The organism is Pseudomonas sp. MF6755 (assembly GCF_016405635.1).
Classification (GTDB): Bacteria; Pseudomonadota; Gammaproteobacteria; order Pseudomonadales; family Pseudomonadaceae; genus Aquipseudomonas; species Aquipseudomonas haemolytica.
Map to the genome: position 1 here is coordinate 1 of NZ_JAEKDA010000027.1, position 56662 is coordinate 56662.

Sequence of the window (56662 nt, forward strand, 5' to 3'; positions counted from 1 at the left end):
CTTTCGGCTTCGATGAACTGAAGCACTTGCTGCCGAAAACCTCATAACTCATTGTTTACCAAGGAGTTTTCCGTTTCGACTGCGCCGGAAGTGGGGCGAATTATAGGCCTCCAGAATCTGCCGTCAACTCTTAATTCTACTTTTCTATCAATAAGTTAGGATTGATTAAAAAACGAGCACCTTCTAGAAGAACGCCCTGTGCACTCCTATATAGAAGGGTTAACTCAGATGACACCGGCCGCCTTCAAGGCAGCCACATTAGCTGCCCCCAACCCCAGAACTCCCTGCAACACCTGAAGCGTATGCTCCCCCAATAGAGGAGGCGCACTACGGTACTCCACGGGTGTCTTGGATAACCGTATAGGGCTGGCGACCTGAGGCACCATTCCCGCCAACGCATGAGGTAGTTCCATCGCCAGGCCGCGCGCCCTGACCTGAGGATCGGCGAACACCTGCGCCAGATCATTGATCGGCCCACACGGCACCCCCACTCGCTCCAACTGTGACACCCACTCAGCAGTCGTCTTGAAGACCGTAGCTTGGCGGATCAATGGAATCAGCACGGCACGATTGGCCACTCGCGCCCTGTTAGTTGAGAAGCGTGGGTCATCCACCCATTGCGGTTGCCCAGCGACTTCAGCGAACTTGCGAAACTGACCGTCATTACCCACCGTGAGGATGAAATCCCCATCAGCCGTAGGAAAGTCCTGGTACGGCACGATATTGGGATGAGCATTCCCAAGACGCTTAGGCGACACCCCTGTTGTCAGGTAATTCATCGCCTGATTAGCCAGGCAAGCCACCTGCACATCCAGCAGCGCCATATCGATATGCTGCCCACCGCCATCGTGATCGCGATGAGCTAGCGCGGCCAGGATCGCCACGGTCGAATAAAGCCCCGTCAGAATGTCAGTCAACGCTACGCCAACTTTCACCGGCCCCGCACCGCCATCCCCCTCTGGCCTCCCCGTCAGGCTCATGAGCCCACCCAACCCTTGGATCATGAAGTCGTAGCCAGCGCGCGCCGCATAAGGCCCTGTCTGACCAAATCCGGTGATCGAGCAGTAAATCAGCTCTGGATTGACCTCCTTGAGCGATTCATAGTCCAGCCCATACGCTGCAAGACCACCCACCTTGAAGTTCTCGATCAGGATGTCCGACTTGGCAGCCAAGTCGCGCACCAGCTTTTGCCCTTCCGGTCGAGTGAAGTCGATGGTCACCGACTCCTTATTACGGTTGGCCGCGAGGTAATACGCCGCCTCACTGGTGTTCTCGCCATCGGCACCCTTGAGGAAGGGCGGCCCCCAGGCACGCGTATCATCCCCGCTACCCGGCCTTTCGACCTTGATCACCTCAGCCCCAAGGTCTGCAAGGATCTGCCCGGACCATGGGCCCGCCAGTACTCGCGACAAATCCAGTACCCGCAGATGCGAAAGCGCGCCCATGCCCATGCTCCTATTAATAGAACGCCTGAAGACCGGTTTGCGCACGCCCCAGAATCAAGGCATGCACGTCATGAGTCCCTTCATAGGTATTGACCACCTCCAGGTTGACCAGATGGCGCGCCACCCCGAACTCGTCGGAGATACCATTGCCACCCAGCATGTCCCGGGCCATACGCGCGATGTCCAAGGACTTGCCACACGAGTTACGCTTCATGATCGAGGTAATCTCAACCGCAGCCGTACCCTCATCCTTCATCCGCCCCAAGCGCAGGCAACCTTGCAGGGCGAGGGTAATCTCAGTCTGCATGTCGGCCAGCTTTTTCTGGATCAACTGGGTGGCAGCCAACGGACGACCAAACTGTTGACGATCCAGCGTGTATTGGCGTGCGGTATGCCAGCAGAACTCCGCGGCCCCAAGCGCGCCCCAGGAAATGCCGTACCGCGCCGAATTAAGGCAGGTAAAAGGGCCTTTCAAGCCACGTACATCCGGGAAAATATTCTCTTCCGGCACAAATACGTTATCCATGACGATTTCACCGGTAATGGAAGCCCGCAAGCCTACCTTGCCGTGAATCGCCGGAGCGCTGAGACCCTTCCAACCTTTTTCCAGGACAAAACCACGGATGTCACCCGCATCGTCTTTGCCCCATACCACAAACACATCCGCGATCGGACTGTTGGTGATCCACATCTTCGCGCCGGTCAGGCTATAGCCGCCATCCACTTTGCGCGCCCGGGTGATCATCGCGCCCGGGTCGGAGCCATGGTTTGGCTCAGTCAGGCCGAAACAGCCGATCCATTCGCCAGAAGCCAGCTTCGGCAGGTATTTCTGCTTCTGTGCCTCAGTGCCAAACTCATTGATCGGCACCATGACCAGTGACGACTGCACACTCATCATCGAGCGATAGCCGGAGTCAACACGCTCCACTTCACGCGCAATCAGCCCGTAACTGACGTAGTTCAAGCCACTGCCACCGTACTGCTCGGGAATCATTGCGCCCAGCAAACCGGTTTCACCCATCTCACGGAAGATCGCAGGGTCAGTCTTTTCATGACGGAAGGCTTCGAGCACACGCGGGGCCAGCTTGTCCTGAGCAAATTGCTCGGCACTGTCACGCACCATGCGCTCTTCTTCGGTGAGCTGCTGATCCAGCAGCAGTGGATCGATCCAGTTGAAGCTTGCCTTACCAGCCATGAATAAGTCCTCGCGGAAAAATCAGAAGTCGTGGGTGCAGACTAGGCCGGGTCAGCGCAGAGGGCAAACGAGGTTTCTGCATAGGCTTGTGCTAATTTCTCACTTCGTAACACTCAATAAGGCCAAAAAAAGCGCCTTATCTGTGAGGACAATGTACATGCGTAGAAAAATCCCCAGTACCACCGCACTTATTAGCTTTGAAGCAGCGGCCCGTCACGAGAGCTTTACCAAGGCGGCGCAGGAGCTTTCCATCACACAGGGCGCCATCTGCCGACAGATCGCCAGCCTTGAGGAGTTTTTGAGTGTCGAACTGTTTCGCCGCTCTCGCCGCGGGGTCAAGCTGACGGAGGCAGGGCTGTCTTATAGCCGCAGAGTTGCAACACAACTGGATGCCGTGGAGCGCGACACCTTGTCAGTCATGGGCCAGCAGGGCGCCAACGTCATCGAACTGGCAGTGGTGCCTACCTTCGGCACACAGTGGCTGATCCCGCGCCTCAAGGATTTTCAGCACCAGCACCCGGAAGTGACGGTAAACCTCACCAACCGCACACGCCCCTTCCTGTTTGCCGACACCGAATTCGACGCGGCAATCTACTTCGGCGATGCCGACTGGTCCGGTACAGAATCCCACAGGCTGATGGGCGAAAACCCTGTCCCAGTGTGCAGTCCACGTTTACTCAATGGCCGGACGCATTTCTCCCCCCAAGAGATCGCCGAGCTGCCACTGCTGCAGCAGACAACGCGCCCTTATGCCTGGCGCCAGTGGTTCAACGCCCAACAACTGAACATCCCTCGCGACATGACAGGCCCTCGATACGAGCTATTCTCGATGTTGTCCCAAGCAGCCATGCATGACATGGGCATTGCACTGATCCCTCCCTTCCTCATCCAGCGAGAGTTGAAGGAGCGACAACTAGTCATCGCCAGCACCGAAGCGCTGAGAAGTGAAAAGGCTTATTACCTGATGATTCCCGACAAAAAGGTCGAATCAGCCTCGTTACACGCGTTCAGGGATTGGCTAGTCGACCAATCACAACGCTACAGCCCCAGTATTTAAAGGAGATCGACCTCCTGCTGACTTTGTAGTCAGCTTATTTTTTATCCTACAGATATACGTATATGTCGCATTTCAACAGACTGTACTCGTCACACAAAAATAAGGCTCAAAGCCATGATTTGCATGGCTTGTAGCGACTATTACCATGCAATATACGACTATTCACACAGACGATAGAAAAAGACCCAGTAATCGCCTACAGCCCTTTAAAGACTTGTATTTAAAGAGGTTATTTCAGGGTGTTGCGACAATCAGTCACAGGGTGACTTGTAGTTAATTTTTCGTCACCCGTCATAATCCCTTGAAGGCCGTAAAGTTCGCCTGCAAAATGCCGCGCCCCGCTGTCATTTCAGCGGGATCGTGCTGATCGGCCGCCCCAGTTACGCCACTCGCGGTGTACTGGCCTTTTTACAAAAAGATCAAAAGCAAAAAGATCATGCAGGAGATTTGACGTGCACATTGGTGTTCCTCTCGAAACCCAGACCGGTGAAACGCGGGTGGCTGCCACCCCGGAAACCATCAAGAAGCTGATCGGCCAGGGCCATAAGGTCACTGTACAAAGCGGCGCAGGCATCAACGCCAGCATCCTCGACAGTGCCTATGAAACGGCAGGCGCAACCATTGGCAGCGCCAGCGATGCGTTTGGCGCAGAGCTGATTCTCAAGGTGGTTTCCCCCAGCGACAGCGAACTGACGCTGATCAAAAGCGGCACCGTATTGGTGGGCATGCTCAATCCGTTCAGCAACGAAACCATCACCAAGCTCGCGGAGCGCGGCATCACCGCCTTCGCCCTCGAAGCCGCACCGCGCACCTCACGGGCCCAGAGCCTTGACGTGCTGTCTTCGCAAGCGAACATCGCCGGTTACAAGGCAGTGTTGCTGGCCGCCCATCACTACCCGCGCTTCATGCCGATGCTGATGACTGCCGCCGGCACCGTAAAAGCTGCGCGCGTACTGATTCTCGGCGCCGGCGTTGCGGGCCTGCAGGCTATCGCCACAGCGAAACGCCTGGGTGCGGTGATCGAAGCATCCGACGTACGTCCGGCGGTGAAAGAGCAGATCGAATCCCTCGGTGCGAAATTTGTCGACGTCCCGTACGAAACCGATGAAGAGCGTGAATGCGCCGTCGGCGTCGGCGGTTACGCACGCCCAATGCCGACCAGTTGGATGCAGCGCCAAGCCCTGGCCGTACACGAGCGCGCCAAGCAGGCCGACATCGTTATCACCACAGCGTTGATCCCGGGGCGTAAGGCTCCCACCCTGCTCAGCGCCGATACAGTGGCGCAGATGAAGCCAGGCTCAGTGGTCATCGACCTCGCCGCGGCCCAAGGCGGCAACTGCCCACTGACCGTCGCCGACCAGGTGGTGGTGGAAAACGGCGTGATCATTTGCGGCCCGACCAACCTGGCGGGCGCTGTCGCCGCCGATGCCTCGGCCTTGTATGCGCGCAACCTGCTGGACTTCCTGAAGCTGGTCTTCACCAAGGAAGGGCAGTTTGAAATCAACCTCGAAGACGACATCGTCGCCGCGTGCCTGATGTGCCGCGACGGCCAAGTCATCCGCAAAAACGCCTAAGCAGGGATTCAGACGATGGAAGAGCTTATCTCCCCCGGTATCTACAACCTGATCATCTTTGTGCTGGCAATTTATGTCGGTTACCACGTGGTCTGGAACGTAACACCCGCGCTGCACACGCCGTTGATGGCAGTGACCAATGCCATTTCCGCGATTGTCATCGTCGGCGCCATGCTGGCTGCTGCGCTGACCGTCACCCCGCTGGGCAAGACCATGGGCACACTGGCCGTGGCCCTGGCCGCAGTGAATGTATTCGGCGGCTTCCTGGTGACTCGCAGAATGCTTGAGATGTTCAAGAAGAAAGCCCCGAAAGCAAAAGAAGAGGCGCCATCGTCATGAGCATGAATCTGGTCACGACGCTCTACTTGATCGCGTCGATTTGCTTTATCCAGGCCCTTAAAGGCCTGTCGCACCCAACTACCTCGCGACGCGGCAACCTGTTCGGCATGCTCGGCATGGCGTTGGCGGTGCTGACCACCGTGGGCCTCATCTATAAGCTTGGGGCTGAGCTGGCCACCGCCGGTATCGGCTACGTGATCGTTGGCCTGCTGATCGGCGGCACTGCCGGTTCGATCATGGCCAAGCGCGTAGAAATGACCAAAATGCCCGAGCTGGTGGCGTTCATGCACAGCATGATCGGCCTGGCCGCAGTGTTTATCGCCATCGCCGCCGTGGTCGAGCCGCAGTCCCTGGGCATCGTCAAACACCTGGGCGACGCGATCCCGGCCGGTAACCGCCTGGAGCTGTTCCTCGGTGCCGCTATCGGTGCGATCACCTTTTCCGGTTCGGTGATCGCGTTCGGCAAGCTGTCGGGCAAGTACAAGTTCCGCCTGTTCCAAGGCGCACCGGTACAGTTCGGCGGGCAGCACAAACTGAACCTGGTGCTCGGCCTGGCAACACTGGGCCTGGGCCTGGCATTCATGCTCACCGGCAACCTCACTGCGTTCGCACTGATGCTGGCCTTGGCCTTCGTGCTGGGCGTGTTGATCATCATCCCGATTGGCGGCGCTGACATGCCGGTAGTCGTGTCGATGCTCAACAGCTACTCCGGCTGGGCAGCGGCGGGTATCGGCTTCTCGCTGAACAACTCGATGCTGATCATCGCCGGCTCCCTGGTGGGATCCAGCGGCGCGATCCTGTCGTACATCATGTGCAAAGCGATGAACCGCTCCTTCTTTAATGTGCTGCTCGGCGGTTTCGGCAACACGGCGGATGCAGCCGGCCCGGCGGGCTCTAAAGAAGCACGCCCGGTGAAGTCCGGCTCGGCCGACGATGCCACCTTCCTGCTGACCAACGCCGATACCGTGATCATCGTGCCGGGCTATGGCTTGGCAGTGGCACGTGCGCAACATGCGCTTAAAGAACTGACCGAGAAGCTGACCCACCGTGGCGTGACCGTGAAGTACGCGATCCACCCAGTGGCGGGGCGCATGCCTGGGCATATGAACGTACTGCTGGCCGAGGCCGAAGTGCCTTACGACCAGGTGTTCGAGATGGAAGATATCAACTCCGAGTTCGGCCAAGCCGACGTGGTGCTGGTATTGGGCGCCAATGACGTGGTCAACCCGGCCGCCAAGAACGACCCGAACTCGCCTATTGCCGGCATGCCGATCCTCGAGGCTTTCAAAGCCAAGACCATCATCGTCAACAAGCGCTCGATGGCGAGCGGCTATGCAGGCCTGGATAACGAGTTGTTCTACCTGGACAAGACCATGATGGTCTTCGGCGATGCCAAAAAGGTCATCGAAGACATGGTCAAGGCCGTCGAATAACACTGCGCCAGCGCAATACCCGAAACCCTGGCCTCCCGTAGGCTGGGGTTTTTTATTACGGGATAAAACCCGACCAAAGGCTCTAAATCGCTACCTTGCATTCGACCATGGTAGCGGGCCGAAATTTTTTGAAATCACTACACTGCCCACCTTGCTTCCGTAGCCTGAGATAACAATTCATGTACCGTGATCGTATCCGCTTGCCTTCGTTGTTGAACAAGGTCATGAGCGCGGCAGACGCCGCTGCACTGATCGAGGACGGCATGACCGTCGGCATGAGCGGCTTCACCCGAGCCGGTGAAGCCAAGGCCGTCCCCCACGCCCTGGCCGAACGCGCCAAGACTTCGCCGTTGAAAATCACCCTGATGACCGGCGCCAGCCTGGGCAATGATCTGGACAAGCAACTGACCGAAGCCGGCGTACTATCGCGACGCATGCCATTCCAGGTCGACAGCACCCTGCGCAAGGCTATCAATGCCGGCGAGGTGATGTTTATCGATCAGCACCTGTCGGAAACCGTCGAGCAGCTGCGCAACAACCAGCTCAAATTGCCCGACATTGCGGTGATTGAAGCCGTCGCAATCACTGAGCAGGGCCATATCGTGCCCACCACCTCGGTCGGCAACTCGGCCAGTTTCGCGATTTTTGCCAAACAGGTGATCGTCGAGATCAACCTGGCGCACAACCCGAACCTGGAGGGGCTGCACGACATTTACATCCCGACCTACCGGCCGACTCGCACGCCGATCCCGCTGGTGAAAGTCGACGACCGCATTGGCAGCACTGCGATTCCGATCCCGCCGGAGAAAATCGTCGCCATCGTGATCACCAACCAGGCCGACTCCGCCTCCACGGTGACGCCACCTGACAGTGACACACAAGGCATCGCCAACCACCTGATCAACTTCCTCAAGCAAGAAGTGGACGCCGGGCGCATGACCAACAAGCTCGGCCCGCTGCAAGCCGGGATCGGCAACATTGCCAACGCGGTGATGTGCGGCTTGATCGACTCGCCGTTCGAAGACCTGACCATGTATTCGGAAGTCCTGCAGGACTCGACGTTCGACCTGATCGACGCTGGCAAGCTGAGCTTCGCCTCCGGCAGCTCAATCACCTTGTCGGAGCGGCGCAATGCCGACGTGTTCGGCAACCTGGAGCATTACAAGGACAAACTTGTATTGCGCCCACAGGAAATCTCTAACCACCCTGAAGTGGTGCGTCGCCTGGGCATCATCGGGATCAACACCGCGCTGGAGTTCGATATCTACGGCAACGTCAACTCCACCCACGTGTGTGGCACGCGGATGATGAACGGTATTGGCGGTTCTGGCGATTTTGCACGCAACGCGCACCTGGCGATCTTTGTCACCAAATCGATTGCCAAGGGCGGCGCGATTTCCAGCGTGGTACCGATGGTCAGCCATGTGGACCACACCGAGCATGACGTGGACATTCTCGTCACCGAAGTGGGCCTGGCCGATTTGCGCGGGCTGGCACCGCGGGAACGTGCGCGGGTGATCATCGACAACTGTGTACATCCGGCCTATCGCGATGCGCTCAACACCTACTTCGAAACCGCCTGCGCCATCGGTGGGCACACTCCTCACATTCTGCGCGAGGCACTGAGCTGGCACATCAACCTCGAAGAAACCGGGCATATGCTCAAGGCTTGATGAATACAGATCCGAGCTGATGCAAATACAGTTTCATCAGCTCGGCGATCTAACCGTCACGCCTGTAAAAAACTGTACTGCTGTACTGGTCATTTCCTACCGAAATATCCCACATAAAACCTCAAAAACACCAAATACGCACCTTTTAGGTGCGCACAGGTACAGTTGCCCCATTTACGTACCGTACAGCCTGATTAAACAGTTAACTGGCCTCTCACAATACAGGTGAACTGTATCTAGAGAGTCTTGCACGGGAGGAGGATCATTGGCATCAGTTAAACCACTACCTAATCCCGCCACAAGCGGAAGGATGTCATCATGGAACGTACACTCAGTTCCGAACTGTTCTTCGAAGAAAAAGCTGTAAACACCCAGGCTTCCTTGCCTTTGCGCGTTCTCGCCAACCTGATGTTGTGGCAGCGCCGCATCTCCAGCCGCCATCAGTTGGCCCGCCTGGATTCGCGTCTGCTGGCTGACGCCGGTATCAGCGAAGCTCAACGCTACGAAGAGCTGAGCAAGCCGTTCTGGCGCTAATGGGCGCCCGCTGGCCCTGACCCGCCGGGTCCACCGCCAGCACCCAGATTTGTCAAAGCAAAGCCCGCCCCGGGTAACCGGAGGCGGGCTTTGTTGTTTCTGCGATATCGCCTTGAATCTTCGAGAATTTCTACAAACAGGTACAGTTTTAAAATTATAGAAAAAGATAGGTACAGCTGAATTGCAAGCTTCCGAATGGACGGGCGCAAGACTAATATCCATCCACCAAGTGGCGAACCTTGTAGAGCGTGCGTCTGATGCTCAACAGTCCCAGTCCGTTTCGCAGTGGCCGTTTCGCGCCACCTTCTTATTCGTCTACAGGAGTTACCCCATGTCCCGTCTTCGCCTGCTGTGCACTGCCGCTGTGTTGACTCTGGCTGCCAATGCCAATGCGAGCAGCTTGATCATGACCACCGACTCGATCGTCGGCGCGCTGAAAGCCACCTCCGATGCCAGTTCCGATGCTACATCCTCCCTGCGCGACAACAAGGTCGTACAGGCCGCCCGTGACGACGCCGCCAGCTTTGTCGCCAGCGAAGGCGCCATCCGTGGCGTGAAGCTGGAAAGCGCCCTGGCCCAGATCCGCCAACAAGCACCGCAACTGAACACCGCAACCGATGCACAGTTGGCACAGGCCATCCTGGCGATCTGATCGGCGGCAACCAGAAGGGAGCGCCTGCCGCTCCCGGATGCCTCGGCGCTGGCTCTCGCCGGGCCATTGCGCTAGCCTTGGCGCTCGCTTTCAGTTGTCGAGTCCCATGGTTTTTTCATACCGCCTGTTGATTGTCCCTGTACTGTTTTCCGCTTGCTGGTCACCTTTGGCTTCGGCCCTTGATGTGTCCACCCAGAGCACAGTTGTCAGCGTGTACGCCACCAGCAAGGTGACCTCTGCACCGTTCGACGACAAGTTGATATTGGCCGCCCAGGATGATGCTGCCGCTTTCATCGCCACTGACGGCCAATGGCGGGGCGCACGACTGGAGTCCGCACTGGATTATCTGCGCCGCACCCAGCCAAAACTTCATGCAAGCGACCTTGAACTGGCGCAGGCAATTCTCGTCCAATAATCATCTTTGTATTTGGAGTCACCCCAATGCGTAGCCCGTTGATCGTCGCCGCCCTCGGCCTGCTGTTTTTGGCTGATGTCGCCCAGGCGCAAACCTTGAAGGCCACCAGCAACATCGTCGTGCGAGCTTCGGCGCGCACTATTGATTTCACCTCGGACACCACCACCTCCATCCGCGACTCCAAAATCGTGCGTGAAGCACACGATGATGCCGCCAGTTTCGTCGCCACCAATGGCGAAATTCGCGGGGCGCAACTTGAAGCAGCTTTTGACACCCTGCGCACCCGCGTACCCGAAGCCCGTGATGCCAGTGATCAGACCCTCGCCGAAGCTATTCTCGCTCTGTGAGGCGAATCAACGCCTGGCTCCTGGCCGGGGCCGTGCTGCTGTGTGCAAGTGCAGCCCAGGCCAGCCTGCAACTGCGGCTCAAAGCCGATGGCCTGAGCCCGGCCGAACAGCAGGCCAGCCAGGCATTGCTCGATGAAGCACTACACGCCTTGCCGCCGCGATTTGTCGAGCAATTGGACCGGCGTATTGATGTTGGCTGGACCGATAAAATGCCCGAGAACGCCTACGGCCAGGCGTCATTGGTTTCGGAGTTGGACCTCAACCAAAACCTGCTAGCCAGCCTGACCGATGGCAGCGCCGCCACCCAAAAAACCAATCGCCCCCATGGCACTGTGCGCAGGGAAATGCTCGCCACCGTGCTGCATGAACTGACCCACATCTATGACCGTGCACGCCTTTGGCCCAAAGACGAGCGCACGCTGATCCAGCGTTGCAGCCGCCAGAACAACATTACGGGCTTGATCGGCCTGCCCGACCAATGCCGCGGCCAGAACGATCGTCGCTTCACGCTGAGCGATGACCCACGCCTGCTGGACCTTGCCGGCTGGCCACAATACGTCGGCCGTCGCGGTGAACGCGAACAGCACAACAATCAGGTGGTCCGCAGCCCGGATATCTATGAAACCACCAGCCCGCTGGAGTTCGTGGCGGTCAATATGGAGTACTTCCTCCTCGACCCCAGCTATGCCTGCCGCCGCCCCGCGTTATTCCGCTACTACGAGGAACACTTTGGCTGGGCCCCGCCGGAGCAAGATACTTGTGCCAAGACTTACCCATTCCTGAACGCCGGCAACGACTTCGCCAAGACGCCCCTGGGCCAGATCGACCCGGAACGTGTGTATGAAATTGACTACCTGCTCGCCGAAGCCAACCAAAACCTGGTGAGCCGCTGGGGCCATAGCATGTTGCGCCTGGTGATTTGCGCACCAGGTCGCCCGCGCGGCCCGGATTGTCGTCTGGACCTGGACCGGCACTTGGTGTTGTCCTACCGCGCCTTTGTCGGTGACGTACAGCTGTCGAGCTGGGATGGCCTGGTGGGTAAGTACCCATCACGGCTGTTTGTACTGCCGCTGGCGCAAGTCATCGACGAATACACCAAGACCGAATTGCGCGGCCTGGCGTCGGTGCCGCTGAAACTCAACCGCCAGGAAATCAACGACACCGTCGAACACGCCGCTGAAATGCACTGGAGCTATGACGGAAACTACTTCTTTATCTCCAACAACTGCGCGGTCGAGAGCCTGAAACTGTTGCGCAGTGGCAGCGCCAACCCGCAATTGACCGGCCTGGACAACATCACGCCTAACGGTTTGCTCGAAGTCCTCAGCGCACGCGGCCTGGCCGATACCAGCGTATTGAATGACAAGCGCGAGGCGCTGCGCCTGGGGTATCACTTCGACTCGTTCCGCGAGCGTTACCAGGCCATGTTCGATGTATTGCGCAAGCGCCTGCCGATCAAGCAGACCCAGGTCGAAGACTGGTTATCCCTCGATGCTCAGGCGCGCCGCCAGTGGTTCAGCCAGGCCGACCTGCGTACCAGTGCTGCGTTGTTGCTGCTGGAGCAGGCCAGCTATCGCAAGCAACTGATGCTTGCCCAGGACGAAGTCAAACAACGCTATCTCAACGCCCGCGAGCTGAAAAACGGCGGCATGGAGAAAGCCAACAACACACTGCAACAGATCCTCGCCAATAGCGGCTTTCTCAGTCGCCCGGCCGAGTTGCTCGACAGTGGTGGCTATGGCCTGCCGCAGCCTTCGGAAGCCAAGCGCCTGGAATCGGAGAGCGCCGAGCGCCAGAAGCAACTGCAATCATTGACCGGCGAGCTGGATAAAGAGGTGAGGGCGCTGCTCGATCCATCCCGCGCCGCCGAGATTGCCGCCTGTGAAGCCAACCTCAAACAGCTGGGTGAGCATCTGCGTACGTTGCATAAAGCAGCCGGTGGCCTCGAACTGCCCTAAATACTTAGCGGTACACAATCAAATTGTGGAGAGGGCTTACTCCCGATAGCGTCGGTGCAGTCATTATCTTCAGTGACTGATACACCGCGATCGGGAGCAAGCCCCCTCCCACATTTTTATCTGCATCAGCCTTAAGACCGTATGTCCCCAGTTTCTGCGGCGAAAGCTGGCTGAAAGCTTCCCCGTCTAGGATCGCCCCCACTGCCGGCAATAGACCGGCTGTTAACAACAACAATGGTGATTCCCGATGTCCGCTCGTACCCGCCTGTTCGCCCCGACTCCACCCGTACGCCTCGTGCCTTTCGTTCTGCGCTGACCCTCACTCGGTTCGCCATTCCCTAGCCGCGCTACGCCTGGAGTATTCCTATGCTGACTTTCCTTGGCTTTGCCATGGTCATCACGTTCATGTTCCTGATCATGACCAAGCGCCTGTCCGCGCTGATCGCCTTGATCATCGTGCCGATCCTGTTCGCGCTGTTCGGCGGCTTCGCGCCGAAGATCGGCCCGATGATGCTCGAAGGCATCACCAAGCTCGCGCCGACCGGCGTGATGCTGATGTTTGCCATCCTCTACTTTGCCCTGATGATCGACTCCGGCCTGTTCGACCCGGCCGTGCGCAAGATCCTCAAGATGGTCAAGGGCGACCCGCTGAAAGTCTCGGTCGGCACCGCCGTACTGGCCCTGGTGGTGTCCCTCGACGGTGACGGCGCCACCACCTACATGATCTGCGTCGCCGCCATGTTGCCGCTGTACCAGCGTATCGGTATGAGCCCGCGCATCATGGCCGGCCTGATCATTCTCGCCGGTGGCGTGATGAACATGACCCCCTGGGGTGGCCCGACGGCCCGCGCCGCCAGTGCGTTGCATGTGGACCCTTCCGACATCTTCGTACCGATGATCCCAGCCATGGCCGCCGGTGTCGTAGCGATCCTGGTGATTGCCTACATGTACGGCAAGCGCGAGCGTGCGCGCCTGGGTGAGTTGCACCTGCAAGGCGACGAGATCGACCACAGCGAAATCAGCGTGTCGCAGTACCCTGACGCCCGCCGTCCGAAGTTGATCTGGTTCAACGGTGCCCTGACCCTGGCGCTGATGTGCACACTGATCGCCGGCCTGCTGCCACTGCCCGTGCTGTTCATGGTGGCGTTCAGTATCGCGATGATCGTCAACTATCCCTGCCTGCAAATGCAGAAAGACCGCATCGCGGCCCACGCCGGCAGCGTACTGGCGGTAGTGGGGCTGATCTTCGCTGCGGGTATTTTCACGGGCATCCTGTCGGGTACCGGCATGGTCGACGCCATGTCCAAGAGCTTGCTGGCGGTCATCCCCGAGGCCATGGGCCCGTACCTGGCGGTGATCACCGCGTTGGTGAGCATGCCGTTCACCTTCTTCATGTCCAACGATGCGTTCTACTATGGCGTGCTGCCAGTGTTGGCCGAAGCCGCTAGCCATTACGGCATCACCGCCGTGGAAATGGCCCGCGCATCCATTGTTGGCCAACCGGTACACTTGCTCAGCCCGCTGGTACCCTCGACTTACCTGCTGGTGGCACTGGCCGGTATCGAATTCGGCGATCATCAACGCTTCACCCTCAAGTGGGCAGTGTTGGTGTGCCTGTGCATAATGTTCGCCGCACTGCTGATGGGGATTTTTCCGCTGTTCAGCACTCTATAATCCTACCGACTCACTCACCGCGCGGCGCTGCAGCTGGCGCGGTTTAACATTTGCTCAAAGGAATACACATGGAATGGCTGACCAATCCGGAAATCTGGATTGCCTTCTTCACCCTGACGGCCCTCGAGATCGTCCTGGGCATCGATAACATCATCATGATTTCGATCCTGGTCAGCCGCATGCCCAAGCATATGCAGGCGCGCACCCGGATCTTCGGCCTGGCCCTGGCCATGGTCACGCGAATCCTGTTGCTGCTGTCGATCACCTGGGTCATGCAACTGACCGCCGACCTGTTCGTGGTGTTTGACCAGGGTATTTCCGGCCGAGACCTGATCCTGTTCTTCGGCGGCTTGTTCCTGCTGTGGAAAAGCTCCCAGGAGATGTACCACGCCCTGGAAGGTGAAGACGAAACCCACGAAGAGCCGGGCGGCAAAGGTGGCAAGTTCATCTACACCATCATCCAGATCGCCATCATCGACATCGTGTTCTCCCTGGACTCGGTAATCACCGCCGTCGGCATGGTTTCCCACGTGCCGGTGATGGTCGCAGCGATCATCGTTGCGGTACTGGTGATGATGCTGGCTGCCGGCACCATCAGCGAATTCATCGACAAGCACCCGTCGCTGAAAATGCTGGCGCTGTCGTTCCTGCTGGTAGTAGGTACCGTGCTCATCGCCGAATCCTTCGGCGTGCACGTGCCAAAAGGCTACGTCTACTTCGCCATGGCGTTCTCGCTGGCGGTGGAAGCAGTGAATATCAAGATGCGCACCGCCATCGCGAAAAAGAAAAAACAGCAGGACCCTGTGAAACTGCGCAAGGACATTCCGGGTCAATAATCATGGCCCGCTGCTGAAATGGGGCGCTCGCGCCCCATTTTTTCATCTGCAAAAAACTGATTTCATGACAGTTTTGTTTCAATCCCCACTTTAGCTATGCGATGCTGGCGCAGAGCCCATTCGCCAACTACAGCTTAAGTACAAGACGTAGAACGGCACGCGGCAATTCTCATTTGCTCCTGTTGGAGCACACCCAAACGGGGGGCCGAGCATGCTGACCTTGCTCAATCTGCTTTCCGCCGTGACCCTGCTTATCTGGGGCACGCACATTGTCCGTACCGGCATCCTGCGGGTCTACGGCTCCAACTTGCGCCAAGTCATCGGGCAGAACATGTCCAAGCGCTGGCTGGCCTTTGTCGCCGGGATCCTGGTGACGGCCATGGTGCAAAGCAGCAACGCTACCGCGATGCTGGTGACGTCGTTTGTCGGCCAAGGGCTGATGAGCCTCACGCCTGCCCTGGCCACCATGCTGGGTGCCGACGTCGGTACCGCGTTGATGGCGCGCGTACTGACCTTCGACTTGTCCTGGCTGTCGCCGCTGCTGATCTTTCTCGGGGTGATTTTCTTCCTCTCGCGCAAACAGACACGGGCAGGGCAGTTGGGCCGGGTCGGTATCGGCCTCGGGCTGATCATCCTCGCACTGCAATTGATCGTCGAAGCCGCCGGGCCGATTACCCATGCCCAGGGCGTCAAAGTCATCTTCGCCTCGCTGACCGGCGATATCTTGCTGGACGCCTTGGTCGGCGCGCTGTTCGCGATGATTTCCTACTCCAGCCTTGCAGCGGTGTTGCTCACGGCAACCCTGGCTGGCGCTGGGGTGATCGGCTTGCATGTGGCAATCGGCCTGGTGATCGGCGCCAACATCGGCAGCGGTGTACTCGCGTTCCTCAGCACCAGCATGCAGAACACCGCCGGGCGCCAGGTGGCCCTGGGCAGCCTGCTGTACAAATTGATCGGCCTACTGCTGATCATTCCAGTGCTTGACCCACTCGTACTCTGGATGGACGGCCTGGACTACAGCGCCCAAGGCATGGTCATCACCTTCCACCTGCTCTACAACGTCACGCGTTGCTTGATTCTGCTGCCGACCATTGGCCCTATGGCGCGGCTATGCGCCTGGCTGCTGCCCGAGCGCGAAGAAACCAATGGCAAGGCCAAACCGCGCCATCTTGACCTGGCCGCGCTCACCACGCCGAGCCTGGCCTTGGCCAACGCCGCGCGGGAAACCCTGCGCCTGGGCGACCTGATCGACAATATGCTCACTTCGATGCAAGAGGTCCTGCGCGGCAATCAAACCGCGATCACCCAGCAAATGCGCAGCCTCAGCGATGACGTCGAGGCGCTCTACAGCGCGATCAAGCTCTACCTGGCGCAAATGCCCCGTGAAGACCTGAGTGAACAAGACAGCCGCCGCTGGGCAGAAATCATCGAGCTGTCGATCAACCTGAAACTGGCGGGCGACCTGATCGAACGCATGCTGCGCAAGGTCCAGCAGCAGAAAACCTCGCAGCGCCGGCAGTTCTCCGAAGTGGGCCTGGAAGAGCTCAGCGGCCTGCACAGCCAGTTGATCGCCAACCTGCGCCTGGGTCTGTCGGTGTTTCTCAGCGGTGATGCGGAAAGCGCCCGCCAATTGCTGCGTGAAAAACGCCGCTTTCGCGCCCAGGAACGTCGCCTGGCCCACGCCCATGTCAGCCGCCTGCAACGCAAGATTGTGCAGAGCCTGGAAACCAGCTCCTTGCACTTGGAGCTGATTGCCGACATGAAACGCTTGAACTCGTTGTTTTGCAGCAGTGCTTATGTAGTGTTGGAAACGTCCGACACCGGCGCACTCTCCGCCGAAGATATTGCCGACATCACCCATTCGCCCTGAACGTACGACGGCGAGTGAAGTCAGTTAACAATGGACCTTATTCGCCAGGAAGCTTGTTATGCGTCGCCTGTTACTCGCCTGCCTGCTCCTAGGCTCGGCACACACATTCGCCTTTGACCGCCTGCAAGTCGAGGGCTACACCTTGCCCAACGGCCTGCAACTGCTGCTCAAGCCGGGCACTGAGCGCGGGCACGTAGCCATTCGCCTGGTGGTGGGCGTGGGCCTGGATGATTTCGGTTGTGAAGACAAAGAGCTGCCGCACCTGCTTGAACACCTGCTGTTCAGCGGCATCGACGGCGGAGGGGAAGGTGACCTGGAAGACCGCATGCAAGCCCTGGGCGGCGAGTGGAACGCCTATACCAGCAACGCCGACACCACCTTCGTGATCGAGGCCCCCGCGCAAAACCAGCGCAAGGTGCTGGACCTGCTGCTGGCTATCCTCACCCGCACGCAACTGACCGACGCCCATATCAACGCCGCCAAGCAGGTAGTCGAGCGTGAAGACGGTGGCCATTACTCCCATTTGCAACGCCTGCTGGACCGCCAGGACCTCGGCCACAACGCCAGTAACCAACTGGCCGTCGAGCTGGGCCTCAAATGCGCCGAACGCGCCGAGGCCAATCACCTGACCCGCGATCAGCTGGAAGGGGTGCGCAAGCACTGGTACGCACCGAACAACATGACCTTGATCATCGTTGGCGACCTCGACAAATTGCTGCCCGCCTATCTGGAACGCACCTTCGGCCAACTCGACCCTGTGGAACCCAGCGAACATCGGCCGCTCCCGGAGATCCAGCACACCGCCGCCAGCCACCGCGACCTGATCCGCGGCTGGGTCGGCGACGGCGCCAAGCTGCACTGGCTGTTCCCCGAGCCGGTGCTGGACGACCAGCATGATGAAACCTACGACCTGCTAAAGGATTACCTCGACTGGGCGCTGTACCGGCAACTACGCCTCAAACACGGTTTGTCCTACGGCCCGTGGACTGAACGCGAAGTGCTCGGCGGCGTCGGTTTCCTGAGCCTGAATGCCGACCTCGAACGGGAAAATGTCCCTGAGGCCGAACAGGTTCTGCAAGACCTCAAGGCAAAACTGCTCAAGGACGGGCTGGACCCAACGGTATTCGCCCGCCTGCAACAAGCCGCCATTGCCCGTCAAGCCTGGGCCGTTCAGGGCAACAGTGCGTTGGCGGACTATTATTGGAGTGCCTCAGGCGACTACGCCGATGGTCATTTCAGTGACCCGGTCAAACGCATCAAAGCCGTGAGCTTGGCGCAAACCAACCAGGCCCTGCGTGAGGTGTTTAAACACTCGGGTTACTGGCGCATCGAAAAGCCGCTGCTTAGCTATGACGCGCTGACCTGGATCGGCGCGGGCGTGCTTGGCCTGATCGCCATAGTGTTGATCGCCGTTCGGCGTTATCGCCAACGGATCGTGGAATGAGGCACCGGACCCAGGGCTAAGACGTTATTCTGTCTGGGATTTTTTCCTACAAAGACTGCGAACCGCCGAATGCCTAACCTGACCCACTTAATCCAGCGCATCCTCGAACTGATGAAGCGCTACCCAGGGGTGATAGCACTCGGCGGTTTCATCTCGGGTGTGGGCAGCTTCATCCTCGTGGACCGCCAGCAGGGCATGGCCAGTTGGATCGCGGTGATCATGCTGGTGAGTTGGCTGTGGCTGATGCTGGAGAACAGCTTCACCCAGCTGTTCACCAAGGTCTTCAAGCGCGAAATCCCTGAACCGCTGCTGCGCTACGCCACCCAGATGATCCACCAGGAAAGTCTGTTTTTCGTCTTGCCATTCTTTTTCGTTACCACGGCCTGGAACAGCGGCCAATCGCTGTTCACCGGCCTGCTCGGCGCGGCGGCGCTGGTGTCGATCATCGACCCGCTGTACTACAAGTGGCTGGCACCCAAGCGCTCGCTGTTCCTGGCCCTGCACACCCTGACTTTGTTTGCCGCGTTGCTCACCGCGCTGCCGATCATCCTGCACCTGACCACTGCCCAGAGCTACAAACTGGCGCTCGGCGTTGCCATGGTCCTGTCGATCCCAAGCCTGGCCGTCAGCCTGCCGCTGCGCAGCGTCAAAGGCTGGGCAATGCTACTGGGAGTCACCGTCGCCATCGGCTGCGCCGGCTGGTTCCTGCGCAGTTGGGTGCCACCCGCCACCCTGTGGATGACCGAAGTGGCGATCAGCACCCAGCTACAAGACCGCACACCGGGCGACGATCTCAAGGAAGTCACCGCCGACCAGTTGCGCAGCGGTGGGCTGTACGCCTACACCGCGATCAACGCCCCGCGTGGGTTGGATGAGCGGATCTACCATGTGTGGAAATTCAACGGCCAGGAAGTCGACCGCATTGCCCTGGATATCCATGGTGGGCGCAAGGAGGGCTACCGCGCCTGGACCCACAAGCAGAACTTCCCGGGTGACGCCGTGGGGCGCTGGCAAGTGCAGGTACTTACCGAAGACGGGCAAGTCATCGGCGTATTGCGCTTCAAGGTGATAGACGCAGCACAAGCGGACAACCCAAAGTAGGCCCGTTCGTGCTATTACGTAGGAACTGTGGATAGCCAAACAAGCTCGGAGCTTATGACCACTCGCACGACGGCCGGCACGGCCCATCTTGATACGTCCAGCACCCCACCGTTGCTGCGGATTACCGGCGACTGGACGCTTGCCCACTACGCCAATCTGAAGAAGCTGTCGGGCACACTCGACGGCCAATACGACGCTGGCGCCCGTATTGACCTCAACGGCCTTGGCGCTCTGGATACCGCCGGTGCCTCGCTGCTGGTGGAACTGCTGGGCCCCGAGCGCATCGAGCACTCCGCCGAGCAGACCGATTGCAGCCTGCCAGCCGCCGACCGCGCACTGCTCAAGACCGTCTACCGCTCCCTGAATGATTTCTGCGTGCCGATCAAAGAGCCAGAAGAGGCCGTCGGCATTCAGGTGTTGGCACGCATCGGCCGCGCCGTGGACACCGTTTGGCAAGACGCCATGAAGCTGTTGGGCTTTATCGGCCTGATCCTCGAAACCTTCGCCCGTGGCGTACTGCGCCCCAAGCGCTGGCGCCTGACGCCCATGGTCGCGCATATCGAACAGACCGGCCTCGACGCAGCGCCTATCGTCGCCTTGCTGACCTTCCTGGTCGGCGCGGTGGTGGCGTTTCTCGGCGCTACGGTACTCAAGAGTTTCGGCGCGACGATTTTTACCGTGGACCTGGTGGCGTTCTCCTTCCTGCGAGAGTTCGGTGTATTGCTCACCGCGATCCTGATCGCCGGCCGAACCGCCAGTGCGTTCACCGCACAAATCGGTTCAATGAAAGCCAATGAAGAAATCGACGCCATCCGTACCCTGGGCCTGGACCCCATGGAGCTGTTGGTATTGCCGCGGGTTCTGGCGCTGCTGGTGGCGCTGCCAATGCTGACCTTCCTGGCGATGCTCTCGGGGATTGTCGGGGGTGGCGTGGTGTGCGCCGTGGCGCTGGATATTTCACCGGCGATGTTCCTCTCGCTGCTGCAATCGGACATTGGCGTGCAGCATTTTCTGGTGGGCATGGTGAAAGCGCCGATCTTCGCTTTCCTGATCGCGGCCATTGGCTGCCTGGAAGGCTTCAAGGTCAGCGGCAGCGCCGAGTCAGTGGGCGCGCATACCACCTCCAGCGTGGTGCAATCGATTTTTGTGGTGATCGTACTGGATGCGGTCGCCGCGATGTTTTTCATGGAGATGGGCTGGTGAGTCGTCTACACCGTGCGCCCACTGAGGCGGTGATTGAAGTACGCGGCCTGTGCAACCGCTTTGGCAGCCAGAGCGTGCACGAGAACCTCGACCTGGATTTGTACAAGGGCGAAATCCTGGCAGTGGTCGGCGGCTCCGGCAGCGGCAAGTCCGTGCTGCTGCGCAGCATCGTCGGCCTGCGTCGCCCCAGCGAAGGTGAGGTGCGGGTATTTGGCAAGAACCTGCCGAGCCTGCCTGAGCATGAACGCTCGCTGGTGGAGCGGCGCTTTGGCGTGCTGTTCCAGAAGGGCGCGCTGTTTTCCTCGCTGACCGTCACCGAAAATGTCGCCCTGCCATTGATTGAACACGCGGGCCTCAGCCGCGCCGACGCCGAGCACTTGGCGGCGGTCAAGCTGGCCCTGGCCGGGCTGCCGCTGTCGGCGGCCGACAAATACCCGGCCTCATTGTCCGGCGGCATGGTCAAGCGTGCGGCATTGGCCCGTGCGCTGGCATTGGACCCGGATATCCTGTTCCTCGACGAACCCACCGCCGGCCTCGACCCGATTGGCGCGGCGCAGTTCGACCAATTGATCCTGACCCTGCGCGATGCGTTGGGTTTGAGTGTGTTCCTGGTCACCCATGACCTCGACACGCTGTACACCATCACCGACCGCGTGGCGGTGCTGGCGCAAAAGAAAGTACTGGTGGCCGACGCCATCGATGTCGTCTCGGAAACGGACGACCCCTGGATTCATGAATATTTCCACGGCCCCCGGGGCCGCGCGGCATTGGATGCCGCTCAATCGCTCAACGAGGTATGACATGGAAACCCGAGCCCATCATGTGATGATCGGACTGTTCAGCGTAATCGTGGTGGTCGGCGCAATGCTGTTCGGCCTATGGCTGGCCAAGTCCAGCGTCGACAGCGCCTTCCGGGATTACGAGGTGGTGTTCAACGAGGCGGTCAGCGGCCTGTCCCAGGGCAGCTCGGTGCAGTACAGCGGGATCAAGGTGGGTGACGTCACCAGCCTGCGCCTGGACCCCAGCGACCCACGTCGCGTCCTCGCACGCATCCGCCTGGCCGGGCAGACGCCGATCAAGGAGGACACCCAAGCCAAGCTGGCGCTGACCGGCATCACCGGCACCTCGATCATCCAGCTCAGTGGCGGCACCCCACAGAGCCCGGAGCTCAAGGGCAAGAACGGTAACCTGCCGGAAATCATCGCGTCGCCATCGCCCATCGCACGACTGCTCAATAACAGCAACGACCTGATGACCAGCATCAACCTGCTGCTGCACAACGCCAACCACATGTTCTCCCGGGAAAACGTCGAACGCCTGAGCAACACCTTGGACAACTTGCAGCAAACCACTGGCGCCATCGCCGAGCAACGTGGCGATATCAAGGTGGTGATGCAGCAACTGATGCAGGTGAGCAAACAGGCCGGCGCCGCGCTCGAGCAAACCACCGTGCTGATGCGCAGCGCCAATGGCTTGCTCAACGAGCAAGGCAAGCAAGCCTTCGGCAGCGCCGAGCAGGCGATGAAATCCCTGGAACAAAGCACCGCCACGATCAACACCTTGCTGACCAACAATCAGGATTCGGTGAACAGCGGCATGCAGGGCCTCAACGAACTGGCGCCAGCGGTGCGCGAGCTGCGTGAAACCCTCGGCTCGCTGCGCGCCATCTCCCGCCGCCTGGAAGCCAACCCCAGCGGTTACCTGCTGGGCAGCGACAAGAACAAGGAGTTCACGCCATGAAGCGTGCTTACCAAATGATCGCCCCTGTGGCTCTGGCACTGGTCAGTGCGTGTTCAATCCTGCCCAAGCCGGACCCATCGGACGTGTACCGCCTGGTATCTGCCCAGCCAACCACTCAAGGCGCACCGGTAAGTTGGTCATTGCGGGTGAGCAAACCCCAGACCAGCGAGTTTCTCGACAGCCCACGCATTGCCGTGGTGCCGCACGGTAATTTGATCAGCAGCTATGCAAGCTCACGCTGGAGCGATCCAACCCCAGTGCTGCTACGCAATCGGTTTATAGACGGCTTCCAGCGCGATGGTCGGGTGACGCTGCTGAGTACCGATGAGACCAATCTGCAAGCCGACTATGAGCTGGGCGGGCAGTTGCAGGCGTTTCAGAGTGAGTACCGTGGCACCGCGGTGGAAGTAGTGATTCGCCTCGACGCACGGCTGGTGCGCGGGAGTGATCAGCGGATTATTGCCAGCCGGCGGTTTGAGGTCAGGCAGCCGGTGAGCGACACCAAAGTGCCGGCGGTGGTGGAAGGATTTGGGCAGGCGGGGGATCAGTTGAATAAGCAGGTGGTGGATTGGGTGGTGGCGCAGGGCAACACTGCCTCTAAACACTGATGGCCTCATCGGGAGCAAGCCCCCTCCCACATTTGACTGTGTTCACAAATCAAAATGTGAGAGGGGGCTTGCTCCCGATAGCAATCAAAGCCTCAACCAAAAAACCAGTAGCACACCGAAATAGCCGCAACGACACCGGCAAACTCCGCCAGCAATGCACAGCCAACGGCATGCCGCGCGCGCTGGATACCTACCGAACCGAAGTACACCGCCAACACATAGAACGTGGTCTCGGTACTGCCCTGAATCGTAGCCGCCACCAACGCCGGGAAGCTGTCCACCCCCTGGGTCTGCATGGTCTCGATCAGCATCGCCCGCGCCGCACTCCCTGAGAACGGCTTGACCATCGCAGTCGGCAGCGCGTCGACAAAACGCGTGTCCATACCGGTCCAGGCCACCACATGGCGAATTCCTTCCAGACCGAAGTCCAAGGCACCCGAGGCGCGCAACACGCCAACGGCACACAGCATCGCGACCAGATAGGGCAACAGGTTCTTGGCAACGTCGAAGCCCTCCTTGGCGCCTTCGACAAAGGCCTCGTACACCTGGACCTTGCGCAAGGCACCAATCACCAGGAACAGCATGATCAAGCCAAACAGCGTGAGGTTACCCAGGATAGACGACAAACCGGCCAGCGCCGTGGCGGAGAGGGTCGCCAGCAGCGCCATGAAGCCACCCAGTACTAACGCGCCAGGGATCAGATAGGCCAGCACCACCGGGTCCCACAGCCGCAGGCGCTGCATTACCGCCACCGACAGCAGGCCCACCAGGGTCGAAGCGCTGGTAGCCAGCAGGATCGGCAGGAACACCAGGGTCGGGTCGGCGGCGCCTTGCTGGGCGCGGTACATGAAGATGGTCACCGGCAACAGCGTCAGCGAGGACGCATTGAGCACCAGGAACAGAATCTGCGCGTTGCTCGCCGTATTGGGGATGGGATTGAGTTCCTGCAGCGCTTTCATGGCTTTCAGGCCAATGGGCGTGGCGGCGTTGTCCAGGCCCAGGCCGTTGGCGGCGAAGTTGAGGGTGATCAAGCCGATGGCGGGGTGGCCGGCGGGCACTTCCGGCATCAGGCGGCGAAACAGCGGGCCAAGGGCCTTGGCCAGCCAATCGACGATGCCGGCTTTTTCGGCAATACGCAAAAAGCCCAGCCATAAGGTCAGGGTACCGAACAGCAGCACCATCACTTCCACCGACAATTTGGCCATGGCGAAAATGCTTTCCACCATCGCCGCAAAAATCCCGGCGTTACCGCCCACTAGCCATTGCGCCAGTGCTGACACCATTGCCACGACAAAGAAGCCAAGCCACAGGCCATTGAGCATCAGTTAAATCCCCCGAAAGATGGGGCGAATGATAACGGGGCTGGCAGAAACGACAAACCCCGGAATTATCCGGGGTTTGCGTCAGCGCAATCGTGGCATCAGCCGCGAGTAGTCTCGCCGGCCGGCAGAGCTTCCTTGCTGCGCCAGTGCGGCAGGGAGTTCCAGTAGCGTTCGCCCTTCGCGTCGTCGTACATACCTTCCCAACGGGAGATAACCAGCACGGCCAAGGCGTTGCCGATCACGTTCAGCGCGGTACGCGCCATGTCCATCACACGGTCCACACCGGCGATAAACGCCAAGCCCTCCAGCGGGATGCCTACGCTGCCCAAGGTGGCCAGCAGTACCACGAAGGACACACCTGGCACGCCTGCGATGCCTTTGGAGGTAACCATCAGGGTCAGTACCAGCATCAGTTGCTGGCCGATCGACAGGTCGATGCCATACAGCTGGGCGATAAAGATCGCGGCGATGCTCTGGTACAGGGTCGAACCGTCGAGGTTGAATGAGTAACCGGTCGGCACCACGAAGCTGCAGATCGCCTTCGGCGCGCCGTAGGCTTCCATCTTCTCGATCACACGTGGCAGCACGGTTTCGGAGCTGGCAGTGGAGTAAGCCAGCACCAGCTCATCCTTGAAGATGCGCATCACTTTCAGGATCGAGAAGCCGAACAGGCGGGCGATCAAGCCCAGAACCGCAAAGGCGAAGAACAGGATGGCGACGTAAACCAGGATAACCAGCTTGGCCAGCGGCAGCAGGGAGGCAAAACCGAAGTTGGCGACGGTTACCGCGATCAGGGCAAACACGCCGATAGGGGCGTACTTCATGATCATGTGGGTAACTTTGAACATGCTCTCGGACACGCCCTGGAACATCGTCACCAAGGGCTCGCGCAGCTCTGGCTTGAGGCTCGACAAGCCCAGGCCGAACAACACGGAGAAGAAGATGATCGGCAGCATCTCGCCACGGGCAACCGCCGCGAAGATGTTCGATGGGATCAGGTTGAGGATGGTCTCGATGAAGGCATGTTCATGCTGCACCTCGGCGGCAGTCGCCTGGTACTTGGAGATATCGACGGTACCCAGGGTACTCATGTCGATGCCAGCGCCCGGGTGGAACAGGTTGGCCAGCAATAGGCCGACCACAATGGCGATGGTGGTGACCACTTCGAAGTAAAGAATGGTTTTGACACCGATGCGACCGAGTTTTTTCGCATCACCTACCCCGGCAATGCCGACGATCAGCGAGGAAATCACAATCGGGATCACGATCATCTTGATCAGGCGGATAAAGATATCGCCTGCCGGCTGCAACACATTGCTGATCCACCAGGCCTTTTCAGCACTGAAATGGTTGAGCACTGCACCGATTGCGATCCCCAGTACCAAACCGATGAGGATCTGCCAGGCGAGGCTTAGCTTTGCCTTCTTCATGTCATTACCCTTACTTCAAGTGGACTTAAGGCAAATGCGCCAGCTGGAACGCTCGAAAGCGAAAAAGTGTGTGCATCTGCCTCCATGGAAGGTCACCGCAGCGTGGCCGAAATGGCTTACTGGCAGGCGAAAAAAGGCGCAACTATTCCCATGCAAGGGAGCGACGTCTAATGCCGTAAACGCCTACCCTATGCCGAATCGGCATGGCTTTTTTTGAAAATAATTGTCCGAACGGTCAGTTCGAATACGCCATTCAGGCGGGTGAATATGCCGTGAAGCTGCCAAATCAGGCTCGCTCAGAGATGCTGGACGACGTCAGGTGATTGGCAGAAATGCTTGATAAATCCATTACCTAGCGTCAGAAATGTCCTATGGCGCGGACTAAAATTTCTCGATAGATGGTCGCGTCGACATACCCAGTAATGGTTGGCGAGAGGCAAAAAGCAAAATTTCAGCTATAGACAGCATCAGAAGCGGGGAATGAGAGTCATAAGCCCGCCGCAAGTTCAGCAAGCTTGAGGACTTGTGAACTTGCGTCGCAGCTTTTCGCCTGACCCGGCCCTTTCGCAGGTACTCCCTGTACCCGTAGGTCACGCCGATCTAAATCGATCAGAGCAACCCGGCCCCTTGGTCATGCACCGCCCTAGGCGAGCGATGCAAACAGAAAGAAGCGAGGCGGCTTCTTTCTACGGATGCCGGCTCCGTCAAACGGAACCTAGTACCAATTCGGATCTTTCTTGAGCTGCTCCATCAGCAGCTTTTGCATGCCTTCATTCGGCTTACCGAGAAAACGGTAATCGGCGTGCCGCGTCGGGGACTTGTCTGCTGGCAATCCAGCTGGGACTTCAACCAACATGGCATAGGCATCTTCCTTGTCGAAGCTGAAGGCAACGATCAGGCGCTTGTTCAGGCACGTATCTGCAGTTTCGCAAAGTGGCCCCACCAGATACTTGTCACCATCCTCTTGGACGGCATTCATTTGCTCGGCCGTACCCGACAGGTTCATCACCCATTCCGGCAGGCGCTCTTCTTTCTTGACCACGTCTTGCCAGGTTTCACGGTACTGCGGATCCGCGCTGAGCAATTCGTTGGCTCGGGATTGGCCGTCGTTGGCGGCCATCGCCAGGCCGCTGCCGCCCAAGAGCAGGGCGGCAGCAATAGCTTTAAAAGGCAAAGTGGTCATATTCAGCCTCGGCCTTTACGACCAAAGAAGAACGAAGCAATAAACATCACCAGGAAGACCACAAAGAGAATCTTGGCGATACCCGTGGCGGTACCCGCGATACCACCGAAGCCCAGGACTGCAGCCACAATGGCGATGATCAGAAATGTGATTGCCCAACTCAACATGGTGATTCTCCTTACGCTTTTATAGGGGTAACAGCGGTAGTGCCATGCAGTCGCTCGACACGAGCGACCTTTTCGTGCCTAGAACACCCAGCGCTCTTGAACCGGCAGTTCGTCCAGGGTGGAATCCTGGTCAACCAGGCTCAATTGCGGGGCAGTCACATCGGCGCTGACGCTGCCAATGGAACGGAAATGGGTCTGGGTCATGACCGGACGCTCAAATTGCGGGGCTGGCTGCGGACTCTGCTGCCAATGATGCATCTGCTGACCGGCAATCAACGTGACCATCAAGGCCAGGCTGGCAAACAGTCCCTGCTGCACACGCAGCGGCGATACACATAGTTGCCTGAGGCTTTGGCGAGTCATGCTGCTTTTCTCCCGCATTCTGATTATTCGTTCATGACACTCTTGGGAGAGATATTGCAGAGTGCGTGCCAGCTTTATTTCAAAATAAAACTCAATAAAATCAAGTAGTTATATGATGACAATGGATATGCCACCTAGCATCCTGCACGATGCCCCTGTGGCACCCGTGCGAAATGCACGATGGTCAGTGGTCGGATCAAGGGATCGAAAGCTCACACTGGGTTGACGAAGTAGCAAGAGAACATGAAAACGCCATCAGCCGGCGTGATGTAGGAGGGTATGCAGATACCTGCACGACGATGCCTTTTATGAATCAGAATAAACCATGCAACTTGCCCGATTATTCCGGGACTAAACACCATCACATTTATTGTTAAGGAGCGCGGGACAGATGGATTCAGCCAAGGAGCTACAAGGCCGCATTCTTTTAGTGGATGACGAATCCGCGATCCTCCGCACCTTCCGTTATTGCCTGGAAGATGAGGGCTACACCGTAGCCACCGCCAACAGCGCCGCCCAGGCCGATGCCCTGATGCAGCGCCAGGTGTTCGACTTGTGCTTCCTCGACTTGCGCCTGGGCGAGGACAACGGCCTGGATGTACTGGCCCAGATGCGTGTCCAGGCGCCCTGGATGCGCGTGGTGATTGTCACCGCCCATTCCGCCGTGGACACAGCCGTGGACGCGATCCAGGCCGGTGCCGCCGACTATCTGGTCAAACCCTGCAGCCCGGACCAATTGCGCCTGGCCACGGCCAAGCAATTGGAAGTGCGCCAGCTGTCGGCGCGTCTGGAAGCCTTGGAAGGTGAAGTACGCAAGCCCAAGGATGGGCTCGACTCCCACAGCCCGTCGATGATGGTTGTATTGGAAACTGCCCGGCAGGTGGCCGGGACCGATGCCAACATCTTGATCCTCGGCGAGTCGGGCACGGGTAAAGGTGAGCTAGCCCGGGCCATCCACGGCTGGAGCAAACGTTCGAAAAAGTCCTGTGTGACCATCAACTGCCCGTCGCTGACCGCCGAACTGATGGAGAGCGAACTGTTCGGCCACAGCCGCGGCGCGTTCACCGGCGCCAGCGAAAGCACGCTGGGCCGAGTTAACCAAGCGGACGGCGGTACGTTGTTTCTTGACGAAATCGGCGACTTTCCCCTCACCTTGCAGCCAAAACTGCTGCGGTTCATCCAGGACAAGGAATATGAGCGGGTGGGCGACCCAGTCACCCGCCGCGCAGATGTGCGTATTCTCGCGGCCACCAACCTGAACCTGGAAGACATGGTGCGCGATGGCCGCTTCCGTGAAGACTTGCTGTACCGCCTCAACGTCATCACCTTGCACCTGCCGCCGCTGCGCGAACGCAGTGAAGACATCCTGACCCTGGCCGACCGCTTCCTGGCACGTTTCGTCAAGGAATACGCCCGACCTGCTCGCGGCTTCAGTGCTGATGCCCGAGAAGCACTGCTCAACTATCGCTGGCCCGGCAATATCCGCGAACTACGTAACGTAGTTGAGCGCGCCAGTATCATTTGCCCGCAGGAGAAGGTGGAGATCAGCCACTTGGGGATGGCCGAGCAACCGGCCAACAATGCACCCCGTATCGGCGCAGCACTGAGCCTGGACGAGCTGGAGAAAGCCCATATCGGCGCCGTACTGGCTACCAGTGACACCTTGGACCAGGCAGCCCGCACCCTCGGCATCGACGCGTCGACCCTGTACCGCAAACGCAAACAGTACAACCTATGAGCACCTTATGAAGCTCGCGATGAAACTGCGCACTCGGTTATTCCTGAGTATTTCAGCGCTGATCACCGTTGCCTTGCTGGGGTTGATCCTGGGCTTGGTCAGCGTCATGCAAATGGCAAAGACCCAGGAATCGTTGATCCGCAGCAATTTCATCACCCTGGACCTGGGCCTCAAGTTGCGTCAAAGCCTGGGCGACCAGTTGATCATGATGCTGGAGAATCGACCCGACCCCGATGCCTTGCGAGCCTCGACGCAGCACTATTTCGAGCTGCTGGACCAAGGCATCGCCCACGAGCAGCTCGACGGTAAAAGCCATGGTTTCAGCCAGGCACGCTCCGATTACCAGAACCTGCTTGAGGCATTTGAACAATCTCAAAAGGCAACACCGCTCGCAGGCAGCAAGGACAAGCTCACCGAAACCTTCAATGTGCTGCGCAACGGCCTGATCGCCGATCACAAGCAAGCCCTGGAAAACATCAGCACCAGCGAGCATAAGTCTCGTGAGCGCGCGCTGTTGATTGCCGGCCTCCTCGGGCTGGTAGGGTTGGCGGTGCTGATCATCGGCTTCATCACGGCCCATGGCATCGCCCGGCGTTTCGGCGGGCCAATCGAAGCGCTGGCCAAGGCCGCCGATAAGATCGGGCAAGGCGATTTCGAAGTCACGCTGCCTATCTCTTCAGCAGCGGAGATGAATCAGTTGACTCGCCGTTTCGGCATCATGGCCGAAGCGTTGCGCCAACATCAGGCCACCAATGTCGATGAATTGCTGGCAGGCCAACAGCGCCTGCAAGCGGTGCTCGACAGCATCGATGACGGCCTGTTGATGATTGATCGCCAAGGCTGCCTGGAGCACCTTAACCCTGTTGCGCAGCGCCAACTGGGCTGGGACGAGGATCGCCTCGGCCAAGGCCTGGGCGAAGCTCTGGGTCGTGCGGAAATGGATGAACAACTGCAACTGGTGCTGCGCGGCGGCAACCTGGAGCGGGCACCGGATGACCTGGAGGTGGAAGTCGAGGGCGAACTGCGCCTGCTCACCTACAGCCTGACCCCTGTCAGCCACACACAGGGGCATATCCTTGGCGCGGTTATGGTGTTGCATGACGTCACCGAACAACGCGCCTTCGAGCGGGTGCGTAGCGAGTTCGTGTTGCGCGCCTCCCATGAACTGCGTACGCCAGTGACTGGCATGCACATGGCCTTCGGCCTGTTTCGCGAACGAGCCAAGTTCCCGGCAGATTCCCGGGAAGCGGACTTGCTGGATACGGTCAATGAAGAGATGCAGCGCTTGATGCAATTGATCAACGACCTGCTCAATTTCTCTCGCTACCAGAACGGCTTGCAAAAACTTACCTTGGCAGCGTGCGACGTCACCGACTTGCTGGAACACGCTCGTGCGCGGTTCACCGAGCTGGCGAACGCGCAACACATTGAATTACTGGTAGAAGCCCAGCCTGAATTGCCACGGCTTTATGCCGACCAGGTGCAACTGGAGCGTGTGCTCGACAACCTCCTCGGCAATGCCCTGCGCCACACCGCCGAAGGTGGGCAGATTCGCCTGCAGGCTCGTCGTCATGGCGAGCGAGTGATTATCAGCGTCGAGGATAACGGCGAAGGCATTGCCTATGGTCAGCAAGGGCGAATTTTCGAACCCTTTGTGCAGGTGGGTCGCAAGAAGGGCGGTGCGGGCCTGGGGCTGGCACTGTGCAAGGAGATCGTGCAATTGCACGGCGGCCGCATGGGCGTGTATTCACGGCCTGGGCAGGGGACGCAGTTCTATATGGCATTGCCCCTGTAGGAGCGAGCCTGCTCGCTCCTACATTTACACACTCAGCGTTGGTTCAAGGTCCGCAGGATCGCAGCACTTTCAGCATCCGGGGTGCCGTCAAACAACGATGGGCGGAAGCGCATCTGGAACGCGGCGATTACGTGTCGCGTGGCCACATCCAACTCACCGGTCTGCGGCGTCTGGTAGCCCAGGCGAGCCAGTTCTTCCTGGAACCAGGTGATGCTTGGCAGCTGCGCGGCGTACTGCACCTGGAATCGTGCTACCGCCTGGGCATCCGGCCAAACGCCTAAACCTTCTGCGGCCAAGCGCTTCCAAGGGAACAACGGGCCGGGGTCGAGCTTTCGCAGTGGGGCGATGTCGCTATGACCGATGATGTTCTTGGCATCGATGCCATTGCGCTTGCTGATGTCCTTGAGCAGCACTATCAGTGATTTCACCTGTGCTTCGGAATACGGGTACCACACCCGCCCCGTCGGCGTATCGCTGAACCCTGGGTTGACGATCTCAATGCCGATGGAGCTGGAGTTGAGCCAGGTGCGGCCCATCCATTCGCTTTCCCCGGCGTGCCAGGCGCGTTGGCTTTCATCCACCAGCTTGTAGATGGTGCCTGAGGCATCGTCGCCAATCAGGTAGTGGCTGCTGACTTGGCCATGGGTCAACAACGCCAGGGAGCGTTCGAGGTTGGTTGAGGTGTAATGCACGACAACGAACTGCACACGGTTGTCGTGGTTCACCGAAGGGTGGCTGGTATCCAGGCGCGGGCCGCTGGCGCAAGCGGTAAGCAGGAGAAACGCAAAAGCGGTATATAAAAATTTCATGGCGGGAAGCATTACACTGAAGGACGATAATGCAATAGTGTAACGTAACGTTCATCGCCAGGCGGCCACATTACAAAAATGGAACATTTTTTACGCCGCTTGCACTTGATTACGTCCCGCCGCCTTCGCCCGATAAAGGGCCTCATCGGCACGCTTGAGTGCCAGGTCACTACGCTCGCCGGGTTGAAACTGCGCCACGCCCATGGACACCGTGATCGTCACCGGCTCGCCCTTGAAGTGGAACGGGCACGCTTCGATGGCCCCACGCAGCACTTCACCCACGGCCAAGGCATCCGCCAAGGTTGAGTCGGGCATCAGCAGCACGAACTCCTCACCGCCGAAACGCGCGATGAAGTCGGTAGGCCTCAGGCGCTTGCTCAACACATTGGCGATGATCTTCAACACCTTGTCACCCGCCAGGTGACCGTAGCCATCGTTGATGCGCTTGAAGTGATCCAGGTCGAGCATGGCCAGCGCCAGACTGTTGCCGTGCTGATGCCAGGCGTTGACCTCATGATCGAGGCGTTCGCTCCAGGCCGCACGGTTGGGCAGGCCGGTGAGCGGGTCGAGCAAGGCCTTCTGGCGCTGTACCTCCAAGTGCTCGCGGTAACCCTGGGCTTCCTGCTCCATGTTGGCCACCCGCTCCGCCAGGCCTTTGAGGCGTGCGGCCACTTCCTGCTCGCGCTGGTCGCGTTGCTGCTGGTGTTCGTTCATGGTGCCGAGCAAGCCTTCGAGGTGGCTTTCGAGCACCTGCTTGAGGCTGCCCAGGTCGGCGGCTTCCTGCACGCTGCTTTGCAGACCATCGACCTGTTCACGTATCTGCGTATCCAGTTCCCGTGCAGCCAGGCTGCTATCGGCGTGGTCCTCGCTGGCGACCTGCAGATGGCCCTGGAACGCCTCGAGGCGCTCGTTGAGCTGCTTGAGATAAGCCTCGAACTCATGCTGGCCGCTGTCGGTGATCGCCAGCATCAACACCGCCAGATCATCGAGGATCGGCAGCAGTTCGTACCAGTTCAATCCATGGGCGAGACGCTCACGCATGGCCTCGGCCTGGGGCCGATGGCGCTCGGGCAGGGACAGGTCTTCCAGCAAGCCAAGTAAAGTGTCTTCGATATGCTTGGCCACCGAGCTGTAGGACGGCTCGGGCGAAACGGGTAGGGCGTATATCCCGTCTGGTTGCAGTTCGTCGGGCTCGGGGCTTTCCAACACGGGCGGCAGAGACAGGCTGCCAATGGTGGTTTCATCCGGGATGTCGACTTGGGTTTGCGGTGCTTCGATAAAGGCGGCGAGTGCACTTTCGTGAGCCGGCTCTGCCAGCGGTGGCTCCTGCACTTCGGGCTCGGATACTTGCGCAGACGCAACCACTGGCTGCTCTGGAGCCGGCGCGGGGGCCTCGAACACAAATGTATCGCTGCAAACCTCTTCCACTTTAGCCGGTGCAACCGGCTCGGACTGCAAGGCTACGGGTGCTTGCGGCGCCGGCGCGAAGGCACGCAAGGCTTGTGTCAACTCTTCCGATTGGGCGGGCTCTTGCGGCTCGGGCGCGGATTGTGGCGCAGCGGGCTTCAGCGGCGCCAATGGCGCTGCAGGCAATGGCGCTGCGTCGGCCACCGGGTCTTCACCCGAGGCATCTTTGCTTCCAAACAGACGCTGCAACAGACCCGGCCCCGGACGCACGGTTTCGCTCTCAGGCTCCAGGTTATTCAGCGCCTGCCCCTGCAGGCTGCTCAGCTCACTGAGCAGCAGCGGTATCTCCCGAGCTTGCCCGACGCGGCCATCAAGCTGCTTGGCGAAGGTTTTCAGCGGGCGGGCCACCTCGCGTGGCAATGGAAGCTTTTGCAACTGGGCAACCAAGGCGGTGAGCGCGGTGCTGATCTGGTCGACCCGGGTTTCGCGGCGCTGCTCGGAATCGAGCACGGCCTTTTCCAGGCGCGGCAGCAAAGCTGCGAGGGCGGCGTCCATGTCGTCGGTACGTACGACGTCACGCATTTCCTTCATGCATTGATCAACGGCGCGGTCGGTCCCTTCAGCGGCCAGCGTGCTGCGTACCAGCCCACGGCGCAGCAAGTCGAGTCGGGCTGCCCAGCGGCGTTCGAGCTTGTCTTGTTGCTCGATGCTCTTGAGGTATTTCTCTTTCCAGCGCTGGGCGTCGTCGCTCATGCAAGGGGTCCGCGAGGGCCTGGGCTCAACGCGGGTAATGCATCAGCCGTAAGCGAACCCGGCAGACGAATCTCTACCGCGACCGGCAGGTGATCGGAAATGGGCTGCGCCAGCACCTGCACACTTTCCAGTGTGAGGCTCGGGCTGAGCAGGATATGGTCAAGACAGCGCTGTGGGCGCCAGCTGGGAAACGTGGCTTCGACTTGCGGCGCCAATAACCCAAGGTCGCGCAGCGGGGAATTCTGCAACAGGTCATTGGCATGGGTGTTCATGTCACCCATCAGTACCTGGTGCTTATAGTTGCCAATCAGATCACGCACGTAGGCAAGCTGCAGGTTACGCGTACGCCCGCCGAGTGCCAGGTGCATCATCACCACCACCAAGGCTTCCGGGCCCTCACCGAAACGCACGAGGATCGCGCCGCGCCCTTTAGGCCCGGGCAGTGGATGATCCTCGATGACAGTTGGCTTAAGGCGGCTGAGCACACCATTACTGTGCTGTGCCAAGCGCCCGAGATTGCGGTTGAGTTGCTGGTACCAATAGGGAAAAGCACCGAGCTGGGCAAGGTGTTCCACCTGGTTGATGTAGCCGGAACGCATGCTGCCGCCGTCGGCTTCCTGCAAGGCGACAAGGTCGAAGTCGCTGAGCAGGTCGCCGATTTTTTGCAGGTTACCGGTACGCCCCTTGTGCGGTAGGAGGTGCTGCCAGCCACGGGTGAGGTAGTGCCGGTATTTCTCGGTACTGTTGCCCACCTGAATATTGAAGCTGAGCAGGCGCAGACGGCTGTCTGCCGGCAGGCCCGTGGCCTCCAGGTGGTGTTCGTTGACCCGCGGCTCATGCAGGCCAACGACGCGTTCGGTACCCCAACGGCGCATGGCGGGCCCCTTACTTGGCTGCCCGCTCTTTGGCGATCAACTGGTCGGCAACATTGAGGGTCGCTTCCGGACCACCGGTGGTGCCCAGGTCAAAGCGGTACTTGCCATTGACGATCAGGGTCGGAACGCCTTGCACGCCGTACTTCTGCGCCAGTTCTTTGGCCTGCTTGATCTGGCCCTGGATGGCGAAGGAGTTGAAGGTGGCCAGGAACTTGTCCTTGTCGACACCTTGGGTCGCCACGAAGTCAGCCATCTCGTCCGGCTTGGTCAGGCGCTTGCCTTGTTTCTGGATCGCTTCGAAAACGGCGTTGTGGACGTTGTGCTCCACACCCATGGCTTCCAGGGTCAGGAACAGTTGGCCGTGAGCATCCCACGGGCCACCGAACATGGCAGGAATGCGGCGGAAGTTAACGTCCTTGGGCAGCTTCTCGGCCCATGGGTTGATGGTCGGCTCAAAAGCGTAGCAATGCGGGCAGCCATACCAGAACAGCTCCACCACTTCGATCTTTCCTGGCACCGACACAGGTACAGGATTAGCCAATTCAACGTAGGTTTTACCGGCTTCAAGCGGCACATCGGCAGCTTGTGCGGTCATGCCGAAAAGGCTGGCAGTGACGAGAGCGGCGCTGAGGATCAGATTACGCATGCTTTACTCCTGGACAAATAAAGTCGCCTCACGCGACCTTTGTTGTGACAGGTCTACGCGGGCATGAGTTCGTTAGTGTAACGGCAGCGGCCACAAAAAAGGGCGGCCTGGGCCACCCTTTTTATGCTTGCATCGCGGGATTAATCGAGTGTTAACGTCGGGGACCTTTAGTGCAGGCCCTGGATGTAACTGGAGACGGCTGCGATGTCTTCGTCGCTCAGCTTGCGAGCGATGGTGCGCATGATCGCCGCATCGCCATCGTTAGCTCGCCCCGCCTCTTCCTTACGGAAATCGGTCAACTGTTTGGCGATATAGGTAGCGTGCTGACCACTCAGATGCGGGAAGCCGGCGGCGGCTATGCCAGCGCCATTTGGCGAATGGCAACCGGTGCAGGCAGGCAGGCCTTTTTCCAGATCGCCACCACGGAACAGCTTCTCTCCGCGGGCAACCAATTTAGGATCAGCAGCTCCCACGCTGCCCTTCTGACTGGCAAAATACGCTGCGAGGTCCGCCAGGTCCTGATCGCTGAGGTTGGTCAGCAAACCGGTCATTTCCAGCACCGTGCGCTTGCCATCCTTGATGTCGTGCATCTGCTTGCTCAGGTAACGTTCACCCTGGCCGGCCAGTTTGGGGAAGTTCGGCGCCGGGCTGTTACCATCCGGCCCGTGGCAGGCACCACACACGGCGGCCTTCGCTTGACCGGCAGTGGCATCACCTTTGACGGGGCCCTCTGCAGCGACGGCAGCGCCTGTGATGCCCAAGGTCAACAGCAGACTCACGATCAGTTTGTTCATCAGCTAATCCAACTACGGCTAAGGGTTTAAGAGTTATCTACCGGGTTTACTCACCGTCAACTCAATGACGGCCTGGTAATCCTCAGTACTGCAGTCCATGCACAAACCACGCGGCGGCATTGCCTTGAAACCCTGGGTCACGTGTCAGCGCCAGCGCAACCACGCAAACTCGGTTGTACAGCGCCTCCGTATCCTGTGTAGCCTGAGCGCCGGAAAGCGGGACCAGGACACCGAAAGCGAGCAACCATCGGCCATACATCGACCTTTTCAGGGTTTGAGAGCGTTTTGCGTTCTAATGCGCAATAAAGGTCTTTCGCTCCCGTGAACTTCATCCTTCGCTGGGACAAAGCACACACAAAATCTGCGGCATTATATACTGGCGCTACTGAAACGGAAACGACACCGCTTGCCGCACCCTTTTTCGGCACCGCCCACATCGGAAATCTCATGCAACTCAAGAACCCCATCCTCGGCCTGTGCCAACAGTCCACCTTCATGCTCAGCGCCGCCAAAGTGGACCAATGCCCCGATGACGAGGGCTTTGAAGTCGCCTTTGCCGGCCGCTCCAACGCCGGTAAATCCAGCGCACTGAACACCCTGACCCACGCCAGCCTGGCGCGCACCTCGAAAACTCCGGGCCGCACGCAACTGCTCAATTTCTTCAAGCTAGACGATGATCGGCGTCTGGTCGACCTGCCGGGCTACGGTTATGCAAAAGTACCCATCCCGCTGAAGCTGCACTGGCAGCGTCACCTTGAGGCTTACCTGGGTGGCCGCGAGAGTTTGAAGGGGTTGATCCTGATGATGGACATCCGTCATCCAATGACCGACTTCGACCTGCTGATGCTCGACTGGGCTGTCGCCAGCGGCATGCCGATGCATATCCTGCTGACCAAGGCCGACAAGCTCACCTACGGCGCCGCCAAGAACACCTTGCTCAAAGTACAGTCCGAAATCCGTAAAGGCTGGGGCGACGCAATCACCATCCAATTGTTCTCGGCGCCAAAGCGCCTGGGCCTGGAAGATGCTTACACCGTGCTGGCCGGCTGGATGGAATTGGCAGACAAGGGCGCGGAAGTCACCGAGTAACTTTTCTGCGGGCGAAAAAAAACCCCGGACTTCGTATGGGGAGGGAAGTTCGGGGTCCAAGTTCCGGACCGCTAGGGCGGGGTCCAGATATCTGCCAACACTTAACACAACATAGGAGCATTGAAGGGCTTCACCACCCATTCAGTAACTCTGAGTCGCAGTTCACGGGTTAAGTTCCAGCAAGCCTGAAAAACTATTGGAAATAACTGACGGTGATTTCCGATCTAAAGCGCTGCACCACCGCACGCGGTGGTGCAGTCGCAGAATCAGTGTGCTTCGTCCCAGTTGTCGCCCACGCCCACGTCTACCACCAACGGAACATCCAGCTGTGCTGCGGCGCTCATATGTTCGCGGATCTTCTCGCTGACCTCGACAACCAGATCCTCACGCACCTCGAGTACCAGCTCATCGTGCACCTGCAGGATCACCTTGGCATCCAGGCCCGACTCGGTCAGCCAGTTATCCACCAACACCATGGCTTTCTTGATGATGTCCGCTGCCGTGCCCTGCATGGGTGCGTTGATCGCGGTGCGCTCGGCCGCCGCGCGCTCCTGAGGTTTGTTGGAATTGATATCCGGCAAATACAGGCGCCGCCCGAAGAAAGTCTCCACATAGCCTTGGTCCGCCGCCTGGGCGCGGGTGCGCTCCATGTATTCGCGAACGCCTGGATAGCGCGCGAAGTACACGTCGATATAAGCCTTGGCAGTCTTGGTATCGACGCCGATGTCCTTGCCGAGCTTCTGGGCACCCATGCCGTAAATCAGGCCAAAGTTGATCGCCTTGGCGCTTCGGCGCTGGTTGGACGTGACCTCAGCCAACTCAACCTTGAAGACCTCGGCCGCCGTGGCCGTGTGCACATCCAGATTGTTGCGGAAGGCATTCATCAGGCCCTCGTCCTTGGACAAGTGCGCCATGATCCGCAACTCGATCTGCGAATAGTCCGCCGCCAGCAGTTTGTAGCCCTTGGGCGCGACAAATGCCTGGCGAATCCGCCGCCCTTCGGCAGTGCGCACCGGGATGTTCTGCAAGTTCGGATCGCTGGAAGACAGGCGCCCGGTCGCCGCCACGGCCTGATGATAAGACGTGTGAATGCGCCCGGTACGCGGGTTGATCTGTTCGGGCAGACGGTCGGTGTATGTGCTCTTGAGCTTGCTCATGCTGCGGTACTGCATCAGCACCTTGGGCAACAGGAAGTCATCTTCGGCCAGCTTGGCCAGCACTTCCTCGGCGGTGGACGCCTGGCCCTTGCCGGTCTTCTTCAACACCGGCAAGCCCAGCTTTTCGTAGAGAATAGCCCCAAGCTGCTTGGGTGAACCCAGGTTGAATTCTTCGCCGGCGATCTCGAACGCCTGGCGCTCCAGTTCAACCATCTTGTTACCCAGCTCGATGCTCTGGATGCCCAGCAGATCCTTATCCACCAACGCACCCTGGCGCTCGATACGCGCCAGCACCGGTACCAACGGAATCTCGATATCCGTCAGCACACTGGCCAGGCTCGGGATCGCCGCCAGTTGTGCGTGCAATGCCTGGTGCAGGCGCAGTGTCACGTCGGCATCTTCAGCCGCGTAAGGGCCGGCCTGCTCGAGCGGGATCTGATCGAACGTCAGCTGCTTGGCGCCTTTGCCGGCAATGTCCTGGAAGCTGACGGTGTCGTAGTCCAGGTACTTTTTCGCCAGGCTGTCCATGTCATGGCGGGTGGCAGTGGAGTTCAGCACGTAGGATTCAAGCATGGTGTCGAAGGCAATACCACGCACGGTAATGCCCTGCGTCGGGTCACCACCGATGGCGCAGTTGGCCAGGATGTTCATGTCGAACTTGGCGTGCTGGCCGACCTTGAGCTTGGCTGGGTCTTCCAACAACGGTTTCAGGGCCAGCAGCACAGTGTCACGGTCCAACTGCTGCGGAGCCCCGATGTACGAATGAGTCAACGGAATATAGGCCGCTTCATGGGGCTGCACGGCAAAAGAAACGCCCACCAACTGCGCCTGCTGGGCGTCGACGCCAGTGGTTTCGGTATCGAAGGCAAACAGCGGCGCCCCATTGAGCTTTTTCAACCAGCTATCGAATGTCGCCTGGTCGAGGATGGTGGTGTAAGTCGCCTCTACAGGCACCGCCGCCGCAACCTCGACGATGGCTTCGACGGCAGGCGCAGCCTCGGTAGAAGCCTTGAGCTCGACCCGCTTGGCATCGCGCTGGATCTCTTCGTACCAGCTCTTGAACTCAAGCAGCGTGTACAGCTCCAGCAGCTTCTCGCGATCCGGCTCGATCAGGTGCAGGTCATCCAGGCCCACGTCCAGCGGCACATCGACCTTGATCGTCGCCAACTGATAGGACAGGAATGCCATCTCCTTATGCTCTTGCAGCTTGGCTGGCAGGGTCTTGGCCCCACGGATAGGCAGGGTCGGCACAATATCCAACTGCTCATAAAGCTCTTTGAGGCCGCCATTGACCCCCACCAGCAAACCGGAGGCGGTCTTCGGACCAATGCCCGGAACGCCTGGGATGTTATCGGATGAATCACCCATCAACGCCAGATAGTCGATGATCTGCTCCGGAGCGACGCCGAATTTCTCCTTTACGCCCTCGATGTCCATCGCGCTACCGGTCATGGTGTTGACCAAGGTAATGTGCCCGTCCACCAGCTGCGCCATGTCCTTGTCACCGGTCGAAATCACCACCGGGCGGCTGGCCGCCGCGCTGCTGCGGGCCAGGGTGCCGATCACGTCATCGGCCTCGACGCCCTCGACGCACAGCAACGGAAAGCCCAGGGCCATCACGCTCTGGTGCAGCGGCTCGATCTGCAGGCGCATGTCATCGGGCATGCTCGGGCGGTTGGCCTTGTATTCGGCATACATCTCATCGCGAAAGGTCCCACCCTTGGCGTCGAAAACCACCGCGAACGGGCTGTCCGGATACTGCTTGCGCAGGCTTTTGAGCATGTTCAACACGCCCTTGACCGCACCGGTCGGCAGGCCTTTGGAGGTGGTCAGCGGTGGCAGCGCGTGGAAGGCGCGGTACAGATAAGAAGAACCGTCCACCAGGACGAGGGGCGATTGGCTCATGAGCAGGATCAACCTTTTCGGCGGGTCAGGCGCTAGAATAGCCGGACCAATGAAAACAAAGGGACAAGGTTATCATGCGTACATTCAATCGCCTGCTGTTGACCGGCTTGATTGCACTCGCTCCGATGGCTGCCATGGCGGCAGACAGTGCCCCTGGGGGTGATCCGGAAGTTACCATTCGCACGGAAGGCGACAAGACTATCCAGGAATACCGCCAAAACGGTTTCCTGTATGCAATCAAGGTCACCCCGAAGGGGGCTCCCGCGTATTTCCTGGTACGTGCGGACGGAACCGATGCGAACTTCATCCGCTCTGACCAGCCGGATATGCTGATCCCGTCATGGAAGATCTTCGAATGGAAATGATTTCTTAATTTTAACCGGCGCTGCCCACGGCAGCGCCCGTAACGGCAGTTTTAACCATGTCTGTGTTCACCCCCCTGGCTCGGCCCGAGCTGGAAACTTTCCTCGCACCCTACGGGCTCGGCCGCCTGCTTGATTTCCAGGGGATTGCCGCTGGCAGCGAAAACACCAACTTCTTCATCAGCCTGGAGCAGGGCGAGTTCGTCCTGACCCTGGTTGAACGTGGCCCCGTGGCAGAAATGCCGTTCTTCATCGAACTGCTCGATGTACTCCACGACGCCGACCTGCCGGTGCCTTACGCCCTGCGTACGGCTGACGGCATTGCTTTGCGCGAACTCAAGGGCAAACCGGCATTGCTGCAACCGCGACTGGCGGGCAAGCACATCAAGGACGCCAACGCCCAACATTGCGTCCAGGTCGGCGACCTGCTCGGCCACTTGCACCTGGCTACCCAAGGCGAAAAGGTACTTGAGCGCAAGACCGACCGCGGGCTGGATTGGATGCTCAGTGAAGGCGCTCAGCTTATTTCGCACCTCAACGACGCCCAGCAGCGCCTGCTGCATGATGCGTTGGCCGAGATCGAAGCCCACAAGGCCGACATCCTCGCCCTGCCACGAGCTAACGTGCACGCCGACCTGTTTCGCGACAACGCGATGTTTGAAGGCACGCACCTGACGGGTTTGATCGACTTCTACAATGCCTGCTCGGGACCAATGCTCTACGACGTGGCGATCGCCTTGAATGACTGGTGTTCGGATGCGTCGGGCGTGATTGACGGACAACGCGCCCGGGCGCTGCTGGGCGCCTACGCAGGGCTGCGGCCGTTTACCGCCAAGGAAGCCGAGCTATGGCCGACCATGCTACGCGTGGCGTGCGTGCGGTTCTGGCTGTCACGACTGATCGCGGCCGAGTCGTTTGCCGGGCAGGATGTGTTGATTCACGATCCAGCTGAGTTCGAACATCGCCTGGCACAGCGTCAGAAGGTCAATGTCCACCTGCCGTTCGCACTCTAAAAGGCCTACTCGGTCAAAAAAATGTGGGAGCTGGCTTGCCTGCGATAGCGGTGTCGACTGACACGCCGCCATCGCGGGCAAGCCGCTCCCACATTGGTTATGCGCAGATAGTTAGAGCGACTCCAGGCACCCAGCCAAGTCATTGCCCAACTTCTCCAGCACCTGCTCATAACCCTGGGCGGTAGCCGGGGTATAGCCACCCAACGCATCCAGCTCCGCCAACTTCACCGGCAACCCGGCCACCAGCGTCTCGGCCAATCGCGGACGCAACGGCGGCTCACTGAACACGCAGGTCTTGCCCACTTCCTGCAAACGCGTGCGCATTGCCGCGACGTGCTGGGCACCTGGCTGTACTTCGGCGGCAACGCTGAACACACCGGTATGCTTGAGCCCGTAGGCGTCTTCGAAATAGTCGAAGGCTTCGTGAAATACGAAGTATGGCTTGTCACCGACACTTGCCAGGCGCGCTTTGAGCCGCGCATCCAATGCATCGAGGCGCTCATCGAAGGCCTTTACGTTGCTTTGATAGCGCTCGGCGTTGGCCGGGTCGGCGGTGCTGAGGTCAGAGGCCATGCGCGTTGCGATCACCCGCGCGTTTACTGTCGACAGCCACAAGTGCGCGTCGACGCTGCCTGGACGATGATCATGGTCATGTACGTCGGCATCGTCGGCATGGGAATGGCTATCTTCGCCGAAACGACGAAGTTTCATCCCTGGTAAGTCTTGAACGGCCACGGTTGCCGCCGTACGGCCTTTCAGCACGCGCGGCAGGAATGTCTCCATATCCGGCCCGATCCAATACAACAGGTCCACCGACTGCACACGCCGTACGTCGGATGGGCGCAAGGCGAAGTTATGCGGCGATGCGCCCGGCGGTAGTAACACCTCTGGAATGGCCACTCCGTCCTGCACAGCAGCGGCAATCAACTGCAACGGTTTGATGCTCGTCAGCACCTTGACCTCGGCCTGAGCGGCACCCGCAACGAACAAACTGGTGACAAATACGACAAAAACGGGAAAAAGTCGGGACACGATGACCACTCGATGGCGTAGGAACGGGTAACATAATAACGTCTCTATCAAATATCTGTCGCCGCTCATGCCTAAAACACCGCTTGCCAGCCGTCCCCACGACCACTCTCACTGCGTACACACCGCATTGTCGGAGGCCGACACCCTGTGCGCACAGAAAGGCTTGCGCCTGACCGCCTTGCGTCGCCGGGTGCTGGAGCTGGTGTGGCAGAGTCACAAGCCGTTGGGCGCGTACGACATTCTTGGCGTACTCAGTGAGCAGGACGGCCGCCGCGCTGCACCGCCTACCGTGTACCGCGCGCTGGACTTCCTGCTGGAAAACGGCCTGGTGCACCGCATTGCCTCGCTCAATGCTTTTGTCGGCTGCAACCACCCACAGCACACGCATCAGGGCCAGTTCCTGATCTGCCGCGAGTGCCACGCCGCCATCGAGCTGGAACAAAAAAACATCAGTGACGCCATTATCAACAGTTCTGCCGACGTCGGCTTCAAGGTCGAGGGGCAAACGGTCGAAGTGGTCGGCCTGTGTGCGGGCTGCCAGGGGGCTTGATGAGCAACGCCTTAATCCGCCTGGAACAGGTCGGGGTCACGTTCGCCGGGCAAAACGTGCTGGAAAACATCGCACTGAGCGTGCAACCGGGGCAAATCGTCACCTTGATCGGCCCCAATGGCGCCGGCAAGACCACTCTGGTGCGCGCCGTACTCGGCCTACTTAAGCCCGACAGCGGCAGTGTGTGGCGCAAGCCCAAGCTGCGTGTGGGCTATATGCCGCAAAAGCTGCATGTGGACCCGACCTTGCCGCTCTCCGTATTGCGCTTTCTGCGCCTGGTGCCTGGTGTCGACCGCGCCCGTGCCCAGGGCGCGCTCAAGGAAGTCGGCGCCGAGCAGGTGATCGACAGCCCGGTACAAAGCATCTCCGGCGGCGAAATGCAGCGCGTACTGCTGGCCCGCGCCTTGTTGCGCGAGCCAGAGTTACTGGTGCTCGATGAGCCCGTACAAGGCGTCGACGTCGCCGGCCAGGCCGAGCTGTACAGCCTGATCACCCGCCTGCGCGACCGCCATGGCTGCGGCGTGCTGATGGTCTCCCACGACCTGCACCTGGTGATGAGCACCACTGACCAAGTCGTCTGCCTCAACCGCCACGTGTGCTGCTCCGGCCATCCGGAACAGGTCAGTAGCGACCCGGCCTTCGTGGAACTGTTCGGCAAGAACGCCCAGAGCCTGGCGATATACCACCACCATCACGACCACGCCCATGACCTGCATGGTGCCGTTGTCGATACGCCTCACGTTCATGGAGATAGCTGCAAGCATGGCTGATTTTCTGCTCTACGCCCTGCTGGCAGGCTTGGCTCTGGCACTGGTGGCGGGCCCATTGGGTTCGTTCGTGGTCTGGCGACGCATGGCCTATTTCGGCGACACCTTGTCCCATGCCGCGTTGCTGGGCGTGGCCATGGGCTTTCTGCTGGATGTCAGCCCGACCATCGCCGTGACTGTGGGCTGCCTGTTGCTGGCGGTACTGCTGGTGACCCTGCAACAACGCCAGCCGCTGGCTTCCGATACGCTGTTGGGCATCCTCGCGCCGAGTACCTTGTCCCTGGGCCTGGTGGTGCTGAGCTTCATGCATGAAGTGCGCATCGACCTGATGGCTTACCTGTTCGGGGACTTACTGGCAATCAGCCCGACTGACCTGGCCTGGATCCTCGGAGGCAGCGCGGCGGTGCTGGTCTTGCTGGTAGCCCTGTGGCGCCCGCTGTTGGCGATCACCGTGCATGAAGAGCTGGCCACGGTGGAAGGCTTGCCCGTGCCAGCCCTGCGCATGACCCTGATGTTGTTGATCGCGGTGGTGATTGCTGTCGCGATGAAGATTGTCGGCGTATTGTTGATCACGTCGCTGCTGATCATTCCCGCCGCCGCCGCCCAGCGTCACGCTCGCTCTCCGGAGCAGATGGCAATCGGCGCCAGTTTCCTGGGGATGCTGGCAGTGTGTGGGGGCCTGGCGCTGTCCTGGTTCAAGGACACACCGGCCGGGCCGTCGATTGTGGTTGCGGCGGCCGCCCTGTTTCTGCTGAGTTTTGTCCTGCCCCGTCGAGGGGTGTAGACTTGCTCGCTTTTTGCGCAAATAGAGAGTCGCAGGAATGAAGCCGTTCACCTCCCGTTATCTGCTCCTTGCCGCATTTTCCCTGCTGCTGGGCGCCTGTCAAAGCACACCGCCCGCGGCCCCCGAGGTTCCGGACGCACGCGCTGCAGCCATCGCGCAGCTGGAGCAAAACCTCGCCAGCAGCGAGTTGGCAACCGCCGAAGACCAGCTCGCGGCGTTGCAGGCGCAATCACCCGACGACCCAACGCTGGAGCCCTACCAGCGCCAATTGGCTGAAGCCTACCTGCAGCGCAGCCAGATCGTGCTGCAAAAAGGTGACGTCAACGCCGCCGCCACGGCCCTGAGCCGCGCCCGTGCACTGATGCCCAAGGCGCCCGCACTCACCGGCGGCGTCAACAGCGCCATCAGCCATGCGCGCAAAGCCGAGCTGGATAAAGCCGAGGCCGCCTTGAAGGCCGCCGAAGCCAAGCCCGCCGCCAAGGTCATCGATCCGGCCGCACCCAGCACTACCGTGGCGCTGAACCTGACCAATATCGAAGAACTGCGCCATCAGTTGGATGCGATCGCTACCGACGTGGTGAATTACCAGTGCGATGTGAGCATCCAGGCGCCGCGCACCCAGGATTACCCGTGGTTGGCGACGTTGCTGACCAAACGGGTGAAGCGCATTGATTCGGGGTATGACCTGAAGATTCACCGGCAAATTCTGAAACATATTCCGGCGCAGGTTGTGCTGATTCCGCGCAAGGCGGAATAAAAACATCGGGGGCAAGCCCCTCCCACGCTTGAATGTATTCACAATTCAAATGTGGGAGGGGCTTGCCCCCGATGACGGTCTAACAAACAGCCAGAAAATTAAGCCGGAATCGCCTTGGCCTTCGGCTCACGATCCCAAACCCGATGCTGGGCAATCGCGGCAAAGAACGCCTTGAACGCCTTGGCCTCGGCGCCCACGATCAACCCCGCATCTGCCTCCAGTTTCAGCAGGTCCAGCAGAGGCTTCGCGTCACTGGCCACCGCAATCGCCTTCAGGTGCTTGTACGCTTCCAGCACGTAATGCAACGCCACACCATCACCGCTCAGTGCTTTGACCGACTCTTTGCCGCCGGGGATAAACACCGCGTCAAAGGCAATAGACGGCATGCCTTCCATCGACGCATCCACCTTCAGGCTTTTGCCATCGGCGGTCGTCACCGGCGCCGACGTCGGCCCCAGCAACTTGGCGTGCGCGCCTTCCGCCTCCAGCGCCTTGGTCAACGCGGCAATCGCGGCGCCGTCCACACCATTGGCCGCCAGAATCGCCACTTTGCGTGTCTTGATATCGCCCGACAGCAAATTCACTTGGCTCAACGCCGGTGATTCTTTAAGCGACGTTTCCACGGGCGGCACCGTACCTTTGCTTGGCGCCGGTAGGCCCAGGTTCTGCGCAACGCGCTTAGCCAGGTCCAGATCGATATTGGCCAGGATCTCATTGACCTGGCGGGCGCGGATAAACTCACGCTCCACCTTGCCCAACTCAAAGCTGTAGGCGGCGATAATGTGCTCTTTCTCGTGGTGGCTCATGCTGTTGTAAAACAGCGTAGCCTGGGAGAAGTGATCGCCAAACGACTCGCTGCGCTCGCGCACCTTGTTGGCATCAACTCGCTCGTAATAGGTTTCGAACCCGCCATCCTGTGCCGCAGGTGGGGTTTCTTTCGGCCAACCCCCATCGATCGAGTTCGGCTCATACGCAGCACGCCCCTTGTCGATCACGGTGCGATGCTGGGCGTCGCGCTGGCTGTTATGGAAAGGCACCACAGGCCGGTTGATCGGCAACTCATGAAAGTTTGGCCCGCCCAGTCGGCTGATCTGGGTATCTGTGTAGGAAAACAGACGGCCTTGCAGCAGAGGGTCGTTAGTGAAGTCGATGCCCGGCACGATATGACCTGGGCAGAACGCAACCTGCTCGACTTCAGCGAAGAAGTTGTCCGGGTTACGGTTCAGCACCATTTTGCCCAGTGGCGTGATCGGCACCAGCTCCTCGGGAATAATCTTGGTCGGGTCGAGCAAGTCGAAATCGAACTTGTGCTCGTCTTCTTCCGCCACAATTTGCACACCCAGTTCCCACTCAGGGTAGTCGCCACTTTCAATCGCTTCCCACAGGTCGCGACGGTGGTAGTCGGTATCTTTGCCCGCCAGCTTTTGCGCTTCGTCCCACACCAGGGAGCAGGTGCCGACTTTTGGATGCCAGTGGAATTTCACAAAGCTCGACTTACCTTCGGTATTGATCAAGCGGAAGGTGTGAATACCAAAGCCCTGCATGGCACGCAGGCTTTTTGGAATGGCACGGTCGGACATGGCCCAGATGACCATGTGCGCCGACTCCGGTTGCAGCGAGACAAAATCCCAGAACGTATCGTGGGCCGAGCCACCGGTAGGAATTTCGTTGTGAGGCTCAGGCTTCACCGCGTGGACAAAGTCGGGAAACTTGATCGCATCCTGAATGAAAAACACCGGCATGTTGTTGCCCACCAGATCGAAGTTGCCTTCGTCGGTGAAGAACTTCACGGCAAAGCCACGTACGTCGCGCACGGTATCGCCGGAGCCACGCGGGCCCTGTACGGTGGAAAAGCGTACGAACACCGGGGTTTTATGCTCGGGGTTGCGCAGGAAACCGGCCTTGCTCAGCGCCGAATGGTTTGCATAGGTCTGGAAGTAACCATGGGCGCCGGTACCGCGAGCATGCACGATGCGCTCCGGGATACGCTCATGGTCAAAGTGCGTGATTTTTTCACGCATGATGAAGTCTTCCAGCAGCGACGGGCCGCGGGCGCCGACTTTCAGGGTGTTCTGGTTATCGGAAATCTTTACGCCTTGGTTGGTGCGCAGGGCCTGGCCGGTCGCATCGGAGCGGAACTCTTCCAGGGCTTGCAGCTTGGCGTTGGTGTTGCCACGGTCCAGGGTATCGGTACCCGCGAGTTCACTCTTGGACGGGGTGGCTGGCTTCTTGGTACTCATCAGTCAAAACTCCTTATTCAAAGTGGCCAGAGCGGTCCCCGGCTCGTTTGAGCAAAACCCCAGGCACGGCACCTGAGAAATCGAGTTGCTTCAGTAGTGACTGACAGGGTTTTGCACCGTTCCTTTTTTATGACCTTTGATCGCGTTATTGCCAAATGACTGGATGAATACGAAATAAATGCTAAGAAACGCTATACGGACAGGCTAAAATGCGCGCCCGGCTAACCGCTGATCCCTTTTCAATGCGCCCCACAAGGTTCGCTACGTGATCGAGTTTCAAAACGTCCATAAAACCTACCGCGTCGCCGGTAAGGATATCCCCGCACTGCACCCCACCAGCCTGCGCGTCGAGAACGGCCAGGTGTTTGGCCTGATTGGCCACTCGGGTGCGGGTAAAAGCACCCTGCTGCGCCTGATCAACCGCCTGGAAGAGCCCAGCGGTGGCCAGATCACGGTGGATGGCGAAGAAGTCACCGCCCTGGACGCCAACGGCCTGCGCCGTTTCCGCCAGCAGGTCGGCATGATCTTCCAGCACTTCAACCTGCTGGCATCCAAGACCGTCGCCGACAACGTGGCGCTGCCGCTGACCCTGGCCGGCGACCTGTCGCGCAAGGCCATCGACCAACGCGTCGCCGAATTGCTCGACCGCGTCGGCCTGTCGGACCACGCCAAGAAGTACCCGGCGCAGTTGTCCGGGGGCCAGAAGCAACGCGTCGGCATCGCCCGTGCCCTGGCGACCAAGCCAAAGATCCTGCTGTGCGACGAGGCCACCAGCGCCCTCGACCCGCAAACCACCGCGTCGGTCCTGCAACTGCTGGCCGAGATCAACCGCGAGCTGAACCTGACCATCGTGCTGATCACCCATGAAATGGACGTGATCCGCCGCGTGTGCGACCAGGTCGCCGTGATGGATGCCGGCGTGATCGTCGAGCAAGGCTCGGTGGCCGAGGTGTTCCTGCACCCCAAGCACCCGACCACCAAACGCTTCGTGCAAGAAGCCGAACAGGTTGACGAAGGCGAGCAGCATGACGACTTCGCCCATGTACCGGGTCGCATCGTGCGCCTCACGTTCCAGGGCGAAGCGACCTACGCGCCATTGCTGGGTACCGTCGCCCGGGAAACGGGTGTGGACTACAGCATCCTGGCCGGTCGTATCGACCGCATCAAAGACATCCCTTACGGGCAACTGACCCTTGCCGTCACCGGTGGTGACATGGAAGCCGCGTTTGCACGCTTCACCGCCGCCGACGTCCACATGGAGGTCCTGCGCTAATGGAAGTCCTGATGAGTTTCTTCGCCAATATCGACTGGTCTGAAATCTGGCTCGCCACCGGCGATACCATGACCATGCTGTTCGGCTCGCTGTTCTTCACCGTGCTGCTTGGCCTGCCCCTGGGTGTGCTGCTGTTTTTGACCAGCCCGCGCCAACTGTTCGAACAGAAAGGCCTGTATGCGCTGCTGTCGCTGATTGTGAATATCCTGCGTTCGCTGCCGTTCATCATTCTGTTGATCGTGATGATCCCGTTCACCGTGCTGATCACTGGCACGTCGTTGGGTGTGGCCGGTGCGATCCCACCTCTGGTGGTAGGCGCCACGCCATTCTTTGCGCGCCTGGTGGAAACCGCCCTGCGTGAAGTGGACCGCGGCATCATCGAAGCCACCCAATCAATGGGGGCCAGCACCCGTCAGATCATCACCAACGCGTTGTTGCCCGAGGCCCGCCCTGGCATTTTCGCGGCGATTACAGTGACGGCGATTACACTGGTTTCCTACACGGCCATGGCCGGCGTGGTAGGTGCAGGTGGCCTGGGTGACCTGGCGATCCGCTTTGGCTACCAGCGCTTCCAGACCGATGTAATGGTAGTCACGGTGGTGATGTTGTTGATTCTGGTGCAAATTCTGCAAACCGTCGGCGACAGGCTGGTGGTGCACTTTTCTCGAAAATAACGGCCATTGCCGGCCCACAGCCGGCAGATGCCCGAACAAGGAGCTTGCTGGATGAAAAAACTACTGGTTGCCTTCGCTGCCGTTGCCGCGTTTTCCGCCCACGCTGCCGAGACCCTCACGGTTGCAGCCTCGCCTGTACCGCATGCGGAAATCCTCGAATTCGTGAAGCCTGCCCTTGCCAAAGAAGGCGTGGATTTGCAGGTCAAAGTCTTCACCGACTACGTGCAGCCCAACGTGCAAGTCGCTGAAAAGCGCCTGGACGCCAACTTCTTCCAGCACCAGCCGTACCTGGATGAATTCAACAAAGCCAAGGGCACTCACCTGGTGAGCGTTGGCGGCGTGCACCTGGAGCCACTGGGCGCTTACTCCAGCAAGCACAAGACACTGGCCGACCTGCCTGACGGCGCCAACGTGGTGATCCCGAACGACGCCACCAACGGCGGCCGTGCGCTGTTGCTACTGGCCAAGAACGGCCTGATCACCCTGAAGGACCCGACCAACATCCTGTCGACCATCAAGGACATCACTGTCAACGATAAAAAACTCAAGTTCCGCGAACTGGAAGCCGCCACCCTGCCGCGCGTGCTGACCCAGGTCGACCTGGCGCTGATCAACACCAACTACGCCCTTGAAGCCAAGCTGGACCCGTCCAAGGACGCCCTGGTGATCGAAGGCAGCGACTCGCCTTACGTAAACATCCTGGTGACCCGCGAAGACAACAAGGATTCGGACGCGGTGAAGAAGCTGGTTGCAGCCCTGCACACGCCGGAAGTGAAGAAATTCATCGAAGAGAAGTACAAAGGCGCGATCAAGCCGGCGTTCTGATCCACCTAGATCTCCAAAACACTGAGGATCAAAAATGTGGGAGGGGGCTTGCTCCCTCCCACATTTGTTTTGTGTTGCTTTTATTTACGCTGTAGCAACCCCGGCAACTGCGCCACCAGCTTCTGGTTATTCAACGGCGCACGAATAAACCCGCGCTGCGTACCATCCGGCCCGATCAGCGCCAGGTTGCCGCTGTGGTCGACGGTGTAGTTCGGCTTGCTGGTATCCGCCGGAATGAAGGGAATGCTCACCGCATTCGAGACCTTCTGCACATCCTCCACATTCGCGCCGGTCAGGCCTTCGAACTGCGGATCGAAGTAGCCCAGGTATTGCTTGAGCTGCGTCGGGGTATCGCGGTGAGGGTCGACGCTGACCAGGATCACCTGCAACTTATCCACAACCTCTTTGGGCAGCTCGCTCTTGATCTGGCGCAGCTGGGCGAGGGTGGTCGGGCAAATGTCCGGGCAAAAGGTGTAGCCAAAAAACAGCAGGCTCCACTTGCCTTTCAACTCATTGACCAGCACCGGCTGGCCGTCCTGGTTGGTCATGCTCACCGGCGGCAGCTGGCGGCTTTGCGGCAGCAGGATGATGCCCGCGTCGATCAGCGCAGTGGGGTCGCCCTGGCCTTTGCCCGAGAGCACTTTGTTGACGGTCAGGCCCATGATCAACGCCACCAGGGCCACGAGGATGAAGACGGTTTTTTGAGTTCGAGTCATAGGTTCAACAGTAAGTAGTGGTCTACGAGCAGGGCGATAAACAACAGGAACAGGTACCAGATAGAGTACTTGAACGTGTTGATCGCCGCGTGCGGCTGGCTGCCACGGTACAGCACCCAGGCCCATTGCAGAAAGCGCGCGCCCAATACCAGGGCACAGGCCAGGTAGAGCAGGCCGCTCATATGGATGACGTAGGGCATCAGGCTCACCGCCAACAGGGCGAAGGTATACAGCAGGATATGCACCTTGGTGTAGTGCTCGCCATGGGTGACCGGCAGCATCGGGATGTCGGCCTTGGCGTATTCCTCTTTGCGGTGGATGGCCAGCGCCCAGAAGTGCGGCGGGGTCCAGGCGAAGATGATCAGCACCAGCAGCAGCGGCTCAGCACTCACATGCCCGGTGACGGCGACCCAACCCAGCAGGGGCGGCGCGGCGCCAGCGAGGCCGCCGATGACGATATTCTGTGGCGTCGCACGCTTGAGAAAGCCGGTGTAGATCACCGCATAACCGAGCAGCGAAGCCAACGTCAGACAGGCCGCCAACGGGTTGGTGAACGCCAGTAGCAGGGCCAACCCTGCAACAGCCAGAAACAATGCAAACGCTAACGCCGCAATCGGTGCTACACGCCCCTCAGCCATCGGCCGTTTATGGGTGCGGGCCATCACCGCATCAATCCGCCGGTCGACCACATGGTTCACCGCCGCCGCGCCACCCGCGCACAGGGCAATGCCCAGGTTGCCGAACACCAGCACCGTCCACGGCACCCCGGCGCGGGTGGCGAGGAACATGCCCACCAGCGAGGTGATCAGCATCAGCACCACCACTTTCGGCTTGGTCAGCTCCAGATAGTCACGCCAGATCGCCTGATCGTGACGTGCGCCGATCAAGGTCGCCATGGCATCTCTCCTTTAAGGGTAATCAGGCCCGACACCTGTTTGCGCGGGATGAAACGCCAGCCGAAGGGTAGCTGGTTGCGAACCCGTACCAGACTGGTGCGGGCGTGGTAATTGACCAGTACCAGGCTCAGCAACAAGGCCGCGCCGCCCGCGTTATGGCCCACCGCCACTGGCAGCGGCAGGCCCAACGCCACATTGCTCACCCCCAGGCTGATTTGCGCGGCCAGGACGATCAGCAGCAAGCCCGCCAGCCGCGTCATGCCCACGGCTCGCAGTTGCCAGGCCAGGCCCAGCAATACCAGGGTGACCAGCACTGCGCCGATGCGATGAGTCAGGTGGATCGCCGTGCGCGCCTCGCTGTCGAGCTGGCCGCCCAGGTAATTGGGGCCGATGTGTTGGGTCAGGTGAAAGCCATTGGCAAAATCCGCCGCCGGCCACCACTGGCCGTGACAGGTCGGCAGGTCGACACAGGCCACGGCGGCGTAGTTGGAGCTGACCCAACCGCCCAGCGCAATCTGCCCGATTACCAGCACCAGCCCCGCCGTTGCCCAATATTGCAGGCGCTTGGGCACGATCAGCGCCGGCAACACGCCGGACAGTCGCAGGGTCAACAGGAACAACAGGCTCAAGGTGGCGAAGCCGCCCAGCAAATGCCCGGTCACCACCTGCGGCCACAGTTTCAAGGTCACCGTCCACATGCCAAAGGCCGCCTGGGCGAACACCACCGCCAACACAAACAAGGGCAATTTCACCGGCTGGCCCGGATCACGCCGATGGCGCCACGAGCGCGCCGCCAGCAGCGCGATCAATAGCCCCAGGCTGCCGGCGAAGTAGCGGTGGGTCATCTCGGCCCAGCCTTTATCAGCCTCTACCGGCGTATCGGGAAAATGCAGTTCGGCATGGGCCAGTTGGGCTTCGCTGTTGGGGACACTGATAAAGCCATAGCAACCCGGCCAGTCCGGGCAACCCAGGCCGGCGTGGGTCAGGCGTGTGTAGGCGCCGAGCAGCACGACAATCAGCGCCAGCAACGTGGCAAACAGCGCGAGGCGAAATCCAGGCTTGGCCATGACGATACCCTTATCCGATGTTCGACAGTTTCAGCAGCAGGCGCAGGTCGTTGAGCAAGTCCTTGCCCTTGACCCTGGCGTCGTAGCGCAGTACCAGGTTGCCGTGGGGGTCGATGATCCACAGTTGCGCCTCGCCGGGCGCGGCAGCGTTCCTGGTAAAGGTCGATAGATCCAGCGAGTAGCGCTGCAGTTGTGGGTATTCGGCCTTGAGCTTGGCCTCGTATTCGGTGCTCAGCGGTTGCGCACCGGCCAGGGCATGGCTGGCGCGGTACGCATCCCGACCCAGGCTGATTTGCAGCTGACGTGCCAGGTAAACCAGTTGTTGGCAGTCGTTGGCGCACGCCGTGGGCGCGGTGACCAGTAGCTGCCAGCGGTCTTGATCGGCCTGCACGCCGATATCGGCACGGGTCTGGCCGTTGCCGATCAGTTCGCCGTGGTAGCTGCGGCTGTCCGGCACCCAGAACTGCAATTTGTACATGAAGGTCGCCAGCACCATCGGGCCGATCACCATCATCAGGATCAAAATCAACTGCCAGCGGCCTTTGCGCCGGTCGGGCGTCTCAGACGTGCTGGGTGGATTCATGGCCGCTCCCATGGGGCTTCTCCTTTTTATTGTGCCATCCGAGGTAGAGGTAAAGCACCAGCAGTGCCAGTGCCATGGCGAACCACTGCACCGCGTAGGCCAGGTGTTTTTCCGGGCCCATAGCGACTATTGGCCAGGTGGTTTCGTACGTACCGGGGCCTGCTTCGGCACGCAGCTCGTAGGAAAAACCGCTACGCCCCAGCTCGCTCCACAGCGCGGCGGGGTGCAATGCGGTAAGCAGACGTGGCCATTGCGCACTTGCAGGGTCGGCATGCAGTTGGAAGGTCTCGCCAGGGGCGACGTACACCCAGGCATCGAGATTCAGTACGTGTTCAGGAGTGGAAAAGGTCGGCGGCGTGCGCCGGTCCGGCCACGGCAGCCAGCCGCGGTTGAGCAATAGCCACAGGCCGCTGGCCTGATCATGGAAGGGCTGCAGCAGCTCGACACCGGCCTTGCCGTCGCGCATACGGTTATCCAGCAATACGCTGTGCTCGGCATCGAATTGACCACGAAGATGAACGCGGCGAAAGGCTGGGTCGGCCATGTCATTGAGCTGCGCACTGCTCACCGGTTCTGCGGCGCGGCGCTCGGCATAACGGTCCACCAGCAGCTGTTTTTCATGCCCACGGGACAGTTGCCAGAACCCCAGGCACACCATCAATGGCAGCAACACCAGCACCACCAGCGTCGGCGCGATACCCGGACGAAAGCGCTGCATGGCACTGGCTATACTGGATTTCATCGCCCCTCCCCCTGTAGCCCTGGAGCCAGACCATGCTCAAAGCAGCCATTGCCCTGATGCTGATCGCGACTGTCGTGAGCCTGTTCAGTGGCTTGTTCTTTTTGGTCAAGGACGAGGGCAACTCCAACCGCCTCGTCACTGCCTTGACCGTGCGTGTGGTACTGGCCGTGATCACCGTAGGCTTGATCGCCTGGGGTTTCTTCAGCGGCCAACTGGTCTCTCATGCGCCGTGGTAAGCCGCCTCACAGCACATAGACGAAGAAAAACAGCCCGATCCACACCACATCCACAAAGTGCCAATACCAACTGGCCGCCTCGAAACCGAACTGGTGCTCGGCATTGAAATGCCCACGCAGGATGCGCATCAGCATCACAAACAGAATGATGGTGCCGATAGTGACGTGGGCGCCGTGAAAGCCGGTGAGCATGAAGAAGGTCGCGCCGTAAACGCCTGAGCCCAGGGTCAGGCCCAATTCTTTATAGGCGTGGATGTACTCCTCGGCCTGGAACCCGAGAAACGCCAGGCCCAACAACACCGTGATCGCCAGCCAGATTTTCAGCGCACCGCGATGGCCTTTGCGCAGGGCATGATGGGCGATGGTGATGGTCACGCTGGAACTGACCAGCAGAATGGTGTTGACCAACGGCAGCCCCCACGGGCTGATGGTGCCTTCAGGCGCAGGATAGAGCTTGGGGTCAGGGTTATTGAGCAACGGCCAGGCGAACTCGAAGTTTGGCCACAGCATATGCGCAACGCCCTTGGAGCCTTCACCTGCCAACCATGGCGCCGACATGTGCCGCACATAAAACAGCGCACCGAAGAACGCGATAAAGAACATCACCTCCGAAAAGATGAACCAGGTCATGCCCCAGCGGAACGAGCGGTCCATCTGTGCGCTGTACAGCCCGGCGCGGCTCTCCTTGATCACCGCGCCAAACCAGCCGAAGAGCATGTAGGCCAGCAACAATCCGCCCACGAAAAAGATCCACGGCCCGTGGGATTCCGGGCGTGCTGCCTTCAAGTCGTTGAACCACACGGCCAGGCCATACACGGTGACCAGCATGCCGATCGTGGCAATTATCGGCCATTTGCTTTGCGCTGGTACGTAGTACGTATCATGAGTCGACATGTATTCGCTCTCCTGATTGAGGGGGCAAACAGTAGCTAGCCGCCGCCGTTCGCAGCCACCGGCGGTTGACGCGCAGTGATATCGAACAACGTGTACGCCAGGGTCAAATGCCTCACATCCTTGGGCATGGCGCGGTCGACGATAAAACGCACCGGCATCTCGATACGCTCGCCTGGCTGCAGCACTTGCTGGGTGAAGCAAAAGCATTCGGTCTTGTGGAAGTACATCGCCGCTTCGGCCGGGGAGATACTCGGGATCGCCTGGGCGGTCATCGGCTTATCGGTGGGGTTGTAGGCCACGAACAACATCTCGTTGACCGCCCCAGGATTGACCACGATCTCATCGGCCTTTGAATGAAACTCCCAGACCATGTCGATGGCATTGGTGGACAGAAACTGCACCCGCACCTGGCGCGAGGGGTCGACGACTTGTTCACCCTCGTACTGCCCGGCGGTTTTGCCATTGATGCCGAATGCCTTGCACATCACGTCGTAGATCGGCACCAGGGCAAAGCCGAAGGCGAACATTGCCAGCACCAGGATCAACAGGCGGGTGACAAGGCGTTTGATGGGTACGGAGTCAGCCATGACGATCACCCGAGCCGAACTCGGTCAATATGGGAGCGGGCTTGCTCGCGAATGCGGTAAGCCAGGCGCCACCTGCGGCGACTGATACACCGCTTTCGCGAGCAAGCCCGCTCCCACAGGGGGTATGTGTAGG

Annotated in this window: 54 protein-coding genes and 1 pseudogene; 32 read left to right on the forward strand and 23 right to left on the reverse strand. The window is 59.6% G+C overall.

The window, feature by feature from the left end:
• Positions 1 to 224 precede the first annotated feature (224 nt).
• Positions 225 to 1445, reverse strand: coding sequence for a CaiB/BaiF CoA transferase family protein (locus JFT66_RS27405; RefSeq protein WP_153837248.1), 1221 nt, complete (start codon positions 1443 to 1445; stop codon positions 225 to 227).
• Positions 1446 to 1458: 13 nt separating this feature from the next.
• Positions 1459 to 2640: an acyl-CoA dehydrogenase gene (locus JFT66_RS27410; protein ID WP_003187423.1), complete on the reverse strand. Its 1182-nt coding sequence runs from the start codon at positions 2638 to 2640 to the stop codon at positions 1459 to 1461.
• A gap of 157 nt (positions 2641 to 2797) precedes the next feature.
• On the opposite strand from JFT66_RS27410, the gene JFT66_RS27415 reads away from it, so the two are divergent.
• The 19 genes from JFT66_RS27415 (at position 2798) to JFT66_RS27505 (ending at position 23098) form a co-directional block, all read left to right on the forward strand.
• The gene (locus JFT66_RS27415; RefSeq protein ID WP_153837249.1) at positions 2798 to 3697 is read left to right on the forward strand and encodes a LysR family transcriptional regulator; all 900 of its coding nucleotides are present in this window, start codon (positions 2798 to 2800) and stop codon (positions 3695 to 3697) included.
• A 452-nt stretch (positions 3698 to 4149) separates the two neighbouring features.
• Complete coding sequence (locus JFT66_RS27420; RefSeq protein ID WP_198860503.1) at positions 4150 to 5271, forward strand: Re/Si-specific NAD(P)(+) transhydrogenase subunit alpha; 1122 nt, start codon at positions 4150 to 4152, stop codon at positions 5269 to 5271.
• Positions 5272 to 5286: 15 nt separating this feature from the next.
• The gene (locus tag JFT66_RS27425; protein WP_008439664.1) at positions 5287 to 5610 is read left to right on the forward strand and encodes an NAD(P) transhydrogenase subunit alpha; all 324 of its coding nucleotides are present in this window, start codon (positions 5287 to 5289) and stop codon (positions 5608 to 5610) included.
• On the forward strand, positions 5607 to 7043 hold the full coding sequence (locus JFT66_RS27430; protein ID WP_153871156.1) for an NAD(P)(+) transhydrogenase (Re/Si-specific) subunit beta: 1437 nt from the start codon (positions 5607 to 5609) through the stop codon (positions 7041 to 7043). Before JFT66_RS27425 ends, JFT66_RS27430 begins: the two co-directional genes overlap by 4 nt.
• A gap of 179 nt (positions 7044 to 7222) precedes the next feature.
• On the forward strand, positions 7223 to 8716 hold the full coding sequence (locus JFT66_RS27435) for an acetyl-CoA hydrolase/transferase family protein (RefSeq protein WP_034116678.1): 1494 nt from the start codon (positions 7223 to 7225) through the stop codon (positions 8714 to 8716).
• Positions 8717 to 9034: 318 nt separating this feature from the next.
• Positions 9035 to 9250, forward strand: coding sequence for a DUF1127 domain-containing protein (locus JFT66_RS27440; protein ID WP_003187413.1), 216 nt, complete (start codon positions 9035 to 9037; stop codon positions 9248 to 9250).
• A 331-nt stretch (positions 9251 to 9581) separates the two neighbouring features.
• Entirely contained in the window at positions 9582 to 9902 is a 321-nt protein-coding gene (locus JFT66_RS27445) for a DUF2388 domain-containing protein (RefSeq protein WP_034116677.1), read from the forward strand.
• A 106-nt stretch (positions 9903 to 10008) separates the two neighbouring features.
• Positions 10009 to 10317: a DUF2388 domain-containing protein gene (locus JFT66_RS27450; RefSeq protein WP_034116676.1), complete on the forward strand. Its 309-nt coding sequence runs from the start codon at positions 10009 to 10011 to the stop codon at positions 10315 to 10317.
• 26 nt (positions 10318 to 10343) lie between these two features.
• Positions 10344 to 10664, forward strand: coding sequence for a DUF2388 domain-containing protein (locus JFT66_RS27455; RefSeq protein WP_003187408.1), 321 nt, complete (start codon positions 10344 to 10346; stop codon positions 10662 to 10664).
• Positions 10661 to 12622: a DUF7844 domain-containing protein gene (locus JFT66_RS27460; protein WP_198809680.1), complete on the forward strand. Its 1962-nt coding sequence runs from the start codon at positions 10661 to 10663 to the stop codon at positions 12620 to 12622. The genes JFT66_RS27455 and JFT66_RS27460 overlap by 4 nt, the downstream gene beginning before the upstream one ends.
• A gap of 366 nt (positions 12623 to 12988) precedes the next feature.
• The gene (locus tag JFT66_RS27465) at positions 12989 to 14296 is read left to right on the forward strand and encodes a CitMHS family transporter (protein ID WP_198860504.1); all 1308 of its coding nucleotides are present in this window, start codon (positions 12989 to 12991) and stop codon (positions 14294 to 14296) included.
• A 68-nt stretch (positions 14297 to 14364) separates the two neighbouring features.
• Positions 14365 to 15132, forward strand: coding sequence for a TerC family protein (locus JFT66_RS27470; RefSeq protein WP_034116672.1), 768 nt, complete (start codon positions 14365 to 14367; stop codon positions 15130 to 15132).
• A 211-nt stretch (positions 15133 to 15343) separates the two neighbouring features.
• Positions 15344 to 17002: a Na/Pi cotransporter family protein gene (locus tag JFT66_RS27475; RefSeq protein ID WP_153837251.1), complete on the forward strand. Its 1659-nt coding sequence runs from the start codon at positions 15344 to 15346 to the stop codon at positions 17000 to 17002.
• Between the two features lie 58 nt (positions 17003 to 17060).
• A complete protein-coding gene (locus tag JFT66_RS27480; protein ID WP_034116670.1) occupies positions 17061 to 18446 on the forward strand; it encodes a M16 family metallopeptidase in 1386 nt (461 codons plus the stop codon).
• Positions 18447 to 18515: 69 nt separating this feature from the next.
• Entirely contained in the window at positions 18516 to 19547 is a 1032-nt protein-coding gene (locus tag JFT66_RS27485) for a DUF5924 family protein (RefSeq protein WP_198860505.1), read from the forward strand.
• Positions 19548 to 19601: 54 nt separating this feature from the next.
• Positions 19602 to 20750, forward strand: a complete 1149-nt coding sequence (locus JFT66_RS27490) for an MlaE family ABC transporter permease (RefSeq protein WP_034116668.1) — start codon at positions 19602 to 19604, stop codon at positions 20748 to 20750.
• Positions 20747 to 21550 carry an ABC transporter ATP-binding protein gene (locus tag JFT66_RS27495; RefSeq protein WP_034116667.1) on the forward strand — a complete coding sequence of 268 codons (804 nt, stop codon included), beginning with the start codon at positions 20747 to 20749 and terminating at the stop codon, positions 21548 to 21550. The genes JFT66_RS27490 and JFT66_RS27495 overlap by 4 nt, the downstream gene beginning before the upstream one ends.
• Before the next feature lies 1 nt (position 21551).
• The gene (locus JFT66_RS27500; RefSeq protein WP_153837255.1) at positions 21552 to 22490 is read left to right on the forward strand and encodes an MlaD family protein; all 939 of its coding nucleotides are present in this window, start codon (positions 21552 to 21554) and stop codon (positions 22488 to 22490) included.
• Positions 22487 to 23098: an ABC-type transport auxiliary lipoprotein family protein gene (locus JFT66_RS27505; RefSeq protein WP_034116665.1), complete on the forward strand. Its 612-nt coding sequence runs from the start codon at positions 22487 to 22489 to the stop codon at positions 23096 to 23098. The genes JFT66_RS27500 and JFT66_RS27505 overlap by 4 nt, the downstream gene beginning before the upstream one ends.
• A 92-nt stretch (positions 23099 to 23190) precedes the next feature.
• Here JFT66_RS27505 and JFT66_RS27510 read toward each other — a convergent pair whose 3' ends face one another.
• The 5 genes from JFT66_RS27510 to JFT66_RS27530 all read right to left on the reverse strand — a co-directional run bounded on the left by JFT66_RS27510 (position 23191) and on the right by JFT66_RS27530 (position 27563).
• Complete coding sequence (locus JFT66_RS27510) at positions 23191 to 24420, reverse strand: nucleoside recognition domain-containing protein (RefSeq protein WP_198860506.1); 1230 nt, start codon at positions 24418 to 24420, stop codon at positions 23191 to 23193.
• 98 nt (positions 24421 to 24518) lie between these two features.
• A complete protein-coding gene (gene gltP, locus JFT66_RS27515; RefSeq protein WP_005783475.1) occupies positions 24519 to 25850 on the reverse strand; it encodes a glutamate/aspartate:proton symporter GltP in 1332 nt (443 codons plus the stop codon).
• A 715-nt stretch (positions 25851 to 26565) separates the two neighbouring features.
• The gene (locus tag JFT66_RS27520) at positions 26566 to 27033 is read right to left on the reverse strand and encodes an inhibitor of vertebrate lysozyme family protein (protein ID WP_198860507.1); all 468 of its coding nucleotides are present in this window, start codon (positions 27031 to 27033) and stop codon (positions 26566 to 26568) included.
• Positions 27034 to 27035: 2 nt separating this feature from the next.
• On the reverse strand, positions 27036 to 27200 hold the full coding sequence (locus tag JFT66_RS27525; protein WP_003187386.1) for a DUF1328 domain-containing protein: 165 nt from the start codon (positions 27198 to 27200) through the stop codon (positions 27036 to 27038).
• 78 nt (positions 27201 to 27278) lie between these two features.
• Entirely contained in the window at positions 27279 to 27563 is a 285-nt protein-coding gene (locus JFT66_RS27530; RefSeq protein ID WP_198860508.1) for a hypothetical protein, read from the reverse strand.
• A 391-nt stretch (positions 27564 to 27954) separates the two neighbouring features.
• Here JFT66_RS27530 and algB point away from each other — a divergent pair, with 391 nt between their 5' ends.
• Positions 27955 to 29301: a sigma-54-dependent response regulator transcription factor AlgB gene (algB, locus tag JFT66_RS27535; RefSeq protein ID WP_034116663.1), complete on the forward strand. Its 1347-nt coding sequence runs from the start codon at positions 27955 to 27957 to the stop codon at positions 29299 to 29301.
• Positions 29302 to 29308: 7 nt separating this feature from the next.
• Positions 29309 to 31096, forward strand: a complete 1788-nt coding sequence (locus tag JFT66_RS27540; RefSeq protein ID WP_034116662.1) for a KinB sensor domain-containing domain — start codon at positions 29309 to 29311, stop codon at positions 31094 to 31096.
• A gap of 32 nt (positions 31097 to 31128) precedes the next feature.
• Here JFT66_RS27540 and JFT66_RS27545 read toward each other — a convergent pair whose 3' ends face one another.
• The 6 genes and pseudogenes from JFT66_RS27545 to JFT66_RS29965 form a co-directional block, all read right to left on the reverse strand.
• Positions 31129 to 31905: an N-acetylmuramoyl-L-alanine amidase gene (locus tag JFT66_RS27545; RefSeq protein ID WP_153837259.1), complete on the reverse strand. Its 777-nt coding sequence runs from the start codon at positions 31903 to 31905 to the stop codon at positions 31129 to 31131.
• 90 nt (positions 31906 to 31995) lie between these two features.
• On the reverse strand, positions 31996 to 34065 hold the full coding sequence (locus JFT66_RS27550) for a GGDEF domain-containing protein (RefSeq protein ID WP_034116660.1): 2070 nt from the start codon (positions 34063 to 34065) through the stop codon (positions 31996 to 31998).
• Entirely contained in the window at positions 34062 to 34940 is an 879-nt protein-coding gene (locus JFT66_RS27555) for an endonuclease/exonuclease/phosphatase family protein (RefSeq protein ID WP_034116659.1), read from the reverse strand. Before JFT66_RS27555 ends, JFT66_RS27550 begins: the two co-directional genes overlap by 4 nt.
• Positions 34941 to 34950: 10 nt before the next feature.
• On the reverse strand, positions 34951 to 35586 hold the full coding sequence (gene dsbA / locus JFT66_RS27560; protein WP_153837261.1) for a thiol:disulfide interchange protein DsbA: 636 nt from the start codon (positions 35584 to 35586) through the stop codon (positions 34951 to 34953).
• A gap of 167 nt (positions 35587 to 35753) precedes the next feature.
• Positions 35754 to 36380, reverse strand: coding sequence for a c-type cytochrome (locus JFT66_RS27565; RefSeq protein ID WP_034116657.1), 627 nt, complete (start codon positions 36378 to 36380; stop codon positions 35754 to 35756).
• Between the two features lie 33 nt (positions 36381 to 36413).
• Positions 36414 to 36639, reverse strand: a pseudogene (locus JFT66_RS29965) (cytochrome).
• 188 nt (positions 36640 to 36827) lie between these two features.
• On the opposite strand from JFT66_RS29965, the gene yihA reads away from it, so the two are divergent.
• Entirely contained in the window at positions 36828 to 37469 is a 642-nt protein-coding gene (gene yihA / locus JFT66_RS27570; RefSeq protein WP_034116656.1) for a ribosome biogenesis GTP-binding protein YihA/YsxC, read from the forward strand.
• 266 nt (positions 37470 to 37735) lie between these two features.
• Here yihA and polA read toward each other — a convergent pair whose 3' ends face one another.
• Positions 37736 to 40531 (reverse strand): DNA polymerase I, encoded by a 2796-nt coding sequence (polA, locus tag JFT66_RS27575; RefSeq protein WP_198860509.1) that lies wholly within the window; start codon positions 40529 to 40531, stop codon positions 37736 to 37738.
• A gap of 74 nt (positions 40532 to 40605) precedes the next feature.
• Between polA and JFT66_RS27580 the strand changes: the two genes are divergently transcribed.
• On the forward strand, positions 40606 to 40896 hold the full coding sequence (locus JFT66_RS27580) for a DUF2782 domain-containing protein (protein ID WP_034116654.1): 291 nt from the start codon (positions 40606 to 40608) through the stop codon (positions 40894 to 40896).
• A gap of 56 nt (positions 40897 to 40952) precedes the next feature.
• The gene (locus tag JFT66_RS27585; protein ID WP_198860510.1) at positions 40953 to 41906 is read left to right on the forward strand and encodes a homoserine kinase; all 954 of its coding nucleotides are present in this window, start codon (positions 40953 to 40955) and stop codon (positions 41904 to 41906) included.
• 111 nt (positions 41907 to 42017) lie between these two features.
• On the opposite strand, the gene JFT66_RS27590 is transcribed toward JFT66_RS27585, so the two are convergent.
• Positions 42018 to 42947, reverse strand: a complete 930-nt coding sequence (locus JFT66_RS27590; protein ID WP_198860511.1) for a zinc ABC transporter substrate-binding protein — start codon at positions 42945 to 42947, stop codon at positions 42018 to 42020.
• Between the two features lie 58 nt (positions 42948 to 43005).
• On the opposite strand from JFT66_RS27590, the gene JFT66_RS27595 reads away from it, so the two are divergent.
• From JFT66_RS27595 to JFT66_RS27610, 4 genes are read left to right on the forward strand one after another with little or no spacing between them, the layout of a single operon-like run.
• Positions 43006 to 43488 (forward strand): Fur family transcriptional regulator, encoded by a 483-nt coding sequence (locus JFT66_RS27595; protein WP_034116651.1) that lies wholly within the window; start codon positions 43006 to 43008, stop codon positions 43486 to 43488.
• The gene (znuC, locus tag JFT66_RS27600) at positions 43488 to 44258 is read left to right on the forward strand and encodes a zinc ABC transporter ATP-binding protein ZnuC (protein ID WP_034116650.1); all 771 of its coding nucleotides are present in this window, start codon (positions 43488 to 43490) and stop codon (positions 44256 to 44258) included. The genes JFT66_RS27595 and znuC overlap by 1 nt, the downstream gene beginning before the upstream one ends.
• Positions 44251 to 45039 (forward strand): zinc ABC transporter permease subunit ZnuB, encoded by a 789-nt coding sequence (gene znuB, locus JFT66_RS27605; RefSeq protein ID WP_034116649.1) that lies wholly within the window; start codon positions 44251 to 44253, stop codon positions 45037 to 45039. Before znuC ends, znuB begins: the two co-directional genes overlap by 8 nt.
• A gap of 37 nt (positions 45040 to 45076) precedes the next feature.
• Positions 45077 to 45796, forward strand: coding sequence for a PA5502 family lipoprotein (locus JFT66_RS27610; protein ID WP_034116648.1), 720 nt, complete (start codon positions 45077 to 45079; stop codon positions 45794 to 45796).
• Positions 45797 to 45894: 98 nt separating this feature from the next.
• Here JFT66_RS27610 and katE read toward each other — a convergent pair whose 3' ends face one another.
• On the reverse strand, positions 45895 to 48036 hold the full coding sequence (gene katE / locus JFT66_RS27615; RefSeq protein ID WP_198860512.1) for a catalase HPII: 2142 nt from the start codon (positions 48034 to 48036) through the stop codon (positions 45895 to 45897).
• A gap of 265 nt (positions 48037 to 48301) precedes the next feature.
• On the opposite strand from katE, the gene JFT66_RS27620 reads away from it, so the two are divergent.
• The 3 genes from JFT66_RS27620 to JFT66_RS27630 are packed head-to-tail and all read left to right on the forward strand — an operon-like array spanning position 48302 to position 50808.
• Positions 48302 to 49309, forward strand: a complete 1008-nt coding sequence (locus JFT66_RS27620) for a methionine ABC transporter ATP-binding protein (RefSeq protein WP_198860513.1) — start codon at positions 48302 to 48304, stop codon at positions 49307 to 49309.
• Complete coding sequence (locus tag JFT66_RS27625) at positions 49309 to 49983, forward strand: methionine ABC transporter permease (RefSeq protein WP_034116644.1); 675 nt, start codon at positions 49309 to 49311, stop codon at positions 49981 to 49983. The genes JFT66_RS27620 and JFT66_RS27625 overlap by 1 nt, the downstream gene beginning before the upstream one ends.
• A 51-nt stretch (positions 49984 to 50034) precedes the next feature.
• Positions 50035 to 50808: a MetQ/NlpA family ABC transporter substrate-binding protein gene (locus tag JFT66_RS27630; protein WP_198860514.1), complete on the forward strand. Its 774-nt coding sequence runs from the start codon at positions 50035 to 50037 to the stop codon at positions 50806 to 50808.
• Between the two features lie 80 nt (positions 50809 to 50888).
• Here the strand turns inward: JFT66_RS27630 and JFT66_RS27635 are convergent, their stop codons facing one another.
• Genes JFT66_RS27635 through JFT66_RS27655 form a run of 5 tightly spaced genes read right to left on the reverse strand, consistent with a single transcriptional unit; the run spans position 50889 to position 54812 of the window.
• Positions 50889 to 51524: an SCO family protein gene (locus JFT66_RS27635; RefSeq protein ID WP_153837268.1), complete on the reverse strand. Its 636-nt coding sequence runs from the start codon at positions 51522 to 51524 to the stop codon at positions 50889 to 50891.
• Positions 51521 to 52420 carry a heme o synthase gene (cyoE, locus tag JFT66_RS27640; protein ID WP_198860515.1) on the reverse strand — a complete coding sequence of 300 codons (900 nt, stop codon included), beginning with the start codon at positions 52418 to 52420 and terminating at the stop codon, positions 51521 to 51523. The genes JFT66_RS27635 and cyoE overlap by 4 nt, the downstream gene beginning before the upstream one ends.
• Positions 52408 to 53487, reverse strand: coding sequence for a COX15/CtaA family protein (locus tag JFT66_RS27645; RefSeq protein WP_034116640.1), 1080 nt, complete (start codon positions 53485 to 53487; stop codon positions 52408 to 52410). Before JFT66_RS27645 ends, cyoE begins: the two co-directional genes overlap by 13 nt.
• A gap of 10 nt (positions 53488 to 53497) precedes the next feature.
• Positions 53498 to 54082: a hypothetical protein gene (locus JFT66_RS27650; protein ID WP_198860516.1), complete on the reverse strand. Its 585-nt coding sequence runs from the start codon at positions 54080 to 54082 to the stop codon at positions 53498 to 53500.
• A complete protein-coding gene (locus JFT66_RS27655) occupies positions 54048 to 54812 on the reverse strand; it encodes an SURF1 family protein (protein ID WP_034116638.1) in 765 nt (254 codons plus the stop codon). The genes JFT66_RS27650 and JFT66_RS27655 overlap by 35 nt, the downstream gene beginning before the upstream one ends.
• Positions 54813 to 54844: 32 nt before the next feature.
• Between JFT66_RS27655 and JFT66_RS27660 the strand changes: the two genes are divergently transcribed.
• Complete coding sequence (locus JFT66_RS27660) at positions 54845 to 55048, forward strand: twin transmembrane helix small protein (RefSeq protein WP_032878566.1); 204 nt, start codon at positions 54845 to 54847, stop codon at positions 55046 to 55048.
• Positions 55049 to 55054: 6 nt separating this feature from the next.
• On the opposite strand, the gene JFT66_RS27665 is transcribed toward JFT66_RS27660, so the two are convergent.
• Both JFT66_RS27665 and JFT66_RS27670 read right to left on the reverse strand, forming a co-directional pair.
• Positions 55055 to 55942: a cytochrome c oxidase subunit 3 gene (locus JFT66_RS27665; RefSeq protein WP_034116637.1), complete on the reverse strand. Its 888-nt coding sequence runs from the start codon at positions 55940 to 55942 to the stop codon at positions 55055 to 55057.
• A gap of 35 nt (positions 55943 to 55977) precedes the next feature.
• Positions 55978 to 56529, reverse strand: a complete 552-nt coding sequence (locus tag JFT66_RS27670; protein ID WP_034116636.1) for a cytochrome c oxidase assembly protein — start codon at positions 56527 to 56529, stop codon at positions 55978 to 55980.
• Positions 56530 to 56662 lie beyond the last annotated feature (133 nt).

Excerpts from the sequence above, each read along its gene's own strand:
- JFT66_RS27450 (WP_034116676.1), top strand. The coding sequence starts at position 10,009 with ATGGTTTTTTCATACCGCCTGTTGATTGTCCCTGTACTGTTTTCCGCT.
- JFT66_RS27470 (WP_034116672.1), top strand. The coding sequence starts at position 14,365 with ATGGAATGGCTGACCAATCCGGAAATCTGGATTGCCTTCTTCACCCTG.
- yihA (WP_034116656.1), top strand. The coding sequence starts at position 36,828 with ATGCAACTCAAGAACCCCATCCTCGGCCTGTGCCAACAGTCCACCTTC.
- JFT66_RS27490 (WP_034116668.1), top strand. The coding sequence starts at position 19,602 with ATGACCACTCGCACGACGGCCGGCACGGCCCATCTTGATACGTCCAGC.
- JFT66_RS27520 (WP_198860507.1), bottom strand. The coding sequence starts at position 27,033 with ATGACCACTTTGCCTTTTAAAGCTATTGCTGCCGCCCTGCTCTTGGGC.
- JFT66_RS27555 (WP_034116659.1), bottom strand. The coding sequence starts at position 34,940 with ATGCGCCGTTGGGGTACCGAACGCGTCGTTGGCCTGCATGAGCCGCGG.
- JFT66_RS27655 (WP_034116638.1), bottom strand. The coding sequence starts at position 54,812 with ATGAAATCCAGTATAGCCAGTGCCATGCAGCGCTTTCGTCCGGGTATC.
- JFT66_RS27545 (WP_153837259.1), bottom strand. The coding sequence starts at position 31,905 with ATGAAATTTTTATATACCGCTTTTGCGTTTCTCCTGCTTACCGCTTGC.
- JFT66_RS27415 (WP_153837249.1), top strand. The coding sequence starts at position 2,798 with ATGCGTAGAAAAATCCCCAGTACCACCGCACTTATTAGCTTTGAAGCA.
- JFT66_RS27475 (WP_153837251.1), top strand. The coding sequence starts at position 15,344 with ATGCTGACCTTGCTCAATCTGCTTTCCGCCGTGACCCTGCTTATCTGG.
- JFT66_RS27530 (WP_198860508.1), bottom strand. The coding sequence starts at position 27,563 with ATGACTCGCCAAAGCCTCAGGCAACTATGTGTATCGCCGCTGCGTGTG.
- JFT66_RS27670 (WP_034116636.1), bottom strand. The coding sequence starts at position 56,529 with ATGGCTGACTCCGTACCCATCAAACGCCTTGTCACCCGCCTGTTGATC.
- JFT66_RS27455 (WP_003187408.1), top strand. The coding sequence starts at position 10,344 with ATGCGTAGCCCGTTGATCGTCGCCGCCCTCGGCCTGCTGTTTTTGGCT.
- JFT66_RS27585 (WP_198860510.1), top strand. The coding sequence starts at position 40,953 with ATGTCTGTGTTCACCCCCCTGGCTCGGCCCGAGCTGGAAACTTTCCTC.
- JFT66_RS27445 (WP_034116677.1), top strand. The coding sequence starts at position 9,582 with ATGTCCCGTCTTCGCCTGCTGTGCACTGCCGCTGTGTTGACTCTGGCT.
- JFT66_RS27580 (WP_034116654.1), top strand. The coding sequence starts at position 40,606 with ATGCGTACATTCAATCGCCTGCTGTTGACCGGCTTGATTGCACTCGCT.
- JFT66_RS27595 (WP_034116651.1), top strand. The coding sequence starts at position 43,006 with ATGCCTAAAACACCGCTTGCCAGCCGTCCCCACGACCACTCTCACTGC.
- JFT66_RS27610 (WP_034116648.1), top strand. The coding sequence starts at position 45,077 with ATGAAGCCGTTCACCTCCCGTTATCTGCTCCTTGCCGCATTTTCCCTG.
- JFT66_RS27505 (WP_034116665.1), top strand. The coding sequence starts at position 22,487 with ATGAAGCGTGCTTACCAAATGATCGCCCCTGTGGCTCTGGCACTGGTC.
- JFT66_RS27510 (WP_198860506.1), bottom strand. The coding sequence starts at position 24,420 with ATGCTCAATGGCCTGTGGCTTGGCTTCTTTGTCGTGGCAATGGTGTCA.
- JFT66_RS27480 (WP_034116670.1), top strand. The coding sequence starts at position 17,061 with ATGCGTCGCCTGTTACTCGCCTGCCTGCTCCTAGGCTCGGCACACACA.
- JFT66_RS27500 (WP_153837255.1), top strand. The coding sequence starts at position 21,552 with ATGGAAACCCGAGCCCATCATGTGATGATCGGACTGTTCAGCGTAATC.
- JFT66_RS27485 (WP_198860505.1), top strand. The coding sequence starts at position 18,516 with ATGCCTAACCTGACCCACTTAATCCAGCGCATCCTCGAACTGATGAAG.
- JFT66_RS27635 (WP_153837268.1), bottom strand. The coding sequence starts at position 51,524 with ATGACTCGAACTCAAAAAACCGTCTTCATCCTCGTGGCCCTGGTGGCG.
- cyoE (WP_198860515.1), bottom strand. The coding sequence starts at position 52,420 with ATGGCGACCTTGATCGGCGCACGTCACGATCAGGCGATCTGGCGTGAC.
- znuC (WP_034116650.1), top strand. The coding sequence starts at position 43,488 with ATGAGCAACGCCTTAATCCGCCTGGAACAGGTCGGGGTCACGTTCGCC.
- dsbA (WP_153837261.1), bottom strand. The coding sequence starts at position 35,586 with ATGCGTAATCTGATCCTCAGCGCCGCTCTCGTCACTGCCAGCCTTTTC.
- JFT66_RS27440 (WP_003187413.1), top strand. The coding sequence starts at position 9,035 with ATGGAACGTACACTCAGTTCCGAACTGTTCTTCGAAGAAAAAGCTGTA.
- JFT66_RS27630 (WP_198860514.1), top strand. The coding sequence starts at position 50,035 with ATGAAAAAACTACTGGTTGCCTTCGCTGCCGTTGCCGCGTTTTCCGCC.
- JFT66_RS27565 (WP_034116657.1), bottom strand. The coding sequence starts at position 36,380 with ATGAACAAACTGATCGTGAGTCTGCTGTTGACCTTGGGCATCACAGGC.
- JFT66_RS27405 (WP_153837248.1), bottom strand. The coding sequence starts at position 1,445 with ATGGGCGCGCTTTCGCATCTGCGGGTACTGGATTTGTCGCGAGTACTG.
- algB (WP_034116663.1), top strand. The coding sequence starts at position 27,955 with ATGGATTCAGCCAAGGAGCTACAAGGCCGCATTCTTTTAGTGGATGAC.
- JFT66_RS27435 (WP_034116678.1), top strand. The coding sequence starts at position 7,223 with ATGTACCGTGATCGTATCCGCTTGCCTTCGTTGTTGAACAAGGTCATG.
- JFT66_RS27410 (WP_003187423.1), bottom strand. The coding sequence starts at position 2,640 with ATGGCTGGTAAGGCAAGCTTCAACTGGATCGATCCACTGCTGCTGGAT.
- JFT66_RS27550 (WP_034116660.1), bottom strand. The coding sequence starts at position 34,065 with ATGAGCGACGACGCCCAGCGCTGGAAAGAGAAATACCTCAAGAGCATC.
- JFT66_RS27525 (WP_003187386.1), bottom strand. The coding sequence starts at position 27,200 with ATGTTGAGTTGGGCAATCACATTTCTGATCATCGCCATTGTGGCTGCA.
- znuB (WP_034116649.1), top strand. The coding sequence starts at position 44,251 with ATGGCTGATTTTCTGCTCTACGCCCTGCTGGCAGGCTTGGCTCTGGCA.
- JFT66_RS27625 (WP_034116644.1), top strand. The coding sequence starts at position 49,309 with ATGGAAGTCCTGATGAGTTTCTTCGCCAATATCGACTGGTCTGAAATC.
- JFT66_RS27430 (WP_153871156.1), top strand. The coding sequence starts at position 5,607 with ATGAGCATGAATCTGGTCACGACGCTCTACTTGATCGCGTCGATTTGC.
- JFT66_RS27425 (WP_008439664.1), top strand. The coding sequence starts at position 5,287 with ATGGAAGAGCTTATCTCCCCCGGTATCTACAACCTGATCATCTTTGTG.
- JFT66_RS27645 (WP_034116640.1), bottom strand. The coding sequence starts at position 53,487 with ATGGCCAAGCCTGGATTTCGCCTCGCGCTGTTTGCCACGTTGCTGGCG.
- JFT66_RS27650 (WP_198860516.1), bottom strand. The coding sequence starts at position 54,082 with ATGGGAGCGGCCATGAATCCACCCAGCACGTCTGAGACGCCCGACCGG.
- gltP (WP_005783475.1), bottom strand. The coding sequence starts at position 25,850 with ATGAAGAAGGCAAAGCTAAGCCTCGCCTGGCAGATCCTCATCGGTTTG.
- JFT66_RS27540 (WP_034116662.1), top strand. The coding sequence starts at position 29,309 with ATGAAGCTCGCGATGAAACTGCGCACTCGGTTATTCCTGAGTATTTCA.
- JFT66_RS27465 (WP_198860504.1), top strand. The coding sequence starts at position 12,989 with ATGCTGACTTTCCTTGGCTTTGCCATGGTCATCACGTTCATGTTCCTG.
- JFT66_RS27665 (WP_034116637.1), bottom strand. The coding sequence starts at position 55,942 with ATGTCGACTCATGATACGTACTACGTACCAGCGCAAAGCAAATGGCCG.
- polA (WP_198860509.1), bottom strand. The coding sequence starts at position 40,531 with ATGAGCCAATCGCCCCTCGTCCTGGTGGACGGTTCTTCTTATCTGTAC.
- JFT66_RS27660 (WP_032878566.1), top strand. The coding sequence starts at position 54,845 with ATGCTCAAAGCAGCCATTGCCCTGATGCTGATCGCGACTGTCGTGAGC.
- katE (WP_198860512.1), bottom strand. The coding sequence starts at position 48,036 with ATGAGTACCAAGAAGCCAGCCACCCCGTCCAAGAGTGAACTCGCGGGT.